The sequence below is a fragment of the Rhodococcus sp. X156 genome (assembly GCF_004006015.1).
Lineage (GTDB): Bacteria > Actinomycetota > Actinomycetes > Mycobacteriales > Mycobacteriaceae > X156.
On sequence record NZ_CP034766.1, the window covers coordinates 398,072 to 455,175 of the forward strand.

Sequence of the window (57,104 nt, forward strand, 5' to 3'; positions counted from 1 at the left end):
CTGGCGAGCGGTTCAGGCGGAAGGATCAGACGGTGACGACCCAGGAGCGTGCGGAGGACGAGGTCCTCGCCCACGAGGTCGGGCAGTGGCTCGAGGAGAACCTGACCGGCAGGTTTGCGGACCTGCGTGGCAAGGGCGGGCCCGGCAGCGAGCACGAGTTCTTCGAGGACCGGCTGGCCTGGGACCGCCACCTCGCCGCGGCCGGCTGGACGTGCCTGGGCTGGCCCACCGAGCACGGTGGGCGGGCCGCGACGTTGGAGCAGCAGGTGCTGTTCCACCAGGAGTACGCCCGGGCCAACGCGCCGGCACGGGTGAGCCACGTGGGCGAGGAGCTGCTTGGGCCCACGCTCATCGCCTTCGGCACGGAGGAGCAGAAGAAGCGCTTCCTGCCCGGCATCAAGAACGTCACCGAGCTCTGGGCGCAGGGGTACTCCGAGCCCGGCGCCGGTTCCGACCTCGCCAACGTCTCCACCACCGCCCGCCTGGAGGGGGGCAAGTGGGTGATCAACGGGCAGAAGGTCTGGACGTCGCTGGCCCACGTGGCGCAGTGGGCGTTCGTCATCTGCCGCACCGAGCCCGGCTCGCAGCGGCACAAGGGGCTGAGCTTCCTGCTCGTCCCGCTGGACCAGCCTGGCGTCACCATCCGCCCCATCCAGCAGCTCACCGGGACCTCGGAGTTCAACGAGGTCTTCTTCGACGACGCCGAGACCGAGGCCGAGCTGGTGGTCGGCGAGCCCGGCGAGGGCTGGAAGGTCGCCATGGGCCTGCTGCAGTTCGAGCGCGGGGTCTCCACGCTCGGCCAGCAGATCGGGTTCCGCCGGGAGCTCGAGGCGGTCGTGGCGCTCGCCCGGGCCAACGGGGCGGACACCAACCCGGTGGTGCGCGAGCGCATCGCCCGCGCCTGGCTGGAGCTGCACGTCATCCGGGCCCACGCCGTCCGCACCCTCGCGACGGTGGACACCGGGGGCAGTGGCGGGGAGGCCTCGGCCGCCAAGCTGCTCTGGGCGAACTGGCACCGCAACCTCGGCGAGCTGGCCATGCAGGTGCAAGGTGCGGCGTCGCTGGTCGGCCCGGACGCCACGAGCGAGGGCGTGCCCAACAACCTGCACGACCCGGAGCACCTGGAGCTCGACGAGCTGCAGCGACTCTTCCTGTTCACCCGGGCCGACACCATCTACGGCGGGTCCAACGAGGTGCAGCGCAACATCATCTCCGAGCGGGTGCTGGGCCTGCCGCGCGAGGCGCGTCCGTAGGCCGGTGACGCAGGCCATATCGCCCGGAGGGGCGGTTCGTGCCAGCATGAGACCAGCGGGAGCGGCGCTGCCGGGCTCTGACCAGCAGGTTCGCCCCGCCCGCGGGGTGCTGTCCAGGCGATTTGACGTGGCCCCGCGGAGTGCGTAAATTTCTCCTTGTCAGCGAGGCGGACGCCGAACCGGTCACCACGACGGTCACGAGGTTGGACGCCGGTAGCGGACCACCTGCGGTACTGAGCACCTTCGGGTGCGTGTACAGTAGGACAAGTACGAACAAGCCCCCGGATGCACCGGCTGAATAGGCCGAGGTTTTTGGGTGTGCGTGTGTTCTTTGAGAACTCAACAGTGTGCCGATGAATGTCAGTGCCAATTTATTTTGTTTTGGCTCCTTCATTCGTGACCTTCGGGTTGTGTTTGTTGGGGTGTCAGTGAGTTTTGAATTTGCTGGATCATTGTTTCTGTATGGAAACTTACGGAGAGTTTGATCCTGGCTCAGGACGAACGCTGGCGGCGTGCTTAACACATGCAAGTCGAGCGGTAAGGCCCTTCGGGGTACACGAGCGGCGAACGGGTGAGTAACACGTGGGTGACCTGCCCTTCACTCTGGGATAAGCCTTGGAAACGAGGTCTAATACCGGATATGACCTCCTGCTGCATGGTGGGGGGTGGAAAGCGTTTAGTGGTGAAGGATGGACCCGCGGCCTATCAGCTTGTTGGTGGGGTAATGGCCTACCAAGGCGACGACGGGTAGCCGGCCTGAGAGGGCGACCGGCCACACTGGGACTGAGACACGGCCCAGACTCCTACGGGAGGCAGCAGTGGGGAATATTGCACAATGGGCGGAAGCCTGATGCAGCGACGCCGCGTGAGGGATGACGGCCTTCGGGTTGTAAACCTCTTTCACCTGTGACGAAGCGAAAGTGACGGTAGCAGGAGAAGAAGCACCGGCCAACTACGTGCCAGCAGCCGCGGTAATACGTAGGGTGCAAGCGTTGTCCGGAATTACTGGGCGTAAAGAGCTCGTAGGCGGTTTGTCGCGTCGTCTGTGAAAACTCATGGCTCAACCATGAGCTTGCAGGCGATACGGGCAGACTTGAGTATTGCAGGGGAGACTGGAATTCCTGGTGTAGCGGTGAAATGCGCAGATATCAGGAGGAACACCGGTGGCGAAGGCGGGTCTCTGGGCAAATACTGACGCTGAGGAGCGAAAGCATGGGTAGCAAACAGGATTAGATACCCTGGTAGTCCATGCCGTAAACGGTGGGCGCTAGGTGTGGGTTTCCTTCCACGGGATCCGTGCCGTAGCTAACGCATTAAGCGCCCCGCCTGGGGAGTACGGCCGCAAGGCTAAAACTCAAAGGAATTGACGGGGGCCCGCACAAGCGGCGGAGCATGTGGATTAATTCGATGCAACGCGAAGAACCTTACCTGGGTTTGACATACACTGGAAACACCTAGAGATAGGTGCCCCGCAAGGTCGGTGTACAGGTGGTGCATGGCTGTCGTCAGCTCGTGTCGTGAGATGTTGGGTTAAGTCCCGCAACGAGCGCAACCCTTGTCTTATGTTGCCAGCACGTAATGGTGGGGACTCGTAAGAGACTGCCGGGGTCAACTCGGAGGAAGGTGGGGACGACGTCAAGTCATCATGCCCCTTATGTCCAGGGCTTCACACATGCTACAATGGCCGGTACAGAGGGCTGCTAAGCCGCGAGGTGGAGCGAATCCCTTAAAGCCGGTCTCAGTTCGGATCGGGGTCTGCAACTCGACCCCGTGAAGTCGGAGTCGCTAGTAATCGCAGATCAGCAACGCTGCGGTGAATACGTTCCCGGGCCTTGTACACACCGCCCGTCACGTCACGAAAGTCGGTAACACCCGAAGCCAGTGGCCCAACCCCTTGTGGGAGGGAGCTGTCGAAGGTGGGATCGGCGATTGGGACGAAGTCGTAACAAGGTAGCCGTACCGGAAGGTGCGGCTGGATCACCTCCTTTCTAAGGAGCTCACAGCACCACCTGTCGCCTTCGGGTGTGGGTGGTCGTGGCCCCGGTCGTCACCATGCGTGTGGCGCGGGGTTTGCTCAAGGGTGGAACGCTGACACTTCGGATGCCGCACACGCCCTCAGTGGTGGGTGCGGGGTCAAATCGGTGCACTGTTGGGTCCTGAGAGAACACGCGTGAGCGGGTTTTCTTGGTCGCGAAGTCATCACGGTGCTCACATCAGCTCCTTCGGGGGTGTTGGTGGCACAGGTACGTGGTGGTTGTCGTGTGTTGTTTGAGAACTGCACAGTGGACGCGAGCATCTTTGTGGCCAAGTTTTTAAGGGCGCACGGTGGATGCCTTGGCACCAGGAGCCGATGAAGGACGTAGGAGGCTGCGATAAGCCTCGGGGAGCTGTCAACCGAGCTGTGATCCGAGGATTTCCGAATGGGGAAACCCGGCCCCAGTGATGTGGGGTCACCCACGCCTGAATATATAGGGCGTGTGGAGGGAACGTGGGGAAGTGAAACATCTCAGTACCCACAGGAAGAGAAAACAACAGTGATTCCGTGAGTAGTGGCGAGCGAAAGCGGATGAGGCCAAACCATGGGTGTGTGATAGCTGACAGGCGTTGCACTTGTGGGGTTGTGGGGTTTGTCTTGTCGACACTGTCATGTTGGCGGGGAGTAAGAAAGTGATGTGGTTAGCGGAAGTCGTCTGGAACGGCGCGGCGTAGAGGGTGAGACTCCCGTACGTGAAAACCTGTCACCTCCCTTGATGAATACCCAAGTAGCAGCGAGCCCGTGAAATTCGCTGTGAATCTGTCGGGACCACCCGATAAGCCTGAATACTCCCTGGTGACCGATAGCGGACTAGTACCGTGAGGGAAAGGTGAAAAGTACCCCGGGAGGGGAGTGAAATAGTACCTGAAACCGTGCGCTTACAATCCGTTGGAGCGGGTGAACACTTTGGTGTGTTGCCTGTGACAGCGTGCCTTTTGAAGAATGAGCCTGCGAGTTAGTGGTGTGTGGCGAGGTTAACCCGTCGAGGGGAAGCCGTAGCGAAAGCGAGTCCGAATAGGGCGATACAGTCGCATGCTCTAGACCCGAAGCGGAGTGATCTACCCATGGCCAGGGTGAAGCGACGGTAAGACGTCGTGGAGGCCCGAACCCACTTAGGTTGAAAACTGAGGGGATGAGCTGTGGGTAGGGGTGAAAGGCCAATCAAACTCCGTGATAGCTGGTTCTCCCCGAAATGCATTTAGGTGCAGCGTCGCGTGTTTCTCACCGGAGGTAGAGCTACTGGATGGTCTAGAGGGCCAACAAGCTTATCGAAATCAACCAAACTCCGAATGCCGGTGAGTGAGAGCGCGGCAGTGAGACTGCGGGCGATAAGGTTCGTAGTCGAGAGGGAAACAGCCCAGATCACCGGCTAAGGCCCCTAAGCGTGTGCTAAGTGGGAAAGGATGTGGGATCGCGAAGACAACCAGGAGGTTGGCTTAGAAGCAGCCACCCTTGAAAGAGTGCGTAATAGCTCACTGGTCAAGTGATCCTGCGCCGACAATGTAGCGGGGCTCAAGCACACCGCCGAAGCCGTGGCATTCGCACAATAGATTCACTTCACCTCATGGGGTGTTGTGCAGTCGTGTGGATGGGTAGGGGAGCGTCGTGTGGCCAGGGAAGCTCCGGAGTGATCCAGGGGTGGAGGCCACACGAGTGAGAATGCAGGCATGAGTAGCGAAAGGGGAGTGAGAAACTCCCCCGCCGAATGACCAAGGGTTCCTGGGGCAGGTTAATCCGCCCAGGGTGAGTCGGGACCTAAGGCGAGGCCGACAGGCGTAGTCGATGGACAACGGGTTGATATTCCCGTACCCGTGTGAGCGCGCCCATGGTGAATCCAGTGATGCTAACCGCCCGAAGCGGTCTTTAGCGCTCCCTTAGGGGGGTTGCGGGGATCGTGGAGCGCGGGACCCGATCTGGTAGTAGCCAAGCGATGGGGTGACGCAGGAAGGTAGCCGCGCCAGTGAGTGGTAGTACTGGTGTAAGAGTGTAGGGAGTGTCCTAGGTAAATCCGGGGCACACACATCCTGAGACTTGATGCATAGCCGATTGAGGTGAATGTGGTGATCCTATGCTGCCGAGAAAAGCCTCTAGCGAGCTCTCACACGGCCCGTACCCCAAACCGACACAGGTGGTCAGGTAGAGAATACTAAGGCGATCGAGATAACTATGGTTAAGGAACTCGGCAAAATGCCCCCGTAACTTCGGGAGAAGGGGGGCCATGACACGTGAACACTTTCTCGGTGGGAGCGTGGTGTGGCCGCAGAGACCAGTGGGAAGCGACTGTTTACTAAAAACACAGGTCCGTGCGAAGTCGTAAGACGATGTATACGGACTGACGCCTGCCCGGTGCTGGAAGGTTAAGAGGACCGGTCAACCACTTCGGTGGTGAAGCTGAGAATTTAAGCCCCAGTAAACGGCGGTGGTAACTATAACCATCCTAAGGTAGCGAAATTCCTTGTCGGGTAAGTTCCGACCTGCACGAATGGCGTAACGACTTCCCAGCTGTCTCAACCATAGACTCGGCGAAATTGCACTACGAGTAAAGATGCTCGTTACGCGCGGCAGGACGGAAAGACCCCGGGACCTTCACTACAGCTTGGTATTGGTGTTCGGTTCGGTTTGTGTAGGATAGGTGGGAGACTGTGAAGCGGCCACGCCAGTGGTTGTGGAGTCATCGTTGAAATACCACTCTGATCGAATTGGATGTCTAACCTCGGTCCGTGATCCGGATCAGGGACAGTGCCTGGTGGGTAGTTTAACTGGGGCGGTTGCCTCCCAAAATGTAACGGAGGCGCCCAAAGGTTCCCTCAGCCTGGTTGGCAATCAGGTGTTGAGTGCAAGTGCACAAGGGAGCTTGACTGTGAGACTGACAGGTCGAGCAGGGACGAAAGTCGGGACTAGTGATCCGGCACCGGCAAGTGGAAGCGGTGTCGCTCAACGGATAAAAGGTACCCCGGGGATAACAGGCTGATCTTCCCCAAGAGTCCATATCGACGGGATGGTTTGGCACCTCGATGTCGGCTCGTCGCATCCTGGGGCTGGAGTAGGTCCCAAGGGTTGGGCTGTTCGCCCATTAAAGCGGCACGCGAGCTGGGTTTAGAACGTCGTGAGACAGTTCGGTCCCTATCCGCCGCGCGCGCAGGAAACTTGAGGAAAGCTGTCCCTAGTACGAGAGGACCGGGACGGACGAACCTCTGGTGTGCCAGTTGTCCCGCCAGGGGCACGGCTGGTTAGCTACGTTCGGAAGGGATAACCGCTGAAAGCATCTAAGCGGGAAGCTCGTTCCAAGATGAGGTTTCCCACCCCTTGAGGGGGTAAGGCCCCCAGCAGACCACTGGGTTGATAGGCCAGAACTGGAAGCACCGCAAGGTGTGCAGGTGACTGGTACTAATAGGCCGAGGACTTACCACAAAAATGCTACGCGTCCACTGTGCGGTATCTGAGACAACACACCACCCAACCCCAACTTGGCGGGGTTGGTCGAGGTGGCTGTTTCACAGAGTTACGGCGGTCATAGCGGAGGGGAAACGCCCGGTCCCATCCCGAACCCGGAAGCTAAGCCCTCCAGCGCCGATGGTACTGCACCCGACAGGGTGTGGGAGAGTAGGACGCCGCCGAACATCATTTGCACCACCACGAAAGAGGATCCCCTTGCGGGGATCCTCTTTCGTGCGTTCACGACCATTTCAGCAGTGCGTTCCCCGGCTGCGGGCTGAATGGTCAGACCGAGTAACCGCCGTCCACGTCCAGCTTTTGTCCGGTGATGAAACCGGCTCGCTCGCTGGCCAGGAAGCACACGGCCTCGGCGATGTCGCCTGCTGATCCGAACCGCCCGAGCGGAATGTTCGCGCGGGTGACCTCCAGTGCTCGCTCGTCCAGCTCGCCGGTGCCGATGAGGCGGGCGGCCATGCCGTCGGTGAGCATTCCCGGACCTACGGCGTTGAAGCGCACCCCGAACCGGCCCTCCTCGGCGGCATACCCGCGCACCAGCTGTTCCACGGCTCCCTTGGTTCCGGCGGAGAGCCCGTCTCGGACGGGGTAGCGGGCGGTGGCCGCGGTGGTCACCGCCACGACCGAGCCCTGGGTGCGACGCAGCTGGTCCAGGCACGCGCTCACGATGGTGAAGAAGGCCAGCGCCTCCTCGCGCAGGTGCTGCGCGTAGGTCTCCGGTGCCACGCGCGACAGGTGCACCATCGGCACGTGCGGCCCCGCGGCGTGCACCAGGACGGTCACCGGGCCGAAGTCCGCCTCCGCCTGCTGGGCGAGCGCGGCGCACTCCTGGGCGTCAGTGAGGTCGATGGGCCAGGCCCGAGCACGACCACCGCCGGCGGTGAGCTCGGCGACGAGGGCGTCCGCCGCCGTGTGGTTGGACCGGTAGGCCAGGGCGACGGGGTGCCCCTGGGCGGACAGGCGACGCGCCGTCTCGGCGCCGAGACCGCCGGTACCGCCGGTGACCAGCGCGCACGTGTTCTCCATGGCGGCACCCTAGCAAGTGCTTGGTTGGTATGCTGCCGGGGTGACCGAGACTTCTGGCCGGCGGGCCGAGCTGCTGCAGCTCGCAGCTGAGCTGTTCGCCAAGCAGGGCCTGCGCGCGACCACTGTGCGCGACATCGCCGACAGCGCAGGCATCCTCTCCGGCAGCCTCTACCACCACTTTCGCTCCAAGGAGGCGATGGTCGAGGAGATCCTCCGGGAGTTCCTGGACGAGCTCTTCGACAGCTACCGGTCCATCGTGGCAGCGGGCCTCGATCCCCGCCACACGCTCGAGGCGCTGGTGGCCACCTCGTTCGACGCCATCGACCGCAGGCACTCCGCGGTGGCGATCTACCAGGACGAGGCCAAGCACCTGGTGGCGCTTCCCCAGTTCCGCTTCATCGCTGATCGCAACACCGAGTTCCGGGACCTCTGGATCGGTGTGCTGCAGCGCGGCGTCGCCGACGGGAGCTTTCGGGCGGACCTGGACATCGACGTGGCCTACCGCTTCATCCGCGACACGGTGTGGGTGGCCGTGCGCTGGTACCGGCCGGGCCTGGCGATGAGCAGCGAGGTGGTGGCTCAGGAGTACCTGGGGATCGTCCTGCACGGCATCTCGGCTCCGGCCTGAGCGGTACTGACTCCCTAGTCAAGCGAGTGCTTGTTAGGTTCACTGTCCGGGAGCTGACTCCGGGACACATCGAGAAGGAGAACATGTGAGCACGTTGTTGGACGGACGCGTCGTCATCGTCACCGGAGCAGGCCGGGGCATCGGTCGCGAGCACGCGCTGGCTTTCGCCGCCGCGGGCGCCAAGGTTGTCGTCAACGACATCGGGGCCGGCCTGGACGGGTCGGCGACCGGTGAGTCGCCCGCCGAGCAGGTGGTGGCCGAGATCAAGGCCGCCGGTGGCGAAGCCGTGGTCAACGGCGACGACGTGGCCGACTGGGCCGGCGCGGAGAACCTCGTGCGCACCGCCATCGACACCTTCGGTGGCCTGGACGTGCTGGTGAACAACGCCGGCTTCCTCCGCGACAAGATGCTCGTGGGGATGAGCGAGCAGGAGTGGGACTCGGTGATCCGGGTGCACCTCAAGGGCCACTTCGCCACCCTGCGTCACGCGGCCGCCTACTGGCGCGCGGAGTCCAAGGCCGGGCGTCCCCGCCAGGCCCGCGTCATCAACACCTCCTCCGGCGCAGGCCTGCTGGGCTCGATCGGCCAGGGCAACTACGCCGCCGCCAAGGCCGGCATCGCCCTGCTGACCATCCAGGCGGCCTCGGAGATGGCCTCGTACGGCGTGACCGTCAACGCCATCGCCCCCTCTGCCCGCACCCGGATGACCGAGGCGGTCTTCGCCGACACCATGGCCAAGCCGGAGGGCGACGCCTTCGACGCGATGGACCCGGCGAACATCTCCCCGCTGGTGGTCTGGCTGGGCTCCGAGGAGTCCGGCGACGTCACCGGACGGGTCTTCGAGGTCGAGGGCGGCATGGTCGCGGTCGCCGACGGCTGGCAGCGCAGCGCGCAGCGTGACAAGGGTGCACGCTGGGACCCGGCCGAGCTGGGCCCGGTGGTGCGGGAGATCCTCGGCGAGGCGCCGAAGCCGTCGCCGGTCTACGGCGCTCGCTAGCCCGAGCCGTCAGGCCGGCTCGCAGATCACCACCGGAATCTCGCGCTCGGTCCAGGACTGGTAGCTGTCGAAGTCGGCGTACATCGCCACCAGCTTGGGCCACAGCTCGGCGCGCTCGTCGGGAGCGGCGACCCGTGCCCGCATCGTGCGCACCTCCGAGCGGATCTGCACGGTGACCTCCGGGGTGGCCAGCATGTTCAGGAACCACATCGGGTTCTTGGGCAGGCCACCCTGGGAGGCCACCAGCACGATGCGGTCACCGTCGGGCAGGAACAGCAGCGGGGAGACGCGGGGCTGGCCGGTCTTGCGGCCGGTGGTGGTGACCAGGCAGACCGGGATGCCCCGTGGGAAGGCGCTGCCCACGCGCCACTTGCTGCCCACCCGGCCCCCGGTCAGCTGGTAGAGCCGGACGTTGACCGCGGACATCGCCTTGATGACCTTGACGGTCCACGGGGAGTCCAGCCCGCGGGGCCTGGTCGGAGTGCTCATCTCGCTCAGAGCCGCTCGATGATGGTGCCCGTGGACAGGGCTCCGCCGGCACACATGGTGATCAGCGCGGTGGAGGCGTCCCGACGCTCCAGCTCGTGCAGCGCGGTGGTGATCAGCCGCGCGCCGGTGGATCCCACCGGGTGGCCCAGGGCCAGTGCGCCGCCGTTGACGTTCACCTTGTCCATGTCGGCCTTGTGCACCTGGGCCCAGGACAGCAGGACGGACGCGAAGGCCTCGTTCACCTCGAAGAGGTCGATGTCGCCCATCTTCATGCCGCTGCGCTCGAGCACCCGCTCGGTGGCCTGCACCGGTCCGTCGAGGTGGTAGAACGGCTCGGCGCCCACCAGCGCCTGGGTGACGATGCGCGCACGGGGCCGCAGGCCCAGCGCCTCGGCGCGGTCGGAGTCCATCAGCAGCACGGCGGCGGCGCCGTCGGAGATCTGCGAGGAGGTGCCGGCGGTGTGGATGCCGTCGGGCATCACGGGGTTGAGCTTGGCCAGGCCCTCCCTGGTGGTCTCCCGCAGTCCCTGGTCGCGGCTCACCAACCCGTCCGCGGTCTGCACCGGCACGACCTCGCGGTCGAACCGGCCCTCGTCCCAGGCCTGGCGGGCGCGCTGCTGCGAGGACACCCCGAGCGCCTCGACGTCGTCCCGGGTGAGGCCGCGACGCTCGGCGATCCGCTCGGCGGCCAGGAACTGCCCCGGCATGTCGATCTCCCAGGAGTCCGGGCGCGGGGTCCCGACGTCCACGCTCAAGTGTGAGCCCAAGGGCACGCGGCTCATCGCCTCGATGCCGCAGGAGATGCCGACGTCGATGGCGCCGGTGGCGATGAGTCCCGCCACGAGGTGGGTGGCCTGCTGGGCCGAGCCGCACTGGCAGTCGACGGTGGTGGTGCCGGTCTGCCAGGGCAGGCCCGCGTTGAGCCAGGCGGTGCGAGTGACGTTGTTGGACTGCTCGCCGGCCTGCGTCACGCAACCGCCGATCACCTGCTCCACCACCTCCGGGCTTATCCCGGACCGGTCGATGACCGCCTGCTGCGCCTTGCCGAGCAGCTCCGCGGCGTGCAGGCCGGACAACCAGCCTCCGCGCTTGCCGATCGGGGTCCGCGCTGCCTCGACGATGACTGGACTACCCACTGGGGGGCTCCTCTCCTGGCCTGCCGCCAACCTAGAACAGGTTCACCGGGCGGGCAACAGGCGCCACGCTCTCCCCTAGCCGGGCGGCGCTTCTCGTGCTTGAATGGGCTAGAACGTGTTACGGGCCACGCTGGCCGTAATACAGCGCAACGGAGAGCCAAAGCCCCCCACGTCAGGAGTGCAGCGTGACCACAAGCCAGGACGAGACTCGGACACGACCCGGCTTCCCGCCGGGTTTCGACTTCACTGACCCGGACTTGTACCTCGACCGCATCCCGATGGAGAAGTTCGCCGAGGCGCGCAAGACCGCTCCAGTCTTCTGGATGGACCAGCAGGAGGGGACCGGTGGCGGGTTCCACGACGGTGGCTACTGGGTGGTGTCCACCCACGCCGACATCAAGGAGGTGTCCCGCCGCAGCGACGTGTTCTCCTCGGAGGAGAACACCGCCATCACCCGCTTCCGCGACGACATCGAGCGCGAGCAGATCGAGCTGCAGCGGGTGATCCTGCTGAACAAGGACGCTCCGGAGCACACCAAGCTGCGTCGCCTGGTCTCCCGTGGCTTCACCCCCCGGGCCATCAACAGCCTGCAAGAGGCCCTGAACGCACGGGCCAAGCGGATCGTCGAGGAGGCCGCGGCCACCGGCCAGGGCGACTTCGTCACCCAGGTGGCGTGCGAGCTGCCGCTGCAGGCCATCGCGGAGATGCTGGGCGTGCCGCAGGAGGACCGCATGAAGGTCTTCGACTGGTCCAACCAGATGACGGCCTACGACGACCCGGAGATGGAGACGGACGAGATCCAGGCATCCATGGGTCTGCTCGGCTACGCCTACGAGCTGGCGGAGCAGCGCAAGGGTTGTCCGATGGACGACATCGTCACCAAGCTCGTCGAGGCGGACATCGACGGCGAGGTGCTGTCCTCGGAGGAGTTCGGCTTCTTCGTGATCCTGCTGGCGGTGGCCGGCAACGAGACCACCCGCAACGCCATCACCCACGGGATGATCGCGTTCATGGAGCACCCCGAGCAGTGGGAGCTGTTCAAGAAGGAGCGCCCGGAGACTGCGGCCGACGAGATCATCCGGTGGGCCACGCCGATCATCAACTTCCAGCGCACTGCGCTGGAGGACACCGTCCTTGGCGGCCAGCAGATCAAGAAGGGCGACCGAGTGGTGATGTTCTACAGCTCGGGCAACTTCGACGAGACGGTCTTCGACGACCCGATGAAGTTCGACATCACCCGGGAGAACAACCCCCACCTCGCTTTCGGCGGCACCGGTGCGCACTACTGCCTCGGCGCCAACCTTGCGCGGCTCGAGGTCAACCTGATGTTCAACGCCATTGCCGACCACATGCCCAACATCACCAAGGTGGCCGAGCCGCGCCGGCTGCGCTCGGGCTGGCTGAACGGCATCAAGGAGCTTCAGGTCAAGTACGCCTGATCGACGGGCGGGCCGGGACGACCGGTTCCGTTCTAGGGCTCCACGAGGGCACTGCGCTGGTCACAGCGTGGTGCCCTCCGGGCGTTGCGGGAGCGCTCGGCAGCGCCGCCGTACGGGAATTGCCCACAACGGAGCGCGGTGCAGAATTGGCCAGGGAAATCGTCGGTGTTCTTGTGCCAGTTGTGTTTCACTGAGCCGGCAAGCCATTGAGAGATTGGTGGTGCTCCCGCAGCGGTGACGTTCGCATGGCAGACGGGAAGGCAGTTTGTTCCTCTCAGCAGTGGGCGCACACGGCGTCAGCTGCACACGGTCGGGGATGGGGAAACATGGGTCGGCTGATGAACGGGCACGAGCGGCAGCCGGCGCTCGTCGGGGGGCAGAGCTATGTGGACGCGGCAACGGGCTGCCGGTTCACCGCCCTCACTCCGGACGGGGCGCCGGACACCTGGCAGGAGTACCTGGCGGGGGCCGTCGACAACTACCGGAAGTTCGGCGTGCAGAGCGCCATCGACCTGGACAGCGTCCGGGACGGCCGGAGCACCTCGATGTTCTTCGCCATCACCTCCCCGGCGGGTGAGCTTGCCGGCGGCGTGCGCGTGCAGGGCCCCTACACCAGCCCCGCGCAGTCCCACGCCCTCACCGAGTGGGCCGGCCAGCCCGGCTACCAGCAGATCCACGAGATGGTGGCCAGCCGACTGCCGGAGGGGGTGATCGAGCTGAAGACCGCCTGGGTGTCCGATCGGGTCGCCTCCCGCAGCGCCCTCACCGCGGCGCTGTCGCGCACGGTGATCCACGCTCTGGGCTTGCTGGACGTGCGCCACGCCCACGCGACCGCGGCCGGCTACGTGCTGGACCGGTGGTCGACCTGCGGGGGCGTGATCGCCGACGACGTGCCGGCGGTGCCCTACCCCGACGACCGCTACGAGACGAAGCTGATGTGGTTCGACCGTCTCACCTACGGCGAGCTGGCCAAGCAGGACCAAGTGGTCCACATCCTGCGGGAGAGTGCCGCGCTGGCCGAGCAGGGGGGAGTCGGCCGGCGCTACGCCGCGGCGCACGGGCGGGGGGCCACCCAGCTGTGACCGAGGACCAGGAGTGGCGCGCGCAGGTGCTGGACGAGCGGACAGCAGCGGATGGAGCCACCCTCGAGCGGCTGCGCTCGACGGGCACCCGGGTGCTCGACCTGCGCGCGGAGCAGCACGCGGACCTGGCCCGGGTGCAGAGCCTGGTCGGTGCGGAGCCGCTGACCGAGCCCGACCGCTGGGTGCACTACCCGTGGCGCAACACCCTCGTCGGGGTGGTCGGCCCCCGGTCGTTCGACCTGCTGCGCCTGGACCGCAACCGCAACAAGATCACCCGGTCGCAGCAGCTGGCGCTGCGCAGCCGCACCGTGGGCGTGGTGGGGCTCAGCGTCGGGCACGCGGTGGCGCACGCGCTCGCCCTGGAGGGCCTGTGCGGGCAGCTGCGGCTGGCCGACTTCGACACCCTCGCGCTGTCCAACCTCAACCGCATCCCGGCCACGCTGCTCGACCTGGGCCTGAACAAGGCGGTGCTGGCCGCGCGTCGCATCGCTGAGCTGGACCCCTACCTCCCGGTGACCGTGTGGACCGAGGGGCTCACCGCCGACAACGCCGAGGAGTTCTTCGACGGGCTCGACCTGGTGGTGGAGGAGTGCGACTCCCTGGACGTGAAGGTGCTGGTGCGCGAGCTGGCCCGCGCGCGTGGCGTCCCGGTGGTGATGGAGACCAGCGACCGCGGCCTGCTGGACGTGGAGCGCTTCGACGTGGACCCGTCCCGCCCGCTCTTCCACGGCCGGCTCGGTGGGCTCACCTCCGCGGAGCTGGCCGGACTGAGCCAGCAGGAGAAGATCCCCTACGTGCTCCGCGTGGTCGACGCCACCCAGGTGTCGGCGAAGATGGGCGCCTCGCTGGTGGAGACCGGCAGCACCCTGGCCACCTGGCCGCAGCTGGGGGAGGACGTGCTGCTGGGTGCGGCCACCGTGGCCGCCGTGGTGCGGCGGATCGGCACGGGCGAGCCCATGCCGTCCGGGCGGGTGCGCATCGACATCGATGGTCAGGTCGCCCATCTCAGCGACCCGCTGGACCTGGACCGGCAGGATCCCGCGCCCGCCGACGGCCAGGATCCGGGCGCCGAGCACCCGGCCGGGCTTGGCACCGACCCGGCGCTGGCGGTGGTGCAGGCGGTGCGCTGGGCGCCGTCGGGCGGCAACATCCAGCCGTGGTCGGTCTCCGCCGACGCCACGGGGGCCCGGCTGCACCTGGTGCGCGAGCGCACCACCGCCATGGACGTCGCCCACCGGGCAGGGCACGTGGCGCTGGGTGCTGCGCTGTACAACGCCAGGGTCGCGGCGGCCTCGCTCGGCGTGCTCGGGCCCGTGCAGCTCTTCCCCGAGGGGCCGAGCAGCGACGTGGTGGCGGAGCTGTCGTTCGGCACCGGAACCGACGAGCAGCTGCGCGGGCGCGCTGGGCTGGTGCTGCAGCGGGTGACCAACCGGGCCACCGGGGACGGCGCGCCGCTGGAGCCCGAGGTGGCCGAGCTGCTCACGCAGGCCGCCGCCGACCAGGGTGGGCAGCTGCGCCTGGTCACCGACCGGACGGACCTGGCGGAGGCGGCCGAGCTGCTCGCCGCGGCCGACCGCATCCGCTACCTCACCCCGCGCCTGCACGCGGAGATGGTCGGTGAGCTGCGCTGGCCCGGCCGCGACTCGGTGGCGTCCGGGCTGGACGTGCGCACCCTGGGGCTGGCCGCGCCAGACCTGGCCACCCTGGACGTGGTCCGGCGGGCCGACGTCATGGCCGAGCTCGCCGCCTGGAACGCGGGGCGACCGCTGGGCCGCGACACCCGTGCCCGCGTGCTGTCCAGCTCGGCGCTGGCGGTGGTCACCGTGGCGGGCACCGACGCCGCGAGCTACGTGCGGGGTGGGGAGGCCGTGCAGTCGGTGTGGCTGCGTGCCCACGAGCTGGGGCTGGCGGTGCACCCGACCTCACCGGTGTTCCTGTACGCCGTGGACAGTGCCGAGCTCCGTGAGCTCTCCGAGCCGTTCCTCGCCGAGCTGGAGCAGCTGCAGAAGGCCTTCCACAGCCTGGTGGAGCTGCCGCCCAACCACGGTGTCGCGCTAGTCCTTCGACTCAGCAGCGCTGCTGCAGTTACTGTTCGCAGTCAACGACTGTCGGTGGCTCAGCTGGGCCACCAGGACGGTGCAGCGGCTCCGGGCATCCCCGGTGACTGACACGACGGAGCGGAGACCGATGCACCAGCGGCGGACCTTGGAGGAGCTGGTCACGGGTGTCGCCGCCCGCCTCATGGCAGTGGACTCCCGCACCGTCGTCGAGGCCTGCACCGCCGTGCTGCGCGACCTGGTCGAGTACCTCGACGTGGACGTCTGCTTCCTGCGCCGCAACGACGAGGAGCTGGACGCCACCGTCCTCGTCGCGGAGTGGCCACCACGGACCAACGTGCCCACCCCGGACCCGCTCGCCGTGGTGTTCTTCCGCGACGCCGACCCCATCTTCGCCGCGGCCAAGCACGCCACCGAGGTGAAGATCGTGCGGCCGCACGCCGACGACTACCAGCGCCGCGTCAAGGACGGGTCCGGTGTGGACCAGACGTCCATGGCGGCCGTGCCGCTGCTGTCCGGATCGGTCACCACCGGCGTGCTCGGCTTCGTCAAGCACGGGGACCGCGAGTGGCTGGTCTCGGAGATCAACGCGCTCAAGGCCATCGCCGCCTTTCTCGCCCAGCTGCAGGCGCGCATCGCCGCCGAGGACCGGTTGCGCTACCTCGCCGAGCACGACGCCCTCACCGGGCTGGCCAACCGCCGCAGCCTGCTCAGCGAGCTGGAGCACCGGCTGGAGCCGGGACGACCTGGCCCGGTGGCCGTGCTGTTCCTGGACGTCGACCGGCTCAAGGTGGTCAACGACGCGCTGGGCCACGCCGCCGGCGACGCCTACCTGCGGGCGATCGGTGGCCGGCTGGAGGCGGCGTTCGCCGCTGACCTGGTGGTCCGGATGGGCGGCGACGAGTTCATCATCGTGGTGCGGGCGCCGACCACGATGGACGGAGCGCACCAGCTGGCCAAGCAGGCGCAGGTGGTGGCCGCGGAGCCCGTCCAGCTGCAGACCGAGGAGGTCAGCCGCAGCGTCAGCATCGGCATCGCCCTCGGAGTGCCCGGGCGCAGCTCGGTGGCGGAGCTGGTCGGGTTCGCCGACCAGTCGGCGCTGGCGGCCAAGGCGCAGGGCGGCAACGCCGTCGTCGGCTTCACCGACGAGATGCGCACCCGGGCCCAGGAGCGCAACGACATCGAGATGCACCTGCGCTCGGCCATCCACGGCGACGAGCTGGTGCTGTACTACCAGCCTGAGGTGGACCTGGCGTCGGGGCAGATTATCGGGGTGGAGGCGCTGGTGCGCTGGCAGCACCCGATCCGGGGCCTGCTGCTGCCGGACTCCTTCATCGGCATCGCCGAATCCACCAACCTCGCCGGTGAGCTGGGCCGCTGGGTGCTGTGGGAGGCGTGCCGGCAGATGCACGACTGGCAGGAGTCCCTGCCCGAGCTGTCGCTGAAGCTGCGGGTGAACATCTCGCCCGCCCAGCTCATCTCCACCGACTTCGTGGAGACCGTGGCGCGGGTGCTGGAGGAGTACGAGCTCAGCGGGGTGGACCTGTGCCTGGAGATCACCGAGCACGCGGTGATCCATGACCTCGACCGCGTGCTGGTGACGTTGCGGGGACTCAACGAGCTGGGCGTGCACGTGGCCATCGACGACTTCGGCACGGGGCGCAGCTCGCTCGGTCAGCTCAAGCAGCTGCCGGTGGACACCCTCAAGATCGACCGCGGCTTCGTGCACAACCTCGGCAACAGCAGCGACGACCTGGCCATCGTCAAGTCCATCATCAGCCTCGCCGACTCCTTCGGCCTGGACGTGGTGGCCGAGGGGGTGGAGACCGTGCAGGCAGCCGAGATGCTGCTGGAGCTGGGCTGCGGCAACGCCCAGGGCTACCTGTTCAGCAAGCCGGTGCCGCCGGCGGAGGTGCTGGAGATCCTGCAGCGCGGCGGCAAGGTGGCCGACTACCCGGCCGACCGCTGAACCCGGTACACGCGTACGGGGTCGAGCACGAGGCCGGGCCGGTCAGGACGGGCGGCGCAGCGTGGCCATCGCCCGATCGGTCTCCCAGAACGCCCGCAGGGAGACGATGAGGCCCTCGGCGTTCACCCGGTAGATGAACACGCCCTCGGCGTCGACCTGCACGTTCTCGTCCACCGTGGTGGTGATGACGCCGACGTTGGCCACCTCGTCGCCGCAGGCGAAGGAGTCGGCGATGGTGAAGGCCACCTTCTGCGCGGTGCCCACCGAGGCGTCCCAGAAGTCGGCGATGGCCTGCTTGCCCCGCTGGCCGCTGCCGTCGGGGGAGAAGTGCGAGGGCCCCACAGGGTCCTCGATCACCGCGTCCTCGGCGAACAGGGCCACCCACTCGTCCTTGGCGCGGCGCCCGACGGCGTCCATCGACCGCCGGGACGCCACCCGCGCAGGATGCTCCTCGGGCTGGTGCCCGACGGTGCGGGAGGCAGCGGCGTCCGGAGCGGTCATGGCGTCACACCTTCTCGATGACGGTCTCGGCGAACTTGCGGATGGAGTCCTTCTTGGCCTCGAGCTCGCCGTCGAAGGGGATGCCGTCGAAGGACCACGGCACCACGATGGCGTCGGTGACACCGATGGCCGCCTGCTCCTGGTAGCCCTCCAGGCCGAAGCGGTCGATGCACACCGCCTGGATCTCGAAGGGCTCGTCGGCGCGGTCGTACTCTGCGCGCAGCTCACCGAGGCGGCCGATGACCCGCTCCAGCTCGGCGATCTTCATCATCGCCGAGGTCCAGCCGTCACTGAGCCGGGCAGCCCGGCGCAGCGCGGCGTCGACGTGGCCGCCGACGTAGATGGGCACCGGCTCGGTGGGAGCGGGGCTGATCTGCAGCCGGTCGAAGTCGAAGAACTCCCCGTGGTACTCCACCATGCCGCCGCCCAGGGCGAGCTTGATGACCTCGATGGACTCGTTCGCCCGGGCGCCCTTGCGCTCGAAGGGGACGCCGCACCACTCGAACTCCTCCGGCGACCAGCCCAGGCCGACGCCGAGACCGAACCGGTTCCCGGTCATGTTGGCGACCGAGCCGATCTGGCGGGCCAGCAGCAGCGGGTTGCGCGAGCCCAGCTTGAGCACCGCGGTGTAGAAGCGGAGGGTGCTGGTGACCGCACCCATGGAGGCAGCGGCGACGAACGGGTCGACCCAGGGTGTCTCCTCGGTCCACATCCGGCCACCGTCGGGGGTGTACGGGTACTTGGCCGCCACCTTCTCCGCGTAGAAGAGGGAGTCGGGCAGGGAGACGGAGGTGAACCCGCACTCCTCCGCGGTCCTGGCCAGCTCGGGAAGCTGGTCGAGGGGACTCATGGCAATGGCCAGGGTGAACTTCACCGTGCAGCTCGCTTTCGATCGTCGGGAGTCTTGTCCTGCCCGAGCACCCACATGGCGTAGAACTGGGAGCCGCCACCGTAGGCGTGACCGAGCGCGGTGCGCACCCCGTCCACCTGGTGATCGTCGGCGGTGCCCATCACCTGACGGGCCGCCTCGGCGAACCGCAGCATGCCGGAGGCGCCGATCGGGTTCGACGACAGCACACCACCGCTGGCGTTGACCGGCAAGCGCCCGTCCTGCTCAGTCTCACCGGCCTCGGTGAGCTTCCACCCCGCGCCCTCCTCGGCGAACCCGAGGTTCTCCAGCCACATCGGCTCGAACCAGGAGAACGGCACGTAGATCTCCGCGGCGTCGATCTCGCGCAGCGGGTCGGTGATGCCGGCCTGCTTCCACAGCGCGGCTGCGGCGTCCCGGCCGGCCTTCGGGTTCACCTGGTCGCGACCGGCGAAGGTGGTGGGCTCCGAGCGCATCGCCGTGGCGTGGATCCAGGCCACCTGCTTGCCGGTGGCCGCCGCCGCGGACTCGTCGCCGATCACCATGGCGCAGGCACCGTCGGAGGACGGGCACGTCTCGTCGTAGCGGATGGGGTCCCACAGCATCTTCGACGCCTGCACCGACTCCACCGTGATGTCGGGCTGGTGCAGGTGCGCGTAGGGGTTGGTGGCGCCGTTGCGCCGGTCCTTGGCCGCCACCATGGCGCCGATGTGCAGCGGCGCGCCCGAGCGGCGGATGTAGGAGCGCACGTGCGGGGCGAAGTACCCGCCCGCGCCCGCACCGACCGGCATGGAGAAGGGCACGGCGATGGACAGCGCCCACATGGCGTTGGACTCCGACTGCTTCTCCCACGCCACCGCCAGCACCCGCTTGTGCAGCCCGGCCTGCACCAGGCTGGCCGCGACGTTGGCGGTGGAGCCACCGACGGAGCCGGCGGTGTGCACCCGCAGCAGCGGCTTGCCCCGCGCGCCCAGGGCGTCAGCCAGGTACAGCTCGGGCATCATCACGCCCTCGAACAGGTCGGGCGCCTTGCCGATGACCACGGCGTCGATGTCGTCCCAACCCACGCCGGCGTCGATCATCGCGCGGTCGATGGCCTCGCGGCACAGCCCGGCCATGGACACGTCCAGGCGCTTGGCCGTGTGGTTGGTCTGTCCGACGCCGAGCACGGCGGCTGGCTGCTTGCTCATGAGTCCCGGCCCTCCATCACGCAGATCAGGTTCTGTTGCAGCAGCGGCCCGCTGGTGGCGTGGCCGAGCACCTTCTGGTCCTGCCCGCGCATCACCCGCGAGGCGGCCTCGCCGATGCGGCTGAGCCCGGCGGAGAACATCGGGTTGCCCGCCAGCACCCCCCCGGAGGGGTTGACGGTGGTCTGGCCGTTGAGGCCGATGGCCTCGCGCAGCAGGATCTGCTGGTGGCTGAACGGGGCGTGCAGCTCAGCTGCGGTGACGCCGTCCACCCCGCCGGCAGCGCGGGCGGAGGCGGTGGTGGAGGCCGACGCCAGCAGGTCGCGGGTGCCGATGGCCGGGGAGTCCACCCGGTGCTCGATGCCGGTGATCCACGCCGGGTTCTCGCACAGCTCCCTGGCCCGCTCGGCCGAGGCCAGGATGACGGCTGAGGCCCCGTCGGTGATCGGGGCGCAGTCGTGCATGCGCAGCGGGTCAGCCAGGTAGGGCGCCGCCAGCAGCTCGTCCACGTCGACGTGGCCGGACAGCTGCGCGTGCGGGTTGTTCATCGCGTCGCTGCGGCTGCGGGCGGCCACCTCGGCCATCTCCCGCTCGCTCCAGCGACCGCTCTCGATGCCCAGCCGGGCCTGCAGGCCGGCCAGCGCCACGGAGTCCGGCCACAGCGGCGCGGCCACGTACGGGTCTAGCTGCATGGCCAGCACCCGGCGCAGGTCGCCCGCGGAGGACTTGCCGAAGCCGTACACCAGGGCGGTGTCGGCCTCGCCGAGCTTGATCTTCACCCAGGCCTCGTACAAGGCCCAGGCGGCGTCCATCTCCACGTGCGACTCGGTGATGGGCGGAAAGGCCCCGATCGCGTCGATGGCGGAGATGAACGAGAACGCGCGGCCGGCCAGGTAGTCCGACGACCCCGAGCACCAGAAGCTGATGTCTCGGTTGGTCAGCCCGGTGGCTGCGTAGAGCTCTTGGAAGATGGGCACCAACATCTCGACACCATTGGTGGTGCCATGGGTGCGGCGCACGTTCGGCGCCTGGGCAAAGCCGACAACGGCAACGTCTCCCACTGGTCGGCCTCCTCTCGGGTCTACAGGTGGTGGGAGTAGGTCTCGTACGCAGCGTCGGGCTCGCCGCTCGGCTCGAAGTGACGGATGTTCTCCAGCGTGTAGCCCCACTCCTCGGCGGGCTTCCACACGGCTCGCACCCGCATGCCCATCCGGACCTCCTCGGCGTCGCAGCCGAGGATGAGGTGCAGGAAGGCGATGTCGGCGCCGTCGAGCAGGACGTACGCGGCGACGTAGGGCGGCTTGATCCGCTGCCCGGCGAACGGCACGTTCACGATGCAGAAGGTGGTGACCGTCCCGGTGTCGGGCAGCTGCACCTCCTCCTCGGTGGGCACGCCGTCGGTGGGGCAGGCGCCACGGGGCGGGATGTAGACCTTCTCGCAGACCGGGCAGCGCTGGCCGAGCAGCTTGCCCTCGGCCAGGCCACGCAGGTAGGCGCTCTCCTCCGGGGAGGCGGAGTGGGTGAGGCTGAGCGAGAACGGTGTGGTCAGCATGGTGACCTGCGCACCGTCCGCGCTCGCCGCGGGAGCGCCGGCTGCCGGGGCGTCACCTGCGGGCTCGAAGCAGACGATGTCCTGGATGCGCCCCAGCGGCTGGGCCGCCCACCGGGCCCGCACCCGCATGCCGGTGCTCACCCGCCCGGGGTCGCCGCCCACGTCCACGGCGTGCAGCAGGGCGGTGTCCGCCCCGTCCAGCTGCACCAGCGCCCAGGCGAAGGGCGTGCTCAGCGGCTGCCCCTCCAGCGGCTGCGGGGCCCACGACCAGCTCAGCACCGTGCCGGTGTCGGCCACGTCCACGAAGTCGGTGAGCGCAGCGGCAGTGATCGGGTCGTACTCCACGGGGGGTACGTGCACCGTGCCGTCCGAGCCGCGGACCCCGATGACGTGGCGCGACCGCAGCGCCGTCATGAACGGGCCGAGAGTGGCGCCGAGGGATCGGGTGTAGTCGAACGCGATGTCCAGTGGTGCGCTCAGGTTCTCCACAACCGGAGTAGAACACGTTACAACTTTGTTTCACAAGACCTTACGATGCAGCAACTGCGACGGAGGGTGTGGACATGCAGCTGGGACTACAGCTCGGGTACTGGGGCGCACAGCCGCCGGAGAACACCGGCGAGCTGGTGCTCGCGGCCGAGGACGCCGGCTTCACCTCGGTGTTCGCGGCCGAGTCGTGGGGCTCCGACGCGTTCACCCCGCTCGCCTGGTGGGGCTCGCAGACCTCACGGGTGCGGCTGGGCACCTCGGTGGCGCAGCTGTCCGCCCGCAGCCCCGCCGGCTGCGCGATGCACGCCCTCACCATGGACCACCTCACCGGCGGGCGCTTCATCCTGGGCCTCGGCGTCTCCGGCCCCCAGGTGGTGGAGGGCTGGTACGGCCAACCCTTCGCCAAGCCGCTGGCGCGCACCCGCGAGTACGTGTCCATCGTGCGGCAGGTGCTGCAGCGGCAGGCTCCCGTGGTCAACGACGCACCGCACTACCCGCTGCCCTACCGCGGGCCCGGCTCGACGGGGCTGGGCAAGTCGCTCAAGCCCATCACCCACCCGCTGCGCGCGGACCTGCCCATCTGGCTGGGCGCCGAAGGGCCGCGCAACGTGGCGATGACGGCGGAGATCGCCGACGGGTGGCTGGCCGTCTTCTACTCGCTGTCGCTGGCGGGCATGTACGACGAGTGGCTGGACGAGGGCTTCGCCCGGGCCGGCGCGCGACGCAGCCGGGCGGACTTCGAGATCGCGGCCACCTGCACCGTGGTGGTGACCGACGACGCCGCTGCCGAGCTCGCCCGCCTCAAGCCGACGATGGCGCTGTACGTGGGCGGCATGGGCGCGCCGGAGATGAACTTCCACGCCGAGCTGTTCCGTCGGATGGGCTACGGGGAGGTGGTCGACGACGTCACCCGGCTGTTCCTCTCCGGGCGCAAGGAGGAGGCGGTGGCGGCGGTTCCGGACGAGCTGGTGGCCGAGACCGCGATCATCGGCGACGCCGAGCACGTCCGCGCCCAGGTGCGGCAGTGGGAGCAGGCGGGAGTCACCAGCCTGGTGGTCGGCTGCCGCGACACCGCCAGCATCCAGGTGCTGGGCGAGACGCTGGTCAACCCGGACCCTGCCGAGGCGGGGCCCGGGCCGGCGCCGGCCTAGCGGCCCTTGAACTGCGGCGTGCGCTTCTCCGCGAACGCCCGGGGGCCTTCCTTGGCGTCCTCGCTCTGGAACACCGACAGGCCCAGCTTGGCGTCGATCTTGAAGGCGTCGTTCTCGTGCAGGCCCTCGGTCTCCCGGATGGTGCGCAGGATGGCCTGCACGGCGAGCGGGCCGTTGGCCGCGATCATGTCGGCCAGCTCGTGGGCCTTGGCCAGCGCCTGCCCGTCCGGCACGACGTGGCCGATCAGGCCGATCTCCTTGGCCTCGGGCGCACGCACGTGGCGTCCGGTCAGCAGCAGGTCGGCGGCGACGGTGTAGGGGATCTGGCGGGGCAGGCGCACCGCGGAGCCGCCCAGCGGGAACAGGCCCCAGCGGGGCTCGGAGACGCCGAAGCGCGCGCTCTCGCCGGCCACGCGGATGTCGGTGGCCTGCAGGATCTCGGTGCCGCCGGCGATGGCGGGCCCCTCCACCGCGGCGATGAGCGGCTTGGTGAGCCGGCGCCCCTTGAGCAGCGGCTCGATGACCGAGAAGTCCGCGCCGCCGTTGTCACCGGGGTGCGCGCTGCTCATGGCCTTGAGGTCGGCGCCGGCGCAGAACGCCCCGCCCGCCCCGGTGAGGATGCAGGCGCGGATCGCGGGGTCCTCGTCCACCCGGTCCCAGGCCTCGCGCATGATCTGCATCATCGGGCCGGACAGCGCGTTCTTGGCCTGCGGCCGGTTCATCGTGACGACGAGGGTGGACCCCTGCAGCTCGACGAGGCAGTGCGGCGCCTCTGCGGTGGTCGCTTCGGTCGAAGTCACGGTGGGCCTCCTGGCGGTGGGAACGCGGTCTGCTATTGCGCCGAACAGTAACAGGTTCTAGTTTGAAAATGTGGCCTACAACATAGCGGACCTGTTCGAACACGCGGTCGACCTGTTTCCGGACCGCAAGGCCCTGGCCTGCGAGGACATCGTCGTCAGCTACCGCGAGCTCGAGGAGCGCGCCAACCGCCTGGCGCACCACCTCGCCGCGCACGGTGTCGGCACCGGCTCGCACGTCGGGCTCTACACCCACAACCGGGTGGAGGCCATCATCTGGATGATGGCGGTCTACAAGCTGCGCGGCGTGATCATCAACGTGAACTACCGCTACGGCGAGCAGGAGCTGCGCTACGTGGTGCAGAACTCCGACATGGTCGCGCTGCTCACCGAGCGGGAGTTCGCCGACAAGGTGGCCGCGGTGCGCCCGGAGACCCCGACGCTGCAGCACGTGCTGGTGCTGGACAACGCCGACGGCGCCGCGGCGGGCACCGACTTCGAGGCTGCGATGGCCGGGGAGTCCGCGGAGCGCGACTTCGGCGAGCGCAGCTCCGACGACCTCTACATCCTCTACACCGGTGGCACCACCGGTCCGCCCAAGGGCGTGATGTGGCGGCACGAGGACGTCTGGCGGGTGCTCGGCGGCGGCGTCAGCTTCGTCACCGGCGAGGCGATGGCCGACGAGTGGGCCCAGGCCCGCGAGGGGGAGGCCTCCGGCGGCATGACCCGGCTGTGCCTGGCTCCGCTGATTCACGGCAACGCCCAGTGGGCGGCGATGCAGGCGCTCTTCGCCGGCGACACCGTGGTGCTGGTGCCCAAGTTCGACCCGGTCGCCATCTGGCACTCCATCGCCCAGCACAAGGTGAACGTGGTGGTGCTCATCGGTGACGCCATGGCCCGCCCGATGATCGAGGAGTACCTGCGCGGTGACTACGACGCCTCGTCGGTGTTCGCCATCTCCAGCAGCGCGGCGCTGTTCTCGCCCACCGTCAAGGACCAGTACCTGGACGCGCTGCCCAACGTGGTCATCACCGACGCCGTCGGCTCCTCCGAGACCGGCTTCAGCGGGATCGGCATGCTGACCAAGGACTCGGAGAAGTGGACCGAGGGCCCCCGCGTCAAGCTCATCCCCAACGCCATCGTCGTCAACGACGAGGGGAAGCAGGTGGAGCCCGGCTCCGGCGAGATCGGCCGGCTCGCCCGGGGCGGCTACATCCCGATGGGCTACTACAAGGACCCGGAGAAGACCGCCACGCTCTTCACCGAGGTGGACGGCAAGCGCTACGCCGTCCCCGGGGACCTGGCGCGCATCGAGGCCGACGGCACCATGACCCTGCTCGGCCGCGGCAACACCTGCGTGAACACCGGTGGTGAGAAGGTGTTCCCCGAGGAGGTGGAGGGTGCGCTCAAGGGCCACCCCGACGTGTTCGACGCACTGGTGATCGGCGTGCCCGACGAGACGTGGGGCCAGCGGGTGGCCGCCCTCGTCCAGCCCCGCCCCGGCACCTCTCCGGCGTTCGACGACCTGGACCGCCACGTCCGTGGTCAGCTCGCCGGCTACAAGGCCCCGCGCAGCCTCTGGCTGGTCGAGGAGATTGAGCGCCTGTCCACCGGCAAGGCGGACTACAAGTGGGCTCGGCAGCACGCCGAGCAACGACCTGAGGAGGACCTGTGCGCACCGCGCTCAGCGAACAGTTCGGCATAGAGCACCCGATCTTCGGCTTCACCCCGTCCGAGCACGTCGCCGCGGCCATCAGCCGCGCCGGCGGTCTGGGGGTGCTCGGCTGCGTGCGGTTCAACGACGCCGAGGAGCTCGACGCGGTGCTGACCTGGATGGACGAGAACACCGACGGCAAGCCCTACGGGGTGGACATCGTGATGCCGGCGAAGATTCCGCAGGAAGCCGCGTCCATGGACCTGCAGAAGCTCATCCCCGACGAGCACCGGGCCTTCGTGAACCGCACGCTGGACGAGCTCGGCGTCCCGCCGCTGGACGAGGACGAGGAGCGCAACGAAGGGGTGCTGGGCTGGCTGCACTCCATCGCCCGCTCGCACGTCGACGTGGCGCTGCGCCACCCGATCAAGCTGATCGCCAACGCGCTGGGGTCCCCGCCCAAGGACGTCATCGACCTGGCGCACGAGAAGGGCGTGCCGGTGGCGGCGCTGGCCGGCAAGGCCGAGCACGCGGTGCGGCACGTGGACAACGGCGTGGACATCGTCATCGCCCAGGGCTACGAGGCCGGCGGGCACACCGGGGAGATCGCCTCCATGGTGCTGCTCCCGGAGATCGTGGACGCCATCGGCGACCGCGCCTCGGTGCTGGCGGCCGGCGGCATCGGCTCCGGCCGGCAGGTCGCCGCCGCGCTAGCGCTGGGTGCCTCCGGGGTCTGGATGGGCTCCTACTGGCTGACCACCGCGGAGTACAAGCTCGGTGAGATGCCCGCCGACGACGGTGGGCCCTCCACGATGCAGCGGGCGCTGCTGGCGGCCACCTCCAGCGACACCGTGCGGATGCGCAGCTACTCGGGCAAGCCCGCCCGGCTGCTCAAGACCCGCTGGACCGAGGCGTGGAGCGCCGAGGGTGCCCCCTCCCCGCTGCCCATGCCGCTGCAGAACGTCCTGGTGGGGGAGGCGCACCAGCGCATCGCTCGCTCCACCGACCCCGGGGTGGTCTCCATGCCGATCGGGCAGATCGTGGGCCGGATGAACGAGATCAGGCCGGTGGCCGAGGTGATGGCCGACCTGGTGGGCGAGTTCGACGCGACGGTGTCGCGGCTGGACACGCTGCGCTGACGAGCCTTGGCTGAGCGCTTCCCACCGGGTGGGGCTTCTAGGGTGACGGGATGATCGCCCCCGTCGTCAGCCCCGCCTGGTGGGACGCCCACCGCACCGACGTCGTGCTCGCCGACGTGCGGTGGTACCTCGACGGCCGCTCCGGCCGCGCCGCCCACGAGGCGGGCCACCTGCCGGGGGCGGTGTTCGTCGACCTCGACCGGTGCCTGGCCGCCCCGCCGAGCCCGGAGCGGGGCCGCCACCCGCTGCCCGACCCCGAGGTGTTCGCCGCCGAGCTGGGCCGGCTGGGCATCGGCGACGACGACACGGTCGTGGCCTACGACGACGCCGGGGGGCGCAGCGCTGCCCGCCTGGTGTGGCTGCTGCGGGCCACCGGCCACGAGGCTGCGCTGCTCGACGGCGGGCTGGCGGCCTACCGGGGTCCGCTGGAGACGGCGCCCGTCCGCCGCGCGCCCACCACCTTCACCGCCCGGCCCTGGCCGCGGGAGCGGCTGGCGGACCTGGACGAGGTGGTGGCGCAGGCGGGCGGTGGCGCCGGCGTGGTGCTCGACGCCCGGGCCCCCGAGCGCTACCGCGGCGAGCAGGAGCCGGTGGACGCCCGGGCCGGCCACGTCCCCGGGGCGAAGAACCTGCCCACCCAGGCCACGCTGGCCGAGGACGGCACCTTCCTCCCGGCGGCCGAGCTGCGCCGTCGCTTCACCGCGGCGGGCGTGGGGGCGGGTGCGCCGGTGACCGCCTACTGCGGCTCGGGAGTGACCGCCTGCCACAGCCTGCTGGCTCTGGAGCTCAGCGGGCTGGGTGCCGGTCGCCTCTACCCGGGGTCGTGGTCGCAGTACAGCAGCGATCCCCGCCGCCCCGTTGCCACCGGGGCATCACCAGGTGGTGTCGTGGACCAGGAAAACTGCCTGTGACCTGGGACTTGTCGCCTCTCAGGGCGTGACGCAGGCCGCTTTCCGGGGCCGATTTCGGGGGTCCAGCCTGTGATCCGAGTCACCGATCCCGGGCTGCTGACAAAAGCGTCCCGTTTTGCGGACATGCCGGCTGACCTGCGGAAACGGTGACGTCGCGGGTCGCCGGGGAGGCGTTACCTACCCGAGACCTTGGCGCTGCGGGGCCTCGACGCACCCGTGCTCGGTCCGTACGTTCGTTTGTGGCCGGGAACAACCGGCCGACACCGGGCCCGCCGCGCTCAATCCTGTCCCGCGGGCATCCGGAACCTCCGATCTAACCAGGGACAGGGACGGAGGACCCACATCCAGGGGCACACCCGGGATGCCGGCCGGAACCGCTGATCAGCGGCTCTGACCTTGGGGTGAAGCCAGCAGGCCCAGCTCGTGGACCTGGTGGCCGGGCAACCTCTCAGCCCGAACCCGACAGCTGACTCCGCAGGCGCAGGGAGAGGATCTACCCATATGACTCGCAAGACCACCACCGCCTCCAAGCACTCCACCGGCGCCCGCAACGCCGCCAAGGTCGTCATCGCCGGCCTCGTCGTCGGTGCCCCGATGGCGATCTTCGCCTCGCCGGCCTCCGCCGCCGGCAACGACTGGGACGCGGTCGCGCAGTGCGAGAGCACCGGCAACTGGTCCATCAACTCGGGCAACGGCTTCTCCGGTGGCCTGCAGTTCACCCCGAGCACCTGGAAGGCCTTCGGCGGCTCGGGCTCGGCCCACAACGCCTCCAAGTCCGAGCAGATCGCGGTCGCCGAGCGCGTGCTCGCCGGCCAGGGCAAGGGTGCGTGGCCGGTGTGCGGCAAGAACCTCGGTTCGGGCAACGCCTCCGCCAGCAGCTCCACCGCGAAGGCCACCACCAAGTCAGCCCCCAAGGCGCAGGCCCCCAAGGCTGCGACCACGCAGAAGGCGCAGGCGCCCAAGGCCTCGGCTGCCAAGGCGCAGGCCCCCAAGGCCAGCACCGCCAAGGCACAGGCGCCCAAGGCTTCGGCTGCCAAGGCGCAGGCCCCCAAGGCCAGCACCGCCAAGGCACAGGCGCCCAAGGCCTCGGCTGCCAAGGCGCAGGCCCCCAAGGCCAGCTCCGCCAAGGCCACCACCAAGGCGAAGGCAGCCAAGTCCAGCGGCAAGACCTACACGGTGAAGTCGGGCGACACCCTGTCGTCCATCGCCTCCACCCAGGGTGTGAGCGGCGGCTACCAGGCGCTGTTCAGCATCAACAAGGGCAAGATCAGCAACCCGAACATGATCTTCGCGGGCCAGACCCTGACCCTCGCCTGATCCTGCTCACCCGGCTCGGCCTCGGCTGAGCCAGCTGAACCAGCACAGGACCCCGCCACCGCCACCGGCAACGGTGTGCGGGGTCCTGTGCTGTCTGCGTGGACGGCCGGAGGGCGGTGGCTAGGCGGGCTCCGCGGCCAGGGTGGCGCCCAGGCGCAGCAGCTGCGCCGTCGCCGCCCCCAGCTCGAACTCGTTGCGCTTGGCCGCGGTGAAGTACCGGTGCAGGGCGTGGTCGGTGTCGATCCCCACGCCGCCGTGCACGTGCACCGCGGTGTGGCTCACCCGGTGCCCGGCGTCGGCAGCCCAGAACTTGGCGGTGGCCACCTCCGCGGTGCTGGGCAGGTCCTCCGCCAGCCGCCACGCCGCCTGCCAGAGCGTGAGCCGGATGGCTTCCACGTCGATGTAGGCGTCCGCCAGGCGCTGGGCCACTGCCTGGAAGCTGCCGATGGGACGGCCGAACTGCACCCGCTCCCTGGCGTACTCCGCGGTCAGCTCCAGCGCCCGCTCGGTGACGCCCAGCTGCAGCGCACAGATCCCGACGGTGCCGCGGTCCACCAGCCAGGTCAGTGCCGCCTCGCCGTCGGTGCCGAGGACCCGGTCGGCGTCCAGGCGCACGTCGGTCAGCTCCACCAGGCCGGCGCTGCCCCCGTCCACCAGCTGCTGGTCCTGCACCTGCACGCCGGGATCGTCGCTGCGCACCAGCAGCACCACCGGGCCGGCGTCGGTGGCGGCCGCGACCAGCACGGCATCGGCCACCGGCGCCCAGGACACCGCGGACTTGGCGCCGTTGAGCACCCAGCCGTCGCCGCTGCGCTGTGCCCGGGTGCCACCGGTGCCGGGCTCGTCCACCAGCGCCACGGTGAGCACCAGCTCACCCGCCGCGGCCGGTGCCGCCCACCGCTCGCGCTGGCTGTCCGTGCCCAGCTCGGCGATGGCCGCGGCGGCCATCACCACCGACTGCAGGTACGGCACGGGCGCCACCGCCCGGCCCAGCTCCACCAGCACGCTGCACTGCTCGAGCAGGCCGAAGCCACCGCCACCCACCTGCTCGGGGAGGGCGGCGGAGAGCACGCCCGCGGTGGCCAGGTCGGCCCACAGCTGCTGGTCCCAGCGCGGCCCGGTCTCCACGGCGCGCAGCCGCTCCTGGGTCACCTTGTCGGTGAGGATCTGGCGAGCCAGGCCGCCGAGGTCCTGCTGGGCATCGGTCAGGGAGAAGTCCACGTCGAGCTCCTAGCGCTTGGCGGCGGGCAGGCCGAGGGCGAGCATGGACACGATGTCGCGCTGGACCTCGTTGGTGCCGCCACCGAAGGTGAGGATCAGCGAGGAGCGGTGCATCCGTTCGACGCGGCCCTGCAGCAGGGCCCCGGCCGAGCCGTGCCGGACCACCGCGCTGTTGCCCAGCACCTCCATCAGCAGCCGGTACGCCTCGGTGGCGAGCTCGGTGCCGAAGACCTTGGTGGCCGAGGCGTCGGCGGGGGTGGGGGCCTGGCCCACGCTCCAGGCGATCTTCCAGTTGATCAGCTTGAGGAAGTCGGCCTTGGCGTGCACCCGGGCCAGGTGCAGCTGCACCCACTCCTGGTCGATCACCCGGGTGCCGTCGGGCAGCTTGGTCTGCTGGGCCCACTCCCGCACCTCGCGCAGGGCGGTGCGCACCGGGGCGGAGGAGGTCAGGGCGACCCGCTCGTGGTTCAGCTGGTTGGTGACCAGCGGCCAGCCCGCGTTCTCCGCCCCGACCCGGGAGGTCACGGGGACACGGACGTCCTCGTAGTAGGTGGCACTGGTGCCGGGTCCGGCCATGGTGTGCACCGGCGTCCAGGAGAACCCGGGCGCGTCGGTCGGCACGATGAGCATGCTGATGCCCTTGTGCTTGGGTGCCTCGGCATCGGTGCGGCAGGCCAGCCACACGTAGTCGGCGTACTGGATGAGGCTGGTCCACATCTTCTGCCCGTTGACCACGTAGTCGTCGCCGTCGCGCACCGCCCGGGTGCGCAGCGAGGCCAGGTCGGTGCCGGCCTCGGGCTCGGAGTAGCCGATGGCGAAGTGCAGCTCACCGGCGGCGATGCGGGGCAGGAAGAAGGCCTTCTGCTCCTCGGTGCCGTACCGCATGATCGTCGGGGCCACGCTGTTCACCGTCAGGAACGGCACCGGCGCCCCGGCCACCGCCGCCTCGTCGGTGAAGATCAGCTGGTCCATCATCGGGCGGGCCTGCCCGCCGTGCTCGGTCGGCCAGCCCAGGGCCAGCCACCCGTCGGCGCCCATCTGGCGGACGATCTCCTTGTAGGTGTCGCCGGTGCCGTACTCGCCCTGCGTGGAGCTCATCGCCTCGCGGCGCTCCGGGGTCATCAGGCGCGCGAAGTAGCTGCGCAGCTCACGCCGCAGCTCCTCCTGCTCGGGGGTGTAGCTGATCCGCATGGGCCCTCCTGGCTGGAACAGGTTCTTGCGACACTAGCGCGGACCATTGCTTCTCGGTAGAACCGGTTCTAGTGTCGGTCAGGGCCTGCTCGCGAGGCGGCCGGGCCGAGTCGGTCACCGATCGTTCGCAGTGGAGGCATTCCGATGAAGGTCACTGTCGACTTCGACCTGTGCGAGGCCAACGGAGTCTGTGCCGGCCTGGCGCCCAAGGTCTTCGACCTTGACGACGACGAGCAGCTGACGATCTTGCAGCCGGAGCCGCCGGAGGAGCTGCAGGCGCGGGTGCGCAAGGCCGTGGAGCGCTGCCCCAAGAGCGCACTCGCCCTCGAGGAGTGAGGCCCGTCCGTCTTGGTGCTGTCGAGCCGGACGAGAACACGTTCTAGCGTCGAAAGTCCCGCCGCCCAGCCGACTCGAGGAGCACCGATGAGCTTTGCCCGCAGATCAGGTCCGACCGGTCGGGCGTGCCGCCGGTGAGCGAGAAGCCACTGGCCGGCAAGGTCGCCGTGGTCACCGGAGCCGGCGCCGGGCTGGGCCGGGCGGAAGCGCTCGCGCTCGCCACCCAGGGTGCCGACGTGGTGGTCAACGACATGGCCGACACCGACGTGGTGGACGAGATCAAGGCGCTCGGCGTGCGGGCGGCCCTGGTGCAGGGCGACGTGGGTGAGCGCACCACCGCCGACGAGCTGGTCCGCACCGCGGTGGAGGACCTCGGCGGGTTGCACGTGGTGGTCAACAACGCCGGCGTCACCCGCGACCAGATGCTGTTCAACATGAGCGACGCCGACTTCGACCTGGTGGTGCGGGTGCACCTGCGGGGGCACTTCCTGCTCACCCGCAACGCCGGCGCGTACTGGCGCGAGCAGTCCAAGCAGGCCGGCGCCCCGGTGTACGCCTCGCTGGTGAACACCTCGTCCGAGGCAGCCTTCTTCGGCCCCGCCGGGCAGGCCAACTACGGCGCGGCCAAGGCCGGCATCACCACCCTGACCATGACCGCCGCCAAGGCGCTGAGCCGCTACGGGGTGCGGGCCAACGCCATCTGCCCGCGGGCCCGCACCGCGATGACCGAGGCGGTCTTCGACGCCCCACCGTCCGACGGGCCCGACCCGCTCTCGGTGGACAACGTGGCCCCGCTGGTGGCCTACCTGGCCTCGCCCGCCGCCGCGGCCGTCAACGGCCAGGTCTTCGTGGTCTACGGCGGGAAGGTGGCGCTGATGGCGCCGCCGACCATCGAGCAGAAGTTCTCCTCGGCGGGTGCGATGTGGACCCCCGAGGACATCGAGCGCTCCATCGGCGGGTACTTCGCCGACCGCGATCCTGCGCGGATGTTCGTCAACACCGACCTCGCACACCTCGCCTGAGGAGGCCGCACCACCATGACACTCACCATGCAGCCCCGGATCGACGCGCTCGGGCTCAAGACCGGCCAGCTCCTGGTCAACGGCCAGTGGCGCGACTCCGCCGACGGAGCCACCTGGACCCACCACCACCCGGCCACCGGCGAGGCGGTCGGCGAGTTCGCCGTCGCCACCACCGCCGACGTGGAGGAGGCCGTGCAGGCGGCGCGCACCGCGTTCGACGACGGGGCCTGGCCCCGGATGCGGGCGGGCGAGCGGATCAAGCTGATCCACCGCTACGCCGACCTGCTGCGCGCCAACGGCGAGGAGCTCGCCGGGCTGCTGGCGCTGGACAACAGCGTGCCGCTGTCCTTCGGTGGCATCTACGCCGCCTCCATCGACGTGGCGGCCGACGTGTTCGACCACCACGCGGGGTGGATCGACAAGATCGGCGGCCAGACCCTGCCCGCGTACCAGGGTGGCGACCACGTGGCGATGACCTTCCGCGAGCCGATCGGCGTGGTCGCGGCGATCCTGCCGTGGAACGCGCCGTTCCTGCTCTACGCGCAGAAGGTGGCCCCGGCGCTCGCCGCCGGCTGCACGGTGGTGCTCAAGCCCTCGGAGTACGCCTCCTTCGCCGTGCTGCGCATGGTGGAGCTGCTGGTGGAGGCGGGCCTGCCCGACGGCGTGCTGAACGTGGTCACCGGCCCGGGCGAGACCGTCGGCGAGGCGATGATCACCCACGACGCGGTGGACAAGATCAGCTTCACCGGCAGCCGGACCATCGGCCAGCACATCCTGCGGGCCTCGGCGGGCACCCTCAAGCGGGTCTCGCTGGAGCTGGGCGGCAAGAGCCCCGCCATCGTCTTCCCGGACGCGCCCAACATCACCATGGCCGGCATGACCACCATGGGCACCGTGTCGATGGGGCTGTCCGGGCAGGCCTGCGTGGCGCACAGCCGGGCGCTGGTGCACCGCGACGCGATGGAGGAGTTCCTCGCCGGCGCGGAGATGATGGCCGGTGCCATCACCTACGGCGACCCGTTCGACCCGGCGGTGCTGGCCGCGCCGCTGATCAACGACAAGCAGCTGCAGCGGGTGCTGGGCTACCTCGACCGCGGCGCCGGCGAGGGCAGCCGCCTGGTCACCGGGGGGTCGCGGGTGGACGGGGACCTCAGCGCCGGCAACTTCGTGCAGCCCACGATCTTCGCCGACGTGGACAACCGCTCCAGCCTGGCCCAGGAGGAGATCTTCGGGCCGGTGCTGGCCGTCGTGCCCTTCGACACCGAGGAGGAGGCGATCCGGCTGGCCAACGACACCCAGTACGGCCTCGGCGCCGGGGTCTACACCAGCGACGTCAGCCGGGCCATGCGCATGGCCCGCTCGGTGCGGGCCGGCACCGTGGGCATCAACGGCTTCACCATCGAGCCGCACCTGCCCTTCGGTGGTTTCAAGGAGTCGGGCATGGGACGCGAGGGCGGGCAGAGCGCCATCGAGGCCTACACCGAGCTCAAGACGGTGCTGCTGCCGCTGACCGACGAGGTGATGTGATGGCCGACCTGGCCGGCAAGGTCGCCATCATCACCGGTGCCGCGGGCGGGCAGGGCGCCGCAGCGGCGCGGCGGTTCATCGAGGAGGGCGCCCAGGTGATGATCGCCGACATCGACGACGTCAAGGGTGCCGCCCTCGCCGACGAGCTGGGGGAGCACGCCCACTACCGGCACCTGGACGTGGGTAACGAGGAGCAGTGGGCCGACCTGGTCGAGGAGACCGTGGCGCTGCTCGGCAAGGTGGACGTGCTGGTGAACAACGCCGGCATCCTGATGTTCTCCGCGCTGGCCGACACCACGCTGGAGCAGTACGAGCGGGTCATCCGGATCAACCAGGTGGGCACGTTCCTGGGCATGCGGTCGGTGGTCAAGCCGATGACCGCCGCCGGCGGCGGGTCGATCATCAACACCTCCTCGATCGAGGGCCTGGCCGCGGTGCCGCTGCTGGTCGCCTACTCCTCCAGCAAGTTCGCCATCCGGGGTATGAGCAAGGTGGCGGCGATGGAGCTGGGCGAGGTCGGCATCCGGGTGAACTCGGTGCACCCCGGGATGATCGACACCAACATGGTGTCCACCGCGGCCGGGGGTGGCGAGGTGGACCTCTCGCCGGCCGGGCGGAAGGTGGCGCTGCGCCGGGTGGGCCGCCCGGAGGAGATCGCCGAGGTGCTGGTGTTCCTGGCCAGCGACAAGAGCTCGTACTGCACGGGGGCCGAGTTCGTGGCCGACGGTGGCGCCACCGCCACCCACGCGTTCAACTTCGCCGGCTAGCAACCCGCACCCGGGCCGGGGAGCCTGCCGTGGCGGCGGCTCCCCGGCTCAGGCGGTGGTCTCCTCCGCGAGGTCGGGCCGGCCGAGCGCGCTGAGGAAGGACCGGGCCCAGCGGTCGACGTCGAAGGTCATCACCTGGCGGCGCATGGCTCGCATCCGTCGGCGGCCCTCGTCCTCGGTCTGGTCCAGCGCCTCCACCAGGGCCGCCTTCACCCCGTCGAGGTCGTGCGGGTTGACCAGGTACGCCGAGCGCAGCTCGGAGGCTGCCCCGGTGAACTCGCTGAGCACCAGCGCGCCGCCGAGGTCGCTGCGGCAGGCCACGTACTCCTTGGCCACCAGGTTCATGCCGTCGCGCATGGGGGTCACCAGCATGACGTCGGCGGCCACGTAGAAGGCGATGAGCTCCTCGCGGGGGACCGGCCGGTGCAGGTAGTGCACGGCGGGGTGGCCCACCTTGGAGTACTCCCCGTTGATGCCGCCGACCTCGCGCTCGATGTCGCCGCGCATCTTGATGTAGCTGTCCACCCGCTCCCGGCTGGGGGTGGCCAGCTGGATCATCACGGTGTCGTCGGCGTCCACCCGGCCCTCGGCCAGCAGCTCGCGCAGCGCGAAGAGGCGCACGTCGATGCCCTTGGTGTAGTCCAGCCGGTCCACGCCCAGCATGATGCGGCGCGGGTGCCCGAGGTCGCGGCGGATCTCCTTGGCCCGAGCCTGCACGCGGGGGCTGCTGGCCAGCTTGGAGATCTCCGCGGAGTCGATGGAGATGGGGAAGGCACCCACGTGGGCGGTGCGGTCGTCGATCTGCACCGTGCCCATCCGCGAGCGCACACCCACCGAGGCCCGGGACGCGTTCTGGCCAGCCAGCCGGCGGGACAGGTAGAGGAAGTTCTGCGCGCCGCCGGGCAGGTGGAAGCCGATCAGGTCGGCGCCCAGCAGGCCCTGCACGATCTCCCGGCGCCACGGCAGCTGCATGAACAGCTCCACGGGCGGGAACGGGATGTGCAGGAAGAAGCCGATGAGCAGGTCCGGCCGCAGCTCTCGCAGGTACTGCGGCACCAGCTGGAGCTGGTAGTCCTGCACCCACACGGTGGCACCGTGCGCGGCGGTGCGCGCGGTCTCCTCGGCGAAGCGCCGGTTGACCCGGACGTAGGTGTCCCACCAGGTGCGGTTGAAGTCCGGGTGCACGATCACGTCGTGGTACAGCGGCCACAGAGTGGCGTTGGAGAACCCCTCGTAGTACTCGGCGACCTCGTCGGCGCTCAGGCGCACCGGGTGCAGCCGCAGGCCGCCCTCCTCGAAGGGTTCGACGTCCACGTCGGCCACGCCGGTCCAGCCGACCCACGCGCCGTCCTGGCTGCGCAGCACCGGCTCCAGCGCGGTGACCAGCCCGCCGGGGCTGCGCTTCCACCGGTCGGGACCACCCTCGACGCGCTCGAGGTCCACCGGAAGCCGGTTGGCGACCACGACGAATTCGGACTGGCCGTGTTCCTGGGTCTCGGGCGTGCTCGTCTCGGTCACGCGATCAGCCTAGTTGGCCGGGGACTCGAGGTGCTGGTCGAGACAAGGACATTCCGTCTCGGTCGACGCCGAGACGGCTTGTGCCCCAGGTGCGCCCGCGGCCGGCACGGGGCCGAGCGCGGGCGGCCGTGGGACGGGTCTAGCTGTTGGAGTGTGGGCCCACGCCGAGCATGTCGAGCAGCATGATGCACTCGGCAGTGTCGTTCGAGTGCGCCGCGATCACGCGCTGGGCCTTGCGTGCGGTTTCCTGAGTGACGGTCTCCACGACCTCACCATCTTCCAAGTTGGTAGCGACGTCACTGGTCTCGCCAGCAGACTTGGTTCCGTTCACCTGTGCCATGTTGCGGCACCCTCCTTCATCTCTTTCTCAGTCCTCGACCAGCACCTCCCGGTTCGCGCGACGGCGCTGGCCGAGAATTGCCCGACGCTCGCCCTCACCGAGCCCACCCCATACTCCGTAAGGCTCGCCGACGAGCAACGCGTGCTCGCGGCACTGTACGACCACCGGGCACCGTCTGCACACTTGCTTGGCCTCCGCCTCTCGGCGGGCACGCTCGGATCCGCGCTCGTTCTCGGGGTGGAAGAAGCGGGACTCCTCGAGGCCGCCGCACGCGCCGTGCTGCTGCCACTGCCAGTCTTCCACCAGGGGCAGGGCGAGCCGCGCCACAGTCGTCATGTCTCGGCCACGCCTCCTCAGCTGAGTCCCCCCACGACGGCCGCCGGCCGGCCGGCGACGGGGTGTCGGAGGCGCTGCGCGGTGAAGTGTGGGCTAAGCGTAGAAGCACTGTGGCCCAACGATCAAGGGTTCATGCGGCTGACCTCGTGCGCAGCCTCGGCGCGAGGGTGGTGCGGAACCGCTTGGCGAGCCACTCGCCGAACACCACGCCGGCCGCGAGCGCGGCTCCGGTGGCCAGTGCCGCGCTCATCTCCGACAGGCCCATGACCGCGTCGTCGTTGGTCATCGCGTACAGCCCGCGGTACACCGCCAGGCCCGGCAGGAGCGGGGTGATGCCTGAGACGGCAATCACCAGCGGCGGGACCCGGTAGCGCCGGGAGAGCACCCCGCCGGCGAAGCCGACGAAGGCGGCCGCCGCGCCGGACGCCATCAGGGTGCCGCCGGCCAGGTTGGACAACAGGCCGAAGGCCAGGAAGCCGACCGCCCCCGCCGCCGCTGCGAAGGCCAGGGCCCGGCGCTCGGCGTAGCAGGCCAGCGCGAAGAAGCCCGCTGCCGCCGCAGCCCCGAGCACCTGCACCGGCAGCCGGGACAGGCTGGTGGTGCTGGCGAGCAGCGGCGGCAGGTCGACGCCCACGCCCGAGGCGAACTTCAGCGCCAGGCCGACGCCGACGATGATGCCGGCGGTGAGCATCAGCACCTCGGTGAAGCGCGCCGCGGCGGTGACCATCGCGCCGGTGATGGCGTCCTGCATGGAACCCACCAGCGACAGCCCGGACAGCAGCACGATCACTCCGGCCGCCGCCACCTGGGAGGGGCGCACGGTGAGGTGCAGGGGATCCTGCACCGCGTAGAGCAGAGCCGCGGGCAGGGTGGCGATGAAACCGCCCACCACCTGCTGGAAGAAGCCGGGCAGGCCGGTGCGGTTGAGCACCCGTCGGGTGCGGTCGATGACCACGGCCGACAGCAGCGCCACCAGCGCCACCAGCCACTCACCACCGACCAGCACCGCGATGCTGGCGGCCATGCCGGCCCACGCCAGGGTGGAGACCCACCGCGGGTAGGGGTGCGGAGCAGTGGTGATCTTGTCCAGGGCCTGGTGCGCCTCGCGGGCGCTGAGCGCGCCGGCCTCGGCGTCGCAGATCACCCGGTCGACGTCGGCCAGGCGGGTGTAGTCCAGCGAGCGGTAGTTGACCACCCGCATGGTGTTCACCGGCGGGCTGGACAGCCCGCGGTGCGCGCTGATGGTGATGGCCGTGTAGGTGATGTCCACCTCGCACCGGGGCAGTCCGTAGGCCGAGGTGAGGGTGAGGATGTCGGCGGTGACGTCAGCGGTGGCCGCTCCGCTGGAGAGCAGCACCTCGCCGACCCGCAGCGCCAGGTCGAGCACCTCGGCAATGGCCGCCTCGCCGGTGAAGGCGGGCGCGGGGCCGGTGGGGTACTGGGCCGGCGCGGCGAACTGCACCGTGCTCGGGTCCTTCTGCCGCACCACGGGCGCGCGCGGGGGGCGCCGAGGTGGGGGGACGGAGGACGGGTGCAACCCGCTCCCGGCGCCGCTGCCCCGGATGGGCTCGTTGCCCCTGACCCACTGCACTACCAACACCTCGTGTTCTCGCCGACGACGGCCCACCGCTGCGGGGCCTTCCCCCCATGGTCCCGCCTGCGTCCCGCGGACCAAGCCTCTCAGCCATGAGTTGCCTCACAACCAGCTCGGTGCACCGGTCGCGAGCGCGTGCGGCCCCTTGCTCAGCCGTCGGTGACCTCGTCGCTGGCCAGCAGGCCGGTGTCGGCCAGCGCCTCGGCCAGGCTGTCGTGCCGGAAGACCGAGGTGACCTGGTCGTGCACCACGCGGAAGGCGGTGGCCACGGCCTGGCGCTGCTCCTGCTCGGCGCCGGAGAGCTCCTCCTCCACCACGACCACCCCGTGGTGGACGAACATCCGTCCGGGGGACACGGTGCCGCGGAAGCGCTCGGCCCACTCGCGCAGCGCCGCGATCCCTTGGCTGGCGCCGGTGGGGGTGGCGAGCTCGACGTCGTCGCTGGACAGGTTCAGCAGGGTGTCCAGGTCGTGCCCCGTGAGGGCGTCGTGCCAGGCCAGGACGGTGGCGATCTCCGAGGTGCTCACCCTTCTGACCGTAGCGCCGCCGTCGGATAGCATCACGCCGCACACTCGCGCCGGGTTAGCTCAGCTGGTAGAGCACCGCTCTTGTAAAGCGGTTGTCGTCGGTTCGAACCCGACACTCGGCTCCACCCCTGGCTCCTGCCCCGGCGGGCGCGCCCCCAGCTCCTCGGCCAGCCCGGTGAGGGCCTCGCTGCACCCGAGCTCCACCCTCACCGCGGCCAGCGGGTCGCCCCGGGTGGCACCACGGTTGACCACCACCACCGGGCGCCCGGTCCTCGCCGCGTGCCGGACGAAGCGCAGGCCGGACATCACGGTGAGGGACGAGCCGGCCACCAGCAGGGCCTCGCTCTCCTCCACCAGCGCGAAGGCCCGCGCCACCCGCTCCTTGGCCACGCTCTCGCCGAAGAACACGATGTAGGGCTTGAGCAGCCCGCCGCAGGCCAGGCAGTCGGCCACCCGGAAGCCGGCGGTGGCCGAGACCACCGCGTCGGCGTCCGGAGCCACCTCCACGTCACCGAGCTCGAGCACCCCCTCGGTGAAGCCGGGGTTGAGCGCGGTGAGGCGCCCGGCCAGCTGGGCACGGCTGGTCAGCTCGCCACACCCGAGGCACACCACCCGCGCGTAGGTGCCGTGCAGGTCGATCACCCGGCGGCTGCCGGCGGCGCTGTGCAGCAGGTCCACGTTCTGGGTGATCACCCCGGTCAGCACCCCGCAGCGCTCCAGCTGGGTCAGCGCGCGGTGCCCGGCGTTGGGCCGCTTGGCCCGCAGCTGCAGCCACCCGACGTGGTTGCGCGCCCAGTAGTGCCGGCGGAACACCGGATCGCCGATGAACTGCTGGTAGGTGATGGGGTTGCGCGGCGGCGAGCCGGGCCCGCGGTAGTCCGGGATGCCGGAGTCGGTGGACAACCCGGCCCCGGTCAGGGCCGTGACGCGGAGCCCGGCGAGGACGTCGACCGCGCGGCGCAGCGCGTCCCTGGCGGCCAGCTCCCGCGCCGAGGTGGCTGCGGTGGAGGGCACCTGGCGAGGGTACGTCCCGGGTGCGGGGACGGTGCCTGGCGAGCGTCGCTCCGCCAGTGTTGGATGGAGCCATGCCCCTTGAAGGAGAGTACGAGCCCAGCACCCAGGAATGGGTCCGCAAGCAGGTCGAGGAGATCGAGGAGTCCGGCGGTACCCGCGGCAACTTGCTGAACGGCATGCCGGTGGTGGTGCTCACCACCAAGGGCGCCAAGTCGGGCAAGCTGCGCAAGATCCCGCTGATGCGGGTGGAGCACGACGGTGTCTACGCGGTGGTGGCCTCGCTGGGCGGAGCCCCCAAGCACCCCGTCTGGTACTACAACATCAAGGCCAACCCGGTGGTGGAGCTCCGGGACGGCACCACGGTGCGGGACATGACCGCCCGTGAGGTGACCGGCGAGGAGAAGCAGGTGTGGTGGGAGCGGGCCGTGGCGGCGTACCCCGACTACGCCGACTACCAGCGCAAGACCGACCGGGACATCCCGGTGTTCGTGCTGGAGGCGATCACTCCGCAGTGATCCACTCGCCTGGGCGCCCAGCCCGCGGTACGTGGCCGGGCGCGAGGACTTGTCGTGCGCGGTGACGGTGACGGCTGGGCCGTGGGGCCGGACGGCGCCAAGCGGTGGGGCCGCCACGGCGCGGCCGGCCTGCTGCTGCGCGCGCCCCGGGCCGGGGTGGCCGCCGTGCTGCTGCAGCACCGGGCCGTCTGGAGCCACCACGGCGGCACCTGGGGGCTGCCGGGGGGTGCTCGAGACAGCCACGAGTCGGCGGCCCAGGCGGCCCTGCGGGAGGCCGCGGAGGAGACCGGGGTGCGCAGCGAGGACGTCACGGTGCGCGCGGAGCGGGTGACCTCGTCGGTGCCCGAGGGGTGGAGCTACACCACCGTGGTGGCTGATGCCGCCCACGAGCTGGCCACCGAGCGAAACGGCGAGAGTGCCGAGCTGCGCTGGGTGGCCGAGGACGCGGTGCCCGAGCTGGAGCTGCACCCTGGGCTGGCGGGCAGCTGGTCGCTGTTGCGCGCCCGGCCGCTGCTGCTGGTGCTCGACTCCCGCCTCCCGGGCCTGCCCGACGGGCTGGCCGCGCAGCGGACGGTCGAGCTGCCGGACCGCACGTTCGGCTGGGTCAGCGAGATCCAGGTGTGCCCGGACCCGGCCACGGCCGCGCACGGGCGGTCGGGCCTGGTGGTGGTGGTCACCGCCGACCGCGGGCTGCACGCGCAGCTGCCCCCGGAGGTCCTGGCGGTGGAGCCGGCGGCCCTGACGGCGTGGTTCGGATGAGCTCGTCCTCCTCCCGCACCGCAGTGCCGGAGGAGGAGCCGGACTACCGGTTCACCCTGGCCAACGAGCGCACCTTCCTGGCCTGGATGCGCACCGCCCTCGCCCTCCTCGCTGCGGGCGTCGCCGTGGTCCAGCTGGTTCCGGAGTTCTCCGTGGCCGCAGTGCGGATCGGCGTCGGCGTCACCCTCGGCGTGCTGAGCGTGGTGATGTCGGTGGGCGGCACCTGGCGCTGGTACGCCACGCAGCGGGCCATGCGGCGCGGTCACCCGCTGCCGCGCACCTGGCTCACCTGGATCCTCGGGGGCGGGCTGATGCTGGTGGCGGCGCTGGCCGTGGTGCTCCTGCTCGGCGAGCACTGACGGTGCCGGTCCGGCGGGCTGCGACCGCCGTGCGCGCGCCCGGCGGCGGGCAGGGCGTCGCTGAGCGCACCCAGCTGGCCTGGAGCCGCACCTCGCTGGCGGTGCTGGTCAACGGCGCACTGTTGCTGCTGCGCTATCCGCAGGAGGGCGAGGTGGGCCGAGCGGACATAGCCTTAGCGGCACTCTCTGTAGTTATAGCGGCACTCACGGTATGTTTTGGCCGAGTGCGATCACGACAGATCGCCGCACACCGAGATGATCCTCCTGGTCCACGCACAGTGGTCATATTGGCACTGTCCGGAGCAATCGCCCTTTATGCAGCGGCGATCGTGGCTAACCTTCTGCTGCGCTGACCCGAATTGATCAAGAACTTGGTGTCCTGGCGCACGCTGCGATAACGTCATTCCACGACGCGGATACTCCAGACAGCGGGTTGATGCCATCTCGAAGGATTATCGAGGGTGGTGCCCAGTGGCGGATTACAGTCGACTTCCAGGTCCGGTGGAAGATCATTGGCAGTGGCAGGCGCAAGGCGCGTGCCGAGGCCTGCAGACCACGATGTTCTTTCATCCCGAGTACGAGCGCGGCCCGACGCGGCTGCGCCGGGAGCAAGAGGCCAAGGCCGTCTGCCGGCGTTGCCCGGTCATCGACCGGTGCCGGGAGCACGCCCTCCAGGTGCACGAGCCCTACGGCATCTGGGGCGGCTTGTCGGCCGAGGAGCGCAAGGACCAGCTCCGCGCCCGCCGCCGGGCCGAGACGATGCCCGGCGCGGCCCGCAGCAGCGGTGACGGTGCGGCGACGGTCAATCCTCGCAAAGGTGTAGAGGCTAGCTAAAACTCTGGTTCACGCTAGGCACGATGGCCCGGTTTCGCTTCGGCGAAACCGGGCTGTCGGCCGCTCCACAGTGCACACCCGCAGGACGCTGCCCACGTCCAGGTACTGTTGGCAAAGGTCGTCGGGGCCTGGTTGTGAGTGTTGCAGTGGTGAGATTTGAGGTGTCACATGCGCAGTAGCGTCCCCTCGCGGAAGCGCACTTTTCACGCGGTGCGAGCGACGCTCGTCGGGCTGGCCCTCGTCGCCAGTGGCCTGGTTGCCATCACCACGGCCGGAGCATCCGAGCTGACGGTCGAGCCGGTCCCCAGCGGGGTGGCCGCGCCGGTGGCCAGCGTGACCGTTCCTGCGGCCGAGGGTCCGGTGGTCGTCGCCCCTGCCGGCCTCCCCGTGGTGGCTGGCGAGCAGTACGTCGTGGAGAACGACGAGGTGTGCAGCACCGGCTTCGCCGTCACCGCCCGCAGCGGAGCCGAGGGGTTCATCACCGCCGGGCACTGTGGCCGGGCCGGCAACGCGGTGCAGACCGCCGGCGGGGCCGAGCTGGGCAGCATCGCGGCCACCAGCTTCCCGGAGACCGACTTCGGCTGGGTAGCCATGCTGCCCGGCTTCACCGGCACCGGCACGGTCAGCCAGCACGACGGCACCACCGTCCCGGTGCGAGGCGCCGCGCCCGCCGCGGTCGGCGACCCGGTGTGCATGTCCGGGCAGGCCTCAGGCTGGCACTGCGGGGAGGTCGTGGCGCTGGACCAGACCGTGCAGTACGACCAGGGACTGGTCAGCGGGTTGACGGCCACCTCGATCTGCTCCGACGCCGGCGACTCCGGCGGCGCCTTCATCAGTGGCAACCAGGCCCAGGGGGTCGTCTCCGGCGGAGTCGGCGACTGCGCGACCAACGGCACCACGTACTTCCAGCCGCTCGGCCCGGTGCTGGACGCCTACGGGCTGAGCCTGCGAGTCGGCAGCTAGCTCCTCCCGACAGCCAGCACCGCCCGACCGGGCCGGCGCGAGCTCTGGGTCAGTCGCGCAGGGCCGCGGCCAGCTCGGCGGCGGCGGCGCGGGGGTCGGCGGCCGTGGTGATCGCTCGCACCACCGCAACCCGGGTGGCGCCGGCCGCCTGCACCTCCGGCAGCCGGGCGGCGTCGATGCCGCCGATGGCAAACCACGGCCGCTGCGCGCCATGGGCGGCGGTGGCCCGCACCAGGTCCAGGCCCGGCACCTCACGGCCGGGCTTGGTGGGCGTGGGCCAGCACGGTCCGGTCGCGAAGTAGTCCACACCCGGTGCCAGGTCCGCGTCCTGGGCCTGCTCCAGGGTGTGGGTGGAGCGGCCGATGATCATGTCCTCGCCCACGATCTCCCGCGCCATGGCCACCGGCAGGTCGTCCTGGCCCAGGTGCAGCACGTCGGCCCGGGCCGCGGCGGCGAGGTCGGCGCGGTCGTTGACCGCCAGCAGCGCGCCGTGCCGACGGCAGGCTGCGGAGAGCACCGCCAGGGCCGCCAGCTCCTCGCGTGCCTCGAGCGGACCGAGCTGCTGCTCACCGGCGGAGTCCTTGTCGCGCAGCTGGATGATGTCCACCCCACCGGCGAGGGCGGCGTCGGCGAAGGCGGCGAGGTCACCCTTCTCCCGACGCGCGTCAGTGCACAGGTAGAGCCGGGCAGTGGCGAGTCGCTGGCGGATGTGCATGTTGCCGAGGCTAGCGACTACGGTGGCTCTCGGTACGCACGGGAGTCCCGCACAGGGGGCTGAGAGGGAGCTGGGAGCTCCGACCGTCGAACCTGATCCGGATCATGCCGGCGCAGGGAGCGAGGAGAACAGATGCGTGTGCACGACCGTGGACGCCTGAGCGTCGTCGGGGCTGGTGGCGTGGGTCTGTCCGTGGCCTGGCGGGCCGCCTGCGCGGGTTGGCGCGTACGGCTGCACGACCCCCTTCCCGCCCGCGGTGCCTCCTGGGTGGCGGGCGGAATGCTCGCCCCGCTCACCGAGGGCTGGCCGGGCGAGGAGGACGCCCTCGTCCTCAACACCGACTCGCTGCACCGCTGGCCCGACTTCGCCGCCGCGCTGAGCGCCGGCGCTGGGACGGACGCGGGCCTGGGTGCCGCGGGAACCCTGGTGGTGGGCCTGGACAGCGCCGACGTCGGTGAGCTGGCGGTGCTCGCGGAGTGGCTGGCCGCACGCGGGCGCACCGTCACCGAGCTCGGCCGCCGGGAGCTGCGGGAGCGCGTACCCGCACTGGCCCAAGGCATTCGGCGCGGCCTGGACGTTCCCGGTGACCTCGCCGTGGACAACCGGGCGCTGCTCGCGGCGCTGCAGGCGGCCTGCCTGGCCGCCGGGGTGGAGCTGGTGCACGAGGCCGTCACCGACCTGGCCGCACTGCCCGCCGACCAGGTGGTGCTCGCCGCCGGTGCCGGCTCACCCGCCCTGGTGCCCAGCCTGCCGGTGCGCGCGGTGAAGGGCGAGATCCTGCGCCTGCGCCACCGCCGCAGCGTGCTGCCCGCGCCCGGCTGCACGGTGCGCGGCGTGGTCCACGGCCGGCACGTCTACCTGGTGCCCCGCTCGGACGGCATCGTCGTGGGGGCCACCCAGCACGAGGTGGGCGAGGACCGCGACGTCACCGTGGGTGGGGTGCGCGACCTCATCGCCGACGCCGAGGCGGTGCTGCCCAGCATCGCCGAGTACGAGCTCACCGAGGCGATCGCGGGGCTGCGGCCGATGACTCCGGACAACCTGCCGCTGATCGGCCGTCTCGACGAGCGCACCGTGGCCGCCACCGGCCACGGCCGCAACGGCCTGCTGCTGCTCCCGCTCACCGCTGACGCCGTGCTGGCCGAGCTCGACGGCAGCCCGCTGCCGGAGGCGGCGCCCGCCCATCCCAGGAGGTTCTCATGACCGTGACCGTGAACGGCTCAGCGCGTGAGCTGGCCGCCGGCTGCACCGTGGCCGAGCTGCTGCTCGCCGAGGGCGCACCGGAGAAGGGGATCGCGGTGGCCCTCAACGGCACCGTCGTCCCCCGAGGCCGGTGGACCGCAGAGGTGCCGGCCGGCGCCGTGGTGGAGATCGTGACGGCGGTGCAGGGTGGCTAGCCGGGACCAGCACCAGCCGGCCGACACCGGGCTGCGCATCGCCGACCGCACCTACCGGTCCCGGCTGATCATGGGCACCGGCGGTGCGGCCAACCAGTCGGTGCTGGAGCGGGCGCTGCTCGCCTCCGGCACCGAGCTGACCACGGTGGCCATGCGCCGCGTCGACGCCGCCGGCGGCAGCGGAGTGCTGGAGCTGCTGCGACGCAACAACATCGACGTGCTGCCCAACACTGCTGGCTGCCGTGGCTCGGCGGAGGCGGTGCTCACCGCCCAGCTGGGCCGCGAGGCGCTGGAGACCAGCTGGGTGAAGCTGGAGGTGGTGGCCGACGAGCGCACGCTGCTGCCCGACGCGGTGGAGCTGCTCGACGCCGCCGAGCGGCTGGTGGACGACGGCTTCACCGTGCTGCCCTACACCACCGACGACCCGGTGCTGGCCCGCCGGCTGCAGGACGTGGGGTGTGCCGCCGTCATGCCGCTGGGCTCGCCCATCGGCACCGGCCTGGGCATCGCCAACCCCCACAACATCGAGATGATCGTGGACGCCGCCGAGGTTCCGGTGATCCTGGACGCGGGCATCGGCACCGCCAGCGACGCTGCGCTCGCCATGGAGCTGGGCTGCGACGCGGTGCTGCTGGCCACCGCGGTCACCCGGGCCCAGCACCCGGAGCTGATGGCGCAGGCCATGGCCGCGGCCGTCATCGCCGGCCACGCCGCCCGCCGGGCGGGTCGCATCCCGCGCCGCTTCTGGGCGCAGGCGTCCTCACCCACCCTGCCGGGGAAGGACGCATGAGCCAGGCCGTGCCGCCGCCCAACGTGCTCAGCATCGCCGGCACCGACCCCAGCGGCGGCGCAGGCATCCAGGCCGACCTCAAGGCGTTCTCCGCGCTCGGGGCCTACGGCACCACGGTGATCACCTCGCTGGTCGCGCAGAACACCCACGGCGTGCACTCGGTGCACCAGCCGCCCGCGGCCTTCATCACCGACCAGCTGGACAACCTCCTCGCCGACGTGCGAATCGCCGCGACCAAGACCGGCATGCTCGGCACCGCCGAGGTGGTGGAGGTGGTGGTCGACGGCCTGCGTCGGCACGCGCACGGCTACCTGGTGGTCGACCCGGTGATGGTGTCCACCAGCGGCCACCGGCTGCTGGCCGCCGACGCGGTGCACGCGGTGCGCACCCAGCTGCTGCCGCTGGCCGACCTGATCACCCCCAACCTGCCCGAGGCTGCCGACCTGCTCGGCGAGGACGAGGCCACCGACGAGGCGACCATGCTCGAGCAGCTGCACCGGCTCGGCGAGCTGGGCCCGGCAGTGCTGCTCAAGGGCGGCCACCTCGACGGCGACGACAGCGTGGACCTGCTGCTGCTCGACGGCGAGGTCACCCGGCTGTCGGCGCCCCGGGTGCACACCCGCAACACCCACGGCAGCGGCTGCACCCTGTCCGCGGCCATCACCGCCCTGCGCCCGCAGCGCCCGGACTGGTCCAGCACGGTCACCGAGGCCAAGGAGTACCTCTCCGCGGCCTTCCGCGCCGCCGACCGGCTGGACGTGGGCACCGGCCACGGCCCCCAGCACCACTTCCACGCCTGGTGGCCGACCCCGTGACCGGCCCGTGACCACCGCCACGCTCACCGCCACGCCGGTGCGCACCCTCGGGCTGCGCTCGCAGCTGGGCCTGTGGGGCAACCTGGGCATCTCCCTGCTGCTGCCCGTCGCCGCCACCTACATCGTCCTCAGCGGACAGTCCCTGCTCGCCACCCTGCTGGCGGTGGTGGTGGGAGCGGTCATCGGCAGCACCCTGCTCGGCCTGGCCGCCGCCGCGGGCGCACGCACCGGCGCCCCGGCGATGGTGCTCATGCGCGGCCTGCTGGGCACCCGGCTGTCCAGCCTGCCCACCGCGGCCAACCTGGTGCAGTGCGTGGGCTGGGCGACCTTCGAGATCTTCGTGATCGCCGAGGTGGCCACCCAGCTCACCGACGGCCCGCGCTGGGTGTTCGTGCTCGTCGGCGGAGTGCTGGCCACGGTGATGGCGCTCCACCCGCTGGGCGTGGTGCACCTGCTGGCCCGCTACGCGGTGTGGGCGGCGGTCGCCTCCACCGCGTACCTGCTGGTGCAGGTGCTGCGCGAGCCACTGCCCGGACTCACCGACGGCGACTTCGGCGGCTTCTGGCTCAGCGTCGACCTGGTGATCGCGCTGCCGGTGTCCTGGGTGCCGCTGGCGGCGGACTACGCCCGGCACTCCCGCTCGGCCACGGCGTCGTTCCTCGGGGCCAGCGTCGGCTACGGCACCGCCACCATCCTGTTCTTCGCCCTCGGCGTGCTGGCCGTCAAGGTCTACGGCGTCACCGGCTTCGACGTGGTGGCCCAGCTGCTGCTGCTGCCGGTGGCCGTGGTCGCGGTGCTCATCCTGGTGCTCGACGAGCTGGACGAGGCGTTCGCCAACCTGTACTCCACGGCCGTCAGCGCGCAGAACCTGCGACCGGGCTGGGACCGCCGCCACCTGGTGCTGGGGGTGGGGGCGCTGGCCACCGTGCTGGCGCTCACGGTGGACGCCACCGGCTACGAGCCGTTCCTGTTCCTGCTCGGCGCCGTCTTCGTTCCGCTGACCGCCACCTTCCTGGTTGCCTACTACCTGCTGGCCCGCCGCTCCCGCACCGGGTGGGACGTCTCCGCCGGCGCCCCCGCGCGGTGGGAGATGCTGCTGCCCTGGGCCGTCGGATTCGTGGCCTACCAGCTGGTGGCGCCCACCGCGCTCACCGGCTGGGCGCAGGGCTGGACCAGCTGGTGGACCGCGCGACAGGCCGACGTCGGGCTCTCCGGCAGCGGCTGGTCGGCCTCGCTGGTGTCACTGGCCGTGGCCGGTGGGCTCACCGTGGCGGTGGGGCTGGTGTCGCAGCGCGTGCGCCGGACGGTGCGCGCATGAGCACGCTGTCGCAGCGCCTGCACCGGCTGGGGGAGCCGCTGCTGCAGCAGCAGCTGGCGCACCCCACGGTGGTCGGCATCGGCCGCGGTGACCTGGACCGCGACGAGTTCGGCCGCTGGCTGGAGCAGGACTACCTCTACCTGCTCGACTACGTGCGGGTGTTCAGCCGGCTGGCCTGGCAGGCGCCGGAGGAGCACCTGGGGGAGCTGGTGGACCTGGCGCACAGCACCTGGCACGAGGAGCTGGACCTGCACCGCGCGCTGGCCGCACCCTTCGGCGCGCAGCTGGACACCGCCACCAAGAGCCCGCAGTGCGCGGCGTACACGGGCTTCCTGCTCAGCTCGGCCGCCGACTACGGCACCGGCCTGGCCGCGCTGCTGCCCTGCATGTGGGGCTACTCCCAGCTCGGACAGCGCCTGGCCCAGCACCCGCCGGCCGACCAGCAGTACCGGCAGTGGGTGGACACCTACGCCGACCCCGGGTTCGCGGAGCTGGCCCGCCGGTGCGGGCAGATGCTGGACGACGCCGATCCCGACCCGGTCCGTGCCGAGGCGGCGTTCCTGCAGGCGATGCGCCACGAGCTCGACTTCTGGGACGCCCGGTGAGCGCCGCCCCCGCCGCCAGCACCAGCACCGCCGAGCAGCTGGTGGCCGGTCAGGCTCAGCTGTGGCACAAGTGCCTGACCCACCCGTTCGTGCTGGCCACCGCGGAGGACTCGCTGCCCCCCGGCGCCTTCGACCGCTGGCTGCTGGCCGACCACCACTTCGTGGTGCAGTTCCGCCGCTTCCTGGCCGGGGTGCTCGCCCAGGCTCCGGACGAGCCCGCCCGGGACGTGCTCGCCGGCGGCATCACCGCCCTCACCCCGGAGCTGGCGCTGTTCCGGGAGCAGCTGGCCGAGCGCGGGCTGGCGCCGCACACCTACCGGCCCACGGGGGCCGCGCTGGCCTACACGTCCTTCCTGCTGGCCAGCCTGGCCGACGGTTACGGCGTGGCCGCCGCGGTGCTCTACGGGGTGGAGAAGGCGTACTTCGACGCCTGGACCGCGGTGCGCGAGCGGGCGGCGCTGACCAGCTCGCCCTACCGCGGGTTCATCGACAACTGGTCGGCCCCGGCCTTCGGTGCCTACGCCGACGACCTCGGCGCCCTGCTGGGCCAGGGCGCCCCGACACCGCAGCAGGAGCAGGCCTTCGCCCAGGTGGTCAGCTTCGAGCTGGCCTTCTGGGACGAGGTGCACACCGGGTAGACCGGTCTGGTCGACCCAGGCTCAGTCCACCTCGGCGACCGCCTGGGCGAACTGCGCGGCATACAGCTGCGCGTAGGCGCCGTCGGCGGCCAGCAGCTCGGTGTGCGTGCCCTGCTCCACGATGCTGCCGGACTCCATCACCAGGATGACGTCGGCGTCGCGGATGGTGGACAGCCGGTGGGCGATGACGAAGCTGGTGCGGCCCTGGCGCAGCGAGCTCATGGCCCGCTGGATGAGCACCTCGGTGCGGGTGTCCACCGAGCTGGTCGCCTCGTCCAGGATCAGGATGGTCGGCTGCACCAGGAAGGCCCGGGCGATGGTGATCAGCTGCTTCTCGCCCACGCTGACGCTGGAGCCCTCCTCGTCCAGCACCGTCTCGTAGCCCAGCGGCAGCGCCCGCACGAAGCGGTCCACGTGGGTGGCCTCCGCAGCCGCCTCCACCTGTGCTCGGGTGGCACCGGGCACGCCGTAGGCGATGTTGTCGGCGATGGTGCCGCCGAAGAGCCAGGCGTCCTGCAGCACCATGCCGGTGCACGCGCGCAGCTCCTCGCGGGCCATGGCGGCGATGTCCACCCCGTCCAGGGTGATCCGACCACCGGTCACCTCGTAGAAGCGCATCAGCAGGTTCACCAGCGTGGTCTTGCCGGCCCCGGTCGGGCCCACGATGGCCACCGTCTGGCCCGGCTGCACGGTGAGGGAGAGGTGCTCGATCAGCGGGGTCTGCGGGTCGTAGCGGAAGGAGACGTCCTGGAAGGCCACCCGCCCGTGCAGCTCGGCGGGGCGCTGCGGCAGCTTCGGGTCGGGCTCCTGCTCCGCGGCGTCGAGCAGGGCGAAGACCCGCTCGGCCGAGGCGACGCCGGACTGCAGCAGGTTGGCCATGCTGGCCACCTGCGTGATGGGCTGGCTGAACTGGCGGGAGTACTGGATGAAGGCCTGCACGTCGCCCAGCGACAGCGCACCCGTGGCCACCCGCAGCCCGCCGACCACGGCCACCAGCACGTAGCTGAGGTTGCCGATGAAGGTCATCGCCGGCTGGATGGTGCCGGAGATGAACTGGGCCTTGAAGCTGGCCTGGTACAGCGCGTCGTCGTGCTCGTCGAAGGTGGCGATGGCCTGGTCCTGACGGCCGAAGACCTTGACCAGGGCGTGGCCGGTGTACATCTCCTCCACGTGTGCGTTGAGCCGGCCGGTGCTGGCCCACTGCTTGACGAACTGCGGCTGCGCCCGCTTGCCGATCATGGTGGCCACCACCACCGACACCGGGACGGTGATCACCGCGATCAGCGCCAGCAGCGGCGAGATCACCAGCATCATCACCAGCACCCCGATGATGCTGAGCAGCGAGCTGACGATCTGGCTCAGCGTCTGCTGCAGCGACTGGGCGATGTTGTCCACGTCGTTGGTCACCCGGCTGAGCAGCTCCCCGCGCGGGTGGCGGTCGAAGTAGCTCAGCGGCAGCCGGGACAGCTTGTGCTCGGCGTCCTCGCGCAACCGGTAGACGCTGCCCTGCACCACGGTGGCGGTGATCCGGCCCTGCAGCAGGCTCAGCAGCGAGGCGCCCAGGTAGACGGCCACGGCGAGCAGCAGCACCCGGCCCATGGCGTGGAAGTCGATGCCCTGGCCGGGCACCACGTCCATCCGCGCCACGATGTCGGCGAGGTTGCCCTCGCCGTCGGAGCGCAGCCGCTGGACCGCCTGGTCGGTGCTGGTGCCCTCCGGGATGGAGCGGCCGAGGATGCCGGCGAAGATCAGGTCGGTGGCCCAGCCCAGGATCAGCGGACCCAGCACGGTGAGGCCCACGCTTCCCGCCGCCAGCAGCAGCGACACCAGCACCAGCGCCCGCTGCGGTCGCAGGGTGGACAGCAGCCGCAGGCCGGAGCCACGGAAGTTCATCGCCTTCTCCACCGGCGCGCCCATGCCCGGGCCCGGTCCGGGGCCGCGGCGTGGTCCAGGGTGGCTCATGCCGCCTCCTCCGCGGTGAGCTGGGACAGCACGATCTCCTGGTACACGCCGTTGTCGGCCATCAGCTCCTCGTGCGTGCCCGAGCCGACCACCCGGCCGGCGTCGAGCACCACGATGCGGTCGGCGCCGCGAATGGTGCTCACCCGCTGCGCCACGATCACCACCGTGGCGTCGGCCGTCTCCTGCACCAGCGCGGTGCGCAGCGCGGCGTCGGTGGCGTAGTCCAGCGCGGAGAAGGAGTCGTCGAAGAGGTAGATCTCCGGGCGGTGGGCCAGGGCGCGGGCGATGGCCAGCCGCTGGCGCTGCCCGCCGGAGAGGTTGGAGCCGCCCTGGGCGACCCGCGAGTCCAGCCCGTCGGCCAGCTGGGCCACGAAGTCGCTGGCCTGGGCCACCCGCAGGGCGTGCCAGAGCTCGTCGTCGGTGGCGTCGGGGTTGCCGTAGCGCAGGTTGGAGGCGACTGTGCCGCTGAACAGGTACGGCTTCTGCGGCACCAGGCCGATGGCGGTGGACAGCGTGGGGCCGTCCAGCTCGCGCACGTCCACCCCGTCCACCAGGACGGCTCCCGCGGTGGCGTCCATCAGCCGGGCCACCAGGTTGACCAGCGTGGTCTTGCCGCTGCCGGTGGCCCCGATGATCGCGGTGGTCTCCCCGGGTCCGGTGCGCAGGGTGATGCCCTGCAGCACCGGCTGCTCCGCACCCGGCAGCCGGTACTCCACGTCGCGCAGCTCCAGGTGGCCGCGCTGCAGCCCGCGGGTGACCGGGCGGGTGGGCAGCACCACGCTGGAGGCGGTGTCCAGGACCTCGCGCAGCCGCTCGGCGCAGACCTCCGCGCGCGGCACCATCATGAACATGAAGGTCGCCATCATCACGGCCATCAGGATCTGCATCAGGTAGGTGAGGAAGGCGGTGAGCGCGCCGATCTCCATGGCGCCGCTGTCGATGCGGTGCCCGCCGAACCAGAGCACGGCCACGCTGAAGACGTTCATCACCAGCATCACCAGCGGGAACATGTACGCCATCAGCCGCCCCACCCGGAGCGAGACGTCGTAGAGCTCGCCGTTGACCTCGGCGAAGCGCTCCTGCTCGGCGCGGTCGCGGACGAACGCCCGGATCACCCGCACCCCGGTGATCTGCTCGCGCAGCACCTGGTTGGTGGTGTCGATGCGGTCCTGCACCACCCGGAACAGCGGTCGCAGCCGGGAGACGATGATGGTGACGATGACGCCGAGCAGCGGCACGGCGAGGACGAGCAGGCCGGACAGCGGCACGTCCTGCTCCAGGGCCAGCAGGATCCCGCCCACGCACATGATCGGCGCGGTGACCATCAGCGTGAACGTCATCAGGGCCAGCATCTGCACCTGCTGCACGTCGTTGGTGGTGCGGGTGATCAGCGACGGCGCCCCGAAGCGGCCCATCTCCCGCGCGGAGAAGGTGAGCACCCGGCGGAACACCGCCGAGCGCAGGTCGCGGCCCACCGCCATCGCGGTGCGCGCCCCGAGGTACACCGCGGCCACCGCGCAGGCGATCTGCACCAGGGTGACCGCCAGCATCCAGCCGCCGATGCGGACGATGTAGCCGGTGTCGCCGAGCACCACGCCGTTGTTGATGATGTCGGCGTTGAGGCTGGGCAGGTACAGGGTGGCCAGCGTCTGCAGCAGCTGCAGCGCCACCACCCAGCTGATGTCGCGACGGTAGGGCGCCAGGGTGGAACGCAGGAGCTGGATCAACAAGGTGGGGCCACGCCGCTCTCGTCCGGGCCCGTCGCTCGTGGCGGGTCGACCCCTCGATTGAACCACCCGCCCGTGCGGGGGCTCCCACCCCTTTTCCCTGCGGGCACCCGCGGCGGTCGTGGTGGCTGCACGGGTCAGGTGGATCAGGACGAGCGGGAGGCCGGCCGGCCCAGCATCGTCGTGAGCATCAGCTGCTCGACCCGGTGGTGCGCCTCGGCGGTGGGGGAGAAGCGCAGGAGGCGACCGACGTCGAGCACCAGGCCGAAGGCGGCGTGCACCAGGAAGCGGGCCTGGGCCGCAGCCAGGTCCGGGCGCACCTCGGCGAGCAGGTGCACCCACTCCTCGACGTTGAGCCGCTGCATCGTGCGCAGCGTCGCGCGCTGGTCGGCGGGCAGGTTGCCGATCTCGGCGAAGTACACCGACATCAGCTCGCTCTGCGCGAAGGAGAGCTCCACGTAGACCTCGACCAGCCGGGCCAGCCCCTCCTGCGGACTCCGCGAGGCCGCCAGCGACGAGGTGATCGCCTGGGTGAGCCTTTCCGAGGCGCGGTGGAAGGCGGTGGCCAGCAGGTCGCTCTTGCTGGCGAAGTGCCGGTACACCCCGGAGGCGTTCATCCCCGCGGCGGCGCCGATCTCCTCGATGCTCACCTCGTGGTAGCCCCGGCGGTGGAACAGCGCCACCGACTCCTGCAGCAGCACCTCGCGCTTGGACGCCACCGCCAGCCCCACCCGTGCCGGCGGAGCCTCGACGCCCGGCTCGCTGGGCAGCTCGCAGCGCAGCACCGACCAGCAGGCCTGCAGCAGCAGCGCCCGCGCCCGGTCCGTGGAGAGGGTGCCGCGGTGCGCGGTGGTGCTGGCGATCACGCTGAGCGCCGCCACGCCGAGAACCTGGGCGTCCCGGGCGGTCAGCTCCGGGCGCAGCTGGCTCAACGGGTCCACCAGCCGACGACTGACGCGAGTGATCTTCTCCCTCAGCCGCGCGCGGTCCGCCGGCCGCAGGTACCGGCCCTCCCAGCGGTAGAGCCCACCGGTGCGCCGGTTGTCCAGGGTGGTGGCGATGATGGCCAGCAGCGCGTGGCGCAGCTGCTCCTCGGCGTCCTCGGCCGGTTGCTCCGCTGCCTCGTCAGTCGCAGCCACGAGGGCGTCGGCCAGGGTCATGGCGGCGTGCCGGAACAGTGCGTACTTGTTGGGGAAGTGCCGGTAGAGGGCCGGCCCGGAGATCCCCAGCCGGGACGCGATGTCGGCCACGCCGACCGCGTGGTAGCCGTTCTCGCTGAACGCCTCGGCCGCCGTCGCGGCGATCTGGGCCTTGCGGTTCTTCGGCCGCCGGCGGACCGGAGCCACGTCCGCTGGCGGCGCGCCGGTCGCTGGCTCACTGGTCACGGGACTCCCCGGTGCGGGTCGGGAGCGCGGGGCGCGGGTGCGCTCGGTGCGGGTGGAGCAGGCGGCACGGTGCGGCGATGTTACCCGAGGCTGCACCTGCTGGTTCCGACGTCGGAGGTCCCCGCAGCTGGGCGGGGGGCGCGAGCGTGCACCACGAGCACCCTGTCCGCCCGGTGTTGACAACGGCGTGCGTTGCGAGGATGTTAACCGCCATTCTGACGTCGTGAGCAAAGGACGATTCATGGGGCGCTCCGAGATCCCGTTCGACTCCGCGGGCGGTTCGGCGTGCTGAGCACCCGGTGCGCGCAGGGGTTCAGGCCGTGCCGCCCCGAGGTGCAGGGCGTGCTGACGTGGGTCGGCCGCGCGTGAGCGGGCTGCTGGTGAGCCGGGAGGGCGGCGTCCTGCGGCTGACGATCGACCGGCCGGAGCGGATGAACGCCCTGGACGGGCCCACCGCCCTGGCGCTCGCCGACGCCCTGACCAAGGACGCCGTCCAGCCCGACGTGCGGGTGGTGGTCATCGCCGGCACCGGCGGCGCGTTCTGCACCGGTGCGGACGTGCTGGCCATCGCCAGCGCCGAGCCCCCGGCCAACCAGGCGGAGGCGGACGCCCGCGCCCAGCAGACGATGGACACCGCCAACCGGCTGGTGCGGGCCATCATCGAGCTGCCGCTGCCGGTCGTCGCGGCGGTCAACGGCCCCGCGGCCGGGCTCGGGGTGTCGCTGGCGCTGGCCTGCGACCTGGTCTACGCGGCCGAGGAGGCCTACTTCCTGCTGGCCTTCGCCAACGTCGGGCTGATGCCCGACGGCGGCGCCAGCCTGCTGGTGCCGGCAGCGCTCGGCCGGGCACGGGCCAACGCGATGGCGCTGCTGGCCGAGCCGATGACGGCCGAGCACGCCTGCGCGACGGGACTGATCAACGAGGTGCTCCCTGCGGCGGAGCTGGCTGAGCGGGTGGACAAGGTGGCCCGCCGCCTGGCGCGCGGGCCACGGCGTGCCCTCGAGCTCACCAAGCGCGCCCTCACTGCGTCCACCCTGGCGCTGCTGGAGGACGCGCTGGAGCGGGAGTCGGTGGGGCAGCGGGAGCTGCTGGGGTCCCCAGACTTCGCCGAGGGCATCGCCGCGGTGCTCGAGCACCGGCGCACTCGGTTCGCCTGAGCGAACAGCGGCAAACTTCAGCACGTCTCGCGGCTAAGGATCGTGCGTCGTGCGAAGAATGATGGTTAACAAGGGCGGACGCCCGGTGGTCATGGTTGTGTAATACTCGTCACAATCACGGCCGAGTGCGGGCTCGCTCTCGCGCCGGTCAGCTCTGGTGAGAGGAACCCCTCGATGACTGTCTCCGCCGACCCCACCGCCGACCTCACTGCCGACCCCGCTGCTGATCTCACCGCCGAGCCGCTGCGGTCGCGGCGCAGCAACTGGAACAACCAGGTCCGCCGGCACGCCCTGATGAAGCCGGCTGCGGTAGCGCTGCGCTTCGAGGGCGCCGCCACCAGCTGGAGCGAGCTCGACGGCCGGGTCACCGCCTTCGCCGACGCGCTCAGCCGCCGCGGCGTGGGCTTCGGCGACCGAGTGCTCATCGTGATGCTGAACCGCCCCGAGTACCTCGAGGTGGTGCTGGCCACCAACCTGCTCGGGGCCATCGCGGTGCCGGTCAACTTCCGGATGACCCCACCGGAGATCGCCTTCCTGGTGCAGGACAGCGGTGCCCGGGCCGTCGTCGCCGACGCCCTGCTGGCCCCGCTGGTGGCCAAGGTCCGCGAGCAGGTGAGCGAGCTGGAGGTCAGCATCACCGTCGGT

Annotated in this window: 51 protein-coding genes, 1 tRNA gene, 3 rRNA genes, 1 pseudogene and 2 riboswitches (1 of these 58 cut by a window edge); of the genes and pseudogenes, 35 read left to right on the top strand and 21 right to left on the bottom strand. The window is 70.3% G+C overall.

Annotated elements, in window-relative coordinates:
- Positions 1–32 precede the first annotated feature (32 nt).
- The 4 genes from ELX43_RS01910 to rrf all read left to right on the top strand — a co-directional run bounded on the left by ELX43_RS01910 (position 33) and on the right by rrf (position 6,908).
- Complete coding sequence (locus ELX43_RS01910) at positions 33–1,253, top strand: acyl-CoA dehydrogenase family protein (protein WP_127781898.1); 1,221 nt, start codon at positions 33–35, stop codon at positions 1,251–1,253.
- 469 nt (positions 1,254–1,722) lie between these two features.
- Positions 1,723–3,241, top strand: a 16S ribosomal RNA gene (locus tag ELX43_RS01915).
- A gap of 314 nt (positions 3,242–3,555) precedes the next feature.
- Positions 3,556–6,698: ribosomal RNA gene (locus ELX43_RS01920) — 23S ribosomal RNA — on the top strand.
- Positions 6,699–6,791: 93 nt separating this feature from the next.
- A 5S ribosomal RNA gene (rrf, locus tag ELX43_RS01925) occupies positions 6,792–6,908 on the top strand.
- The 16S, 23S and 5S rRNA genes sit together here, the layout of an rRNA operon.
- Before the next feature lie 100 nt (positions 6,909–7,008).
- On the opposite strand, the gene ELX43_RS01930 is transcribed toward rrf, so the two are convergent.
- Positions 7,009–7,764 carry an SDR family oxidoreductase gene (locus ELX43_RS01930; RefSeq protein ID WP_127781899.1) on the bottom strand — a complete coding sequence of 252 codons (756 nt, stop codon included), beginning with the start codon at positions 7,762–7,764 and terminating at the stop codon, positions 7,009–7,011.
- Positions 7,765–7,804: 40 nt separating this feature from the next.
- On the opposite strand from ELX43_RS01930, the gene ELX43_RS01935 reads away from it, so the two are divergent.
- Positions 7,805–8,392: a TetR/AcrR family transcriptional regulator gene (locus tag ELX43_RS01935; RefSeq protein WP_164860550.1), complete on the top strand. Its 588-nt coding sequence runs from the start codon at positions 7,805–7,807 to the stop codon at positions 8,390–8,392.
- Positions 8,393–8,477: 85 nt separating this feature from the next.
- Positions 8,478–9,389 (top strand): SDR family oxidoreductase, encoded by a 912-nt coding sequence (locus tag ELX43_RS01940; protein WP_127781901.1) that lies wholly within the window; start codon positions 8,478–8,480, stop codon positions 9,387–9,389.
- A 9-nt stretch (positions 9,390–9,398) separates the two neighbouring features.
- On the opposite strand, the gene ELX43_RS01945 is transcribed toward ELX43_RS01940, so the two are convergent.
- Both ELX43_RS01945 and ELX43_RS01950 read right to left on the bottom strand, forming a co-directional pair.
- Entirely contained in the window at positions 9,399–9,878 is a 480-nt protein-coding gene (locus tag ELX43_RS01945) for a nitroreductase family deazaflavin-dependent oxidoreductase (protein WP_127781902.1), read from the bottom strand.
- 5 nt (positions 9,879–9,883) lie between these two features.
- Positions 9,884–11,014: a steroid 3-ketoacyl-CoA thiolase gene (locus ELX43_RS01950; protein ID WP_127781903.1), complete on the bottom strand. Its 1,131-nt coding sequence runs from the start codon at positions 11,012–11,014 to the stop codon at positions 9,884–9,886.
- 185 nt (positions 11,015–11,199) lie between these two features.
- Between ELX43_RS01950 and ELX43_RS01955 the strand changes: the two genes are divergently transcribed.
- The 4 genes from ELX43_RS01955 (at position 11,200) to ELX43_RS01970 (ending at position 17,561) form a co-directional block, all read left to right on the top strand.
- On the top strand, positions 11,200–12,453 hold the full coding sequence (locus ELX43_RS01955; protein ID WP_241249628.1) for a cytochrome P450: 1,254 nt from the start codon (positions 11,200–11,202) through the stop codon (positions 12,451–12,453).
- Positions 12,454–12,779: 326 nt separating this feature from the next.
- Positions 12,780–13,535, top strand: a complete 756-nt coding sequence (locus tag ELX43_RS01960; protein WP_127781904.1) for a hypothetical protein — start codon at positions 12,780–12,782, stop codon at positions 13,533–13,535.
- Positions 13,532–15,703 carry an Rv1355c family protein gene (locus ELX43_RS01965; protein ID WP_127781905.1) on the top strand — a complete coding sequence of 724 codons (2,172 nt, stop codon included), beginning with the start codon at positions 13,532–13,534 and terminating at the stop codon, positions 15,701–15,703. Before ELX43_RS01960 ends, ELX43_RS01965 begins: the two co-directional genes overlap by 4 nt.
- A 19-nt stretch (positions 15,704–15,722) precedes the next feature.
- Positions 15,723–17,561, top strand: a complete 1,839-nt coding sequence (locus ELX43_RS01970; RefSeq protein ID WP_127781906.1) for an EAL domain-containing protein — start codon at positions 15,723–15,725, stop codon at positions 17,559–17,561.
- Between the two features lie 42 nt (positions 17,562–17,603).
- Here ELX43_RS01970 and ELX43_RS01975 read toward each other — a convergent pair whose 3' ends face one another.
- From ELX43_RS01975 to ELX43_RS01995, 5 genes are read right to left on the bottom strand one after another with little or no spacing between them, the layout of a single operon-like run.
- The gene (locus tag ELX43_RS01975; protein ID WP_127781907.1) at positions 17,604–18,062 is read right to left on the bottom strand and encodes a nuclear transport factor 2 family protein; all 459 of its coding nucleotides are present in this window, start codon (positions 18,060–18,062) and stop codon (positions 17,604–17,606) included.
- A gap of 4 nt (positions 18,063–18,066) precedes the next feature.
- Entirely contained in the window at positions 18,067–18,936 is an 870-nt protein-coding gene (locus ELX43_RS01980; protein WP_127781908.1) for a TIGR03619 family F420-dependent LLM class oxidoreductase, read from the bottom strand.
- Entirely contained in the window at positions 18,933–20,120 is a 1,188-nt protein-coding gene (locus tag ELX43_RS01985) for a thiolase domain-containing protein (protein ID WP_127781909.1), read from the bottom strand. The genes ELX43_RS01980 and ELX43_RS01985 overlap by 4 nt, the downstream gene beginning before the upstream one ends.
- Positions 20,117–21,178, bottom strand: coding sequence for a thiolase domain-containing protein (locus ELX43_RS01990; RefSeq protein WP_127781910.1), 1,062 nt, complete (start codon positions 21,176–21,178; stop codon positions 20,117–20,119). The genes ELX43_RS01985 and ELX43_RS01990 overlap by 4 nt, the downstream gene beginning before the upstream one ends.
- 20 nt (positions 21,179–21,198) lie before the next feature.
- Complete coding sequence (locus ELX43_RS01995) at positions 21,199–22,158, bottom strand: OB-fold nucleic acid binding domain-containing protein (RefSeq protein ID WP_241249637.1); 960 nt, start codon at positions 22,156–22,158, stop codon at positions 21,199–21,201.
- A 74-nt stretch (positions 22,159–22,232) separates the two neighbouring features.
- On the opposite strand from ELX43_RS01995, the gene ELX43_RS02000 reads away from it, so the two are divergent.
- Complete coding sequence (locus ELX43_RS02000) at positions 22,233–23,309, top strand: LLM class F420-dependent oxidoreductase (RefSeq protein WP_127781911.1); 1,077 nt, start codon at positions 22,233–22,235, stop codon at positions 23,307–23,309.
- On the opposite strand, the gene ELX43_RS02005 is transcribed toward ELX43_RS02000, so the two are convergent.
- Positions 23,306–24,109 carry a crotonase/enoyl-CoA hydratase family protein gene (locus ELX43_RS02005; RefSeq protein WP_127781912.1) on the bottom strand — a complete coding sequence of 268 codons (804 nt, stop codon included), beginning with the start codon at positions 24,107–24,109 and terminating at the stop codon, positions 23,306–23,308. The genes ELX43_RS02000 and ELX43_RS02005 overlap by 4 nt on opposite strands.
- 70 nt (positions 24,110–24,179) lie before the next feature.
- Here ELX43_RS02005 and ELX43_RS02010 point away from each other — a divergent pair, with 70 nt between their 5' ends.
- The 4 genes from ELX43_RS02010 (at position 24,180) to ELX43_RS18135 (ending at position 29,127) form a co-directional block, all read left to right on the top strand.
- Positions 24,180–25,811 carry an acyl-CoA synthetase gene (locus ELX43_RS02010; RefSeq protein ID WP_127781913.1) on the top strand — a complete coding sequence of 544 codons (1,632 nt, stop codon included), beginning with the start codon at positions 24,180–24,182 and terminating at the stop codon, positions 25,809–25,811.
- Positions 25,778–26,899: a nitronate monooxygenase family protein gene (locus ELX43_RS02015; RefSeq protein ID WP_127781914.1), complete on the top strand. Its 1,122-nt coding sequence runs from the start codon at positions 25,778–25,780 to the stop codon at positions 26,897–26,899. The genes ELX43_RS02010 and ELX43_RS02015 overlap by 34 nt, the downstream gene beginning before the upstream one ends.
- A 50-nt stretch (positions 26,900–26,949) precedes the next feature.
- The gene (locus ELX43_RS02020; RefSeq protein WP_127781915.1) at positions 26,950–27,810 is read left to right on the top strand and encodes a sulfurtransferase; all 861 of its coding nucleotides are present in this window, start codon (positions 26,950–26,952) and stop codon (positions 27,808–27,810) included.
- A gap of 296 nt (positions 27,811–28,106) precedes the next feature.
- Positions 28,107–28,305: riboswitch (cyclic di-AMP (ydaO/yuaA leader) on the top strand.
- A gap of 6 nt (positions 28,306–28,311) precedes the next feature.
- Positions 28,312–29,127 (top strand): transglycosylase family protein, encoded by an 816-nt coding sequence (locus tag ELX43_RS18135; RefSeq protein ID WP_164860551.1) that lies wholly within the window; start codon positions 28,312–28,314, stop codon positions 29,125–29,127.
- A gap of 120 nt (positions 29,128–29,247) precedes the next feature.
- Here ELX43_RS18135 and ELX43_RS02030 read toward each other — a convergent pair whose 3' ends face one another.
- Together ELX43_RS02030 and ELX43_RS02035 are read right to left on the bottom strand one after the other, a co-directional pair.
- Entirely contained in the window at positions 29,248–30,348 is a 1,101-nt protein-coding gene (locus tag ELX43_RS02030; RefSeq protein WP_127781916.1) for an acyl-CoA dehydrogenase family protein, read from the bottom strand.
- A 9-nt stretch (positions 30,349–30,357) separates the two neighbouring features.
- The gene (locus ELX43_RS02035; protein WP_127781917.1) at positions 30,358–31,539 is read right to left on the bottom strand and encodes an acyl-CoA dehydrogenase family protein; all 1,182 of its coding nucleotides are present in this window, start codon (positions 31,537–31,539) and stop codon (positions 30,358–30,360) included.
- A 144-nt stretch (positions 31,540–31,683) separates the two neighbouring features.
- Between ELX43_RS02035 and ELX43_RS02040 the strand changes: the two genes are divergently transcribed.
- From ELX43_RS02040 to ELX43_RS02055, 4 genes are all read left to right on the top strand, one after another.
- On the top strand, positions 31,684–31,875 hold the full coding sequence (locus ELX43_RS02040; RefSeq protein ID WP_127781918.1) for a ferredoxin: 192 nt from the start codon (positions 31,684–31,686) through the stop codon (positions 31,873–31,875).
- Positions 31,876–32,009: 134 nt separating this feature from the next.
- Positions 32,010–32,897 carry a 3-oxoacyl-ACP reductase gene (locus ELX43_RS02045; RefSeq protein WP_206518072.1) on the top strand — a complete coding sequence of 296 codons (888 nt, stop codon included), beginning with the start codon at positions 32,010–32,012 and terminating at the stop codon, positions 32,895–32,897.
- Positions 32,898–32,912: 15 nt separating this feature from the next.
- The gene (locus tag ELX43_RS02050) at positions 32,913–34,424 is read left to right on the top strand and encodes an aldehyde dehydrogenase family protein (protein WP_127781920.1); all 1,512 of its coding nucleotides are present in this window, start codon (positions 32,913–32,915) and stop codon (positions 34,422–34,424) included.
- The gene (locus tag ELX43_RS02055) at positions 34,424–35,191 is read left to right on the top strand and encodes a glucose 1-dehydrogenase (protein WP_127781921.1); all 768 of its coding nucleotides are present in this window, start codon (positions 34,424–34,426) and stop codon (positions 35,189–35,191) included. Before ELX43_RS02050 ends, ELX43_RS02055 begins: the two co-directional genes overlap by 1 nt.
- A 48-nt stretch (positions 35,192–35,239) precedes the next feature.
- Here the strand turns inward: ELX43_RS02055 and ELX43_RS02060 are convergent, their stop codons facing one another.
- The 5 genes from ELX43_RS02060 to ELX43_RS02080 all read right to left on the bottom strand — a co-directional run bounded on the left by ELX43_RS02060 (position 35,240) and on the right by ELX43_RS02080 (position 39,506).
- On the bottom strand, positions 35,240–36,709 hold the full coding sequence (locus tag ELX43_RS02060; protein ID WP_127781922.1) for a trehalose-6-phosphate synthase: 1,470 nt from the start codon (positions 36,707–36,709) through the stop codon (positions 35,240–35,242).
- Between the two features lie 139 nt (positions 36,710–36,848).
- On the bottom strand, positions 36,849–37,049 hold the full coding sequence (locus ELX43_RS02065) for a hypothetical protein (protein WP_127781923.1): 201 nt from the start codon (positions 37,047–37,049) through the stop codon (positions 36,849–36,851).
- A 27-nt stretch (positions 37,050–37,076) separates the two neighbouring features.
- The gene (locus tag ELX43_RS02070) at positions 37,077–37,385 is read right to left on the bottom strand and encodes a WhiB family transcriptional regulator (protein ID WP_127781924.1); all 309 of its coding nucleotides are present in this window, start codon (positions 37,383–37,385) and stop codon (positions 37,077–37,079) included.
- A 130-nt stretch (positions 37,386–37,515) separates the two neighbouring features.
- Entirely contained in the window at positions 37,516–38,874 is a 1,359-nt protein-coding gene (locus ELX43_RS02075; RefSeq protein WP_127781925.1) for a threonine/serine exporter family protein, read from the bottom strand.
- Positions 38,875–39,128: 254 nt separating this feature from the next.
- Positions 39,129–39,506: a nuclear transport factor 2 family protein gene (locus tag ELX43_RS02080; protein ID WP_127781926.1), complete on the bottom strand. Its 378-nt coding sequence runs from the start codon at positions 39,504–39,506 to the stop codon at positions 39,129–39,131.
- Between the two features lie 49 nt (positions 39,507–39,555).
- Between ELX43_RS02080 and ELX43_RS02085 the strand changes: the two genes are divergently transcribed.
- A tRNA-Thr gene (locus ELX43_RS02085) sits at positions 39,556–39,631 on the top strand.
- A gap of 37 nt (positions 39,632–39,668) precedes the next feature.
- Here ELX43_RS02085 and ELX43_RS02090 read toward each other — a convergent pair.
- Positions 39,669–40,487 (bottom strand): annotated as a pseudogene (locus tag ELX43_RS02090) (Sir2 family NAD-dependent protein deacetylase); the annotation flags it as partial.
- Positions 40,488–40,591: 104 nt separating this feature from the next.
- On the opposite strand from ELX43_RS02090, the gene ELX43_RS02095 reads away from it, so the two are divergent.
- The 6 genes from ELX43_RS02095 to ELX43_RS02120 all read left to right on the top strand — a co-directional run bounded on the left by ELX43_RS02095 (position 40,592) and on the right by ELX43_RS02120 (position 43,950).
- Positions 40,592–41,035: a nitroreductase family deazaflavin-dependent oxidoreductase gene (locus tag ELX43_RS02095; RefSeq protein WP_127781927.1), complete on the top strand. Its 444-nt coding sequence runs from the start codon at positions 40,592–40,594 to the stop codon at positions 41,033–41,035.
- 54 nt (positions 41,036–41,089) lie between these two features.
- A complete protein-coding gene (locus ELX43_RS02100) occupies positions 41,090–41,794 on the top strand; it encodes an NUDIX domain-containing protein (protein ID WP_127781928.1) in 705 nt (234 codons plus the stop codon).
- On the top strand, positions 41,791–42,153 hold the full coding sequence (locus ELX43_RS02105; protein WP_127781929.1) for a DUF202 domain-containing protein: 363 nt from the start codon (positions 41,791–41,793) through the stop codon (positions 42,151–42,153). The genes ELX43_RS02100 and ELX43_RS02105 overlap by 4 nt, the downstream gene beginning before the upstream one ends.
- Positions 42,154–42,182: 29 nt before the next feature.
- Positions 42,183–42,506: a DUF202 domain-containing protein gene (locus ELX43_RS02110; RefSeq protein ID WP_206518073.1), complete on the top strand. Its 324-nt coding sequence runs from the start codon at positions 42,183–42,185 to the stop codon at positions 42,504–42,506.
- Between the two features lie 118 nt (positions 42,507–42,624).
- A complete protein-coding gene (locus tag ELX43_RS02115; RefSeq protein ID WP_127781931.1) occupies positions 42,625–42,987 on the top strand; it encodes a WhiB family transcriptional regulator in 363 nt (120 codons plus the stop codon).
- A gap of 168 nt (positions 42,988–43,155) precedes the next feature.
- Positions 43,156–43,950 carry a S1 family peptidase gene (locus ELX43_RS02120; protein WP_127781932.1) on the top strand — a complete coding sequence of 265 codons (795 nt, stop codon included), beginning with the start codon at positions 43,156–43,158 and terminating at the stop codon, positions 43,948–43,950.
- A 49-nt stretch (positions 43,951–43,999) separates the two neighbouring features.
- On the opposite strand, the gene thiE is transcribed toward ELX43_RS02120, so the two are convergent.
- Positions 44,000–44,665, bottom strand: coding sequence for a thiamine phosphate synthase (gene thiE, locus ELX43_RS02125; protein WP_127781933.1), 666 nt, complete (start codon positions 44,663–44,665; stop codon positions 44,000–44,002).
- A 28-nt stretch (positions 44,666–44,693) separates the two neighbouring features.
- Positions 44,694–44,801, top strand: a riboswitch (TPP riboswitch).
- Here thiE and thiO point away from each other — a divergent pair.
- From thiO to ELX43_RS02160, 7 genes are all read left to right on the top strand, one after another.
- Positions 44,798–45,868, top strand: coding sequence for a glycine oxidase ThiO (gene thiO, locus ELX43_RS02130; RefSeq protein WP_127781934.1), 1,071 nt, complete (start codon positions 44,798–44,800; stop codon positions 45,866–45,868). (Overlaps the previous riboswitch by 4 nt.)
- Complete coding sequence (gene thiS, locus ELX43_RS02135; RefSeq protein ID WP_127781935.1) at positions 45,865–46,062, top strand: sulfur carrier protein ThiS; 198 nt, start codon at positions 45,865–45,867, stop codon at positions 46,060–46,062. The genes thiO and thiS overlap by 4 nt, the downstream gene beginning before the upstream one ends.
- A complete protein-coding gene (locus tag ELX43_RS02140) occupies positions 46,055–46,852 on the top strand; it encodes a thiazole synthase (protein ID WP_277601710.1) in 798 nt (265 codons plus the stop codon). The genes thiS and ELX43_RS02140 overlap by 8 nt, the downstream gene beginning before the upstream one ends.
- A complete protein-coding gene (gene thiD, locus ELX43_RS02145; RefSeq protein WP_277601711.1) occupies positions 46,849–47,667 on the top strand; it encodes a bifunctional hydroxymethylpyrimidine kinase/phosphomethylpyrimidine kinase in 819 nt (272 codons plus the stop codon). The genes ELX43_RS02140 and thiD overlap by 4 nt, the downstream gene beginning before the upstream one ends.
- Positions 47,668–47,674: 7 nt before the next feature.
- Positions 47,675–48,985, top strand: a complete 1,311-nt coding sequence (locus tag ELX43_RS02150) for a cytosine permease (RefSeq protein WP_127781936.1) — start codon at positions 47,675–47,677, stop codon at positions 48,983–48,985.
- Entirely contained in the window at positions 48,982–49,590 is a 609-nt protein-coding gene (locus ELX43_RS02155; RefSeq protein WP_127781937.1) for a transcriptional regulator, read from the top strand. Before ELX43_RS02150 ends, ELX43_RS02155 begins: the two co-directional genes overlap by 4 nt.
- Entirely contained in the window at positions 49,587–50,228 is a 642-nt protein-coding gene (locus tag ELX43_RS02160; RefSeq protein WP_127781938.1) for a transcriptional regulator, read from the top strand. The genes ELX43_RS02155 and ELX43_RS02160 overlap by 4 nt, the downstream gene beginning before the upstream one ends.
- 21 nt (positions 50,229–50,249) lie before the next feature.
- On the opposite strand, the gene ELX43_RS02165 is transcribed toward ELX43_RS02160, so the two are convergent.
- From ELX43_RS02165 to ELX43_RS02175, 3 genes are all read right to left on the bottom strand, one after another.
- Positions 50,250–52,145, bottom strand: a complete 1,896-nt coding sequence (locus tag ELX43_RS02165; protein ID WP_127784596.1) for an ABC transporter ATP-binding protein — start codon at positions 52,143–52,145, stop codon at positions 50,250–50,252.
- A gap of 41 nt (positions 52,146–52,186) precedes the next feature.
- Positions 52,187–53,920: an ABC transporter ATP-binding protein gene (locus tag ELX43_RS02170; RefSeq protein ID WP_164860553.1), complete on the bottom strand. Its 1,734-nt coding sequence runs from the start codon at positions 53,918–53,920 to the stop codon at positions 52,187–52,189.
- 143 nt (positions 53,921–54,063) lie between these two features.
- Entirely contained in the window at positions 54,064–55,302 is a 1,239-nt protein-coding gene (locus ELX43_RS02175; RefSeq protein ID WP_241249639.1) for a TetR/AcrR family transcriptional regulator, read from the bottom strand.
- Between the two features lie 350 nt (positions 55,303–55,652).
- On the opposite strand from ELX43_RS02175, the gene ELX43_RS02180 reads away from it, so the two are divergent.
- Positions 55,653–56,459, top strand: coding sequence for an enoyl-CoA hydratase (locus ELX43_RS02180; protein ID WP_206518074.1), 807 nt, complete (start codon positions 55,653–55,655; stop codon positions 56,457–56,459).
- Positions 56,460–56,633: 174 nt separating this feature from the next.
- Positions 56,634–57,104, top strand: the start of a protein-coding gene (gene fadD5 / locus ELX43_RS02185) for a fatty-acid--CoA ligase FadD5 (RefSeq protein ID WP_127781940.1). Its footprint extends 1,152 nt past the window's final position; only the first 471 of its 1,623 coding nucleotides appear in the window; its start codon is at positions 56,634–56,636; its stop codon lies beyond the right edge, outside the window.

Coding starts and splice junctions, on each gene's coding strand:
- ELX43_RS02055 (WP_127781921.1), top strand. CDS start 34,424: ATGGCCGACCTGGCCGGCAAGGTCGCCATCATCACCGGTGCCGCGGGC.
- ELX43_RS02065 (WP_127781923.1), bottom strand. CDS start 37,049: ATGGCACAGGTGAACGGAACCAAGTCTGCTGGCGAGACCAGTGACGTC.
- thiS (WP_127781935.1), top strand. CDS start 45,865: ATGACCGTGACCGTGAACGGCTCAGCGCGTGAGCTGGCCGCCGGCTGC.
- thiO (WP_127781934.1), top strand. CDS start 44,798: ATGCGTGTGCACGACCGTGGACGCCTGAGCGTCGTCGGGGCTGGTGGC.
- ELX43_RS02050 (WP_127781920.1), top strand. CDS start 32,913: ATGACACTCACCATGCAGCCCCGGATCGACGCGCTCGGGCTCAAGACC.
- ELX43_RS02105 (WP_127781929.1), top strand. CDS start 41,791: ATGAGCTCGTCCTCCTCCCGCACCGCAGTGCCGGAGGAGGAGCCGGAC.
- ELX43_RS01945 (WP_127781902.1), bottom strand. CDS start 9,878: ATGAGCACTCCGACCAGGCCCCGCGGGCTGGACTCCCCGTGGACCGTC.
- ELX43_RS01970 (WP_127781906.1), top strand. CDS start 15,723: ATGCACCAGCGGCGGACCTTGGAGGAGCTGGTCACGGGTGTCGCCGCC.
- thiD (WP_277601711.1), top strand. CDS start 46,849: ATGAGCCAGGCCGTGCCGCCGCCCAACGTGCTCAGCATCGCCGGCACC.
- ELX43_RS02035 (WP_127781917.1), bottom strand. CDS start 31,539: ATGCGGATCAGCTACACCCCCGAGCAGGAGGAGCTGCGGCGTGAGCTG.
- ELX43_RS01930 (WP_127781899.1), bottom strand. CDS start 7,764: ATGGAGAACACGTGCGCGCTGGTCACCGGCGGTACCGGCGGTCTCGGC.
- ELX43_RS02165 (WP_127784596.1), bottom strand. CDS start 52,145: ATGGGCGCGCCGGTGGAGAAGGCGATGAACTTCCGTGGCTCCGGCCTG.
- ELX43_RS01975 (WP_127781907.1), bottom strand. CDS start 18,062: ATGACCGCTCCGGACGCCGCTGCCTCCCGCACCGTCGGGCACCAGCCC.
- ELX43_RS02120 (WP_127781932.1), top strand. CDS start 43,156: ATGCGCAGTAGCGTCCCCTCGCGGAAGCGCACTTTTCACGCGGTGCGA.
- ELX43_RS02070 (WP_127781924.1), bottom strand. CDS start 37,385: ATGACGACTGTGGCGCGGCTCGCCCTGCCCCTGGTGGAAGACTGGCAG.
- ELX43_RS01960 (WP_127781904.1), top strand. CDS start 12,780: ATGGGTCGGCTGATGAACGGGCACGAGCGGCAGCCGGCGCTCGTCGGG.
- ELX43_RS18135 (WP_164860551.1), top strand. CDS start 28,312: ATGACTCGCAAGACCACCACCGCCTCCAAGCACTCCACCGGCGCCCGC.
- ELX43_RS02040 (WP_127781918.1), top strand. CDS start 31,684: ATGAAGGTCACTGTCGACTTCGACCTGTGCGAGGCCAACGGAGTCTGT.
- ELX43_RS02020 (WP_127781915.1), top strand. CDS start 26,950: ATGATCGCCCCCGTCGTCAGCCCCGCCTGGTGGGACGCCCACCGCACC.
- thiE (WP_127781933.1), bottom strand. CDS start 44,665: ATGCACATCCGCCAGCGACTCGCCACTGCCCGGCTCTACCTGTGCACT.
- ELX43_RS02000 (WP_127781911.1), top strand. CDS start 22,233: ATGCAGCTGGGACTACAGCTCGGGTACTGGGGCGCACAGCCGCCGGAG.
- ELX43_RS01985 (WP_127781909.1), bottom strand. CDS start 20,120: ATGAGCAAGCAGCCAGCCGCCGTGCTCGGCGTCGGACAGACCAACCAC.
- ELX43_RS02095 (WP_127781927.1), top strand. CDS start 40,592: ATGCCCCTTGAAGGAGAGTACGAGCCCAGCACCCAGGAATGGGTCCGC.
- ELX43_RS02155 (WP_127781937.1), top strand. CDS start 48,982: ATGAGCACGCTGTCGCAGCGCCTGCACCGGCTGGGGGAGCCGCTGCTG.